The sequence below is a fragment of the Agarivorans sp. 2_MG-2023 genome, assembly GCF_030548085.1.
In the GTDB taxonomy this organism is placed as follows: domain Bacteria; phylum Pseudomonadota; class Gammaproteobacteria; order Enterobacterales; family Celerinatantimonadaceae; genus Agarivorans.
The window spans coordinates 115344-173014 of record NZ_JAUORQ010000011.1 but is presented as its reverse complement, the minus strand read 5'-3'; the positions used below and the strand labels follow the sequence as shown (position 1 = coordinate 173014).

Annotated in this window: 57 protein-coding genes (2 of these 57 cut by a window edge); 17 read left to right on the top strand and 40 right to left on the bottom strand. The window is 44.2% G+C overall.

Annotation, left to right across the window (positions count from 1 at the left end):
- The 5 genes from Q4549_RS16875 to tkt form a co-directional block, all read right to left on the bottom strand.
- Positions 1-857: part of a retention module-containing protein coding region (locus tag Q4549_RS16875; RefSeq protein ID WP_303553493.1), annotated on the bottom strand (this coding region is incomplete at its 3' end). The annotated region extends 1303 nt beyond the left edge of the window; the window shows 857 of its 2160 annotated nt.
- 435 nt (positions 858-1292) lie between these two features.
- Complete coding sequence (gene fbaA / locus Q4549_RS16870; RefSeq protein WP_303553492.1) at positions 1293-2369, bottom strand: class II fructose-bisphosphate aldolase; 1077 nt, start codon at positions 2367-2369, stop codon at positions 1293-1295.
- Positions 2370-2467: 98 nt separating this feature from the next.
- Positions 2468-3631 (bottom strand): phosphoglycerate kinase, encoded by a 1164-nt coding sequence (locus tag Q4549_RS16865; RefSeq protein WP_137675318.1) that lies wholly within the window; start codon positions 3629-3631, stop codon positions 2468-2470.
- A 57-nt stretch (positions 3632-3688) separates the two neighbouring features.
- Positions 3689-4714, bottom strand: coding sequence for an erythrose-4-phosphate dehydrogenase (epd, locus tag Q4549_RS16860; RefSeq protein ID WP_303553491.1), 1026 nt, complete (start codon positions 4712-4714; stop codon positions 3689-3691).
- A gap of 86 nt (positions 4715-4800) precedes the next feature.
- Positions 4801-6795, bottom strand: coding sequence for a transketolase (gene tkt / locus Q4549_RS16855; RefSeq protein WP_137675316.1), 1995 nt, complete (start codon positions 6793-6795; stop codon positions 4801-4803).
- 208 nt (positions 6796-7003) lie between these two features.
- On the opposite strand from tkt, the gene Q4549_RS16850 reads away from it, so the two are divergent.
- The 8 genes from Q4549_RS16850 (at position 7004) to ruvX (ending at position 14300) form a co-directional block, all read left to right on the top strand.
- Positions 7004-8275 (top strand): chloride channel protein, encoded by a 1272-nt coding sequence (locus Q4549_RS16850; protein WP_303553490.1) that lies wholly within the window; start codon positions 7004-7006, stop codon positions 8273-8275.
- A 409-nt stretch (positions 8276-8684) separates the two neighbouring features.
- Positions 8685-9230 carry a hypothetical protein gene (locus tag Q4549_RS16845; protein WP_303513742.1) on the top strand — a complete coding sequence of 182 codons (546 nt, stop codon included), beginning with the start codon at positions 8685-8687 and terminating at the stop codon, positions 9228-9230.
- A 407-nt stretch (positions 9231-9637) separates the two neighbouring features.
- Positions 9638-10789, top strand: coding sequence for a methionine adenosyltransferase (gene metK / locus Q4549_RS16840; RefSeq protein ID WP_137675313.1), 1152 nt, complete (start codon positions 9638-9640; stop codon positions 10787-10789).
- A 116-nt stretch (positions 10790-10905) separates the two neighbouring features.
- The gene (locus Q4549_RS16835) at positions 10906-11376 is read left to right on the top strand and encodes a SprT family zinc-dependent metalloprotease (protein WP_303553489.1); all 471 of its coding nucleotides are present in this window, start codon (positions 10906-10908) and stop codon (positions 11374-11376) included.
- 121 nt (positions 11377-11497) lie between these two features.
- A complete protein-coding gene (gene rsmE / locus Q4549_RS16830) occupies positions 11498-12229 on the top strand; it encodes a 16S rRNA (uracil(1498)-N(3))-methyltransferase (RefSeq protein WP_303553488.1) in 732 nt (243 codons plus the stop codon).
- Positions 12230-13186: a glutathione synthase gene (gshB, locus tag Q4549_RS16825; protein ID WP_137675310.1), complete on the top strand. Its 957-nt coding sequence runs from the start codon at positions 12230-12232 to the stop codon at positions 13184-13186. It begins immediately after the preceding gene.
- Between the two features lie 27 nt (positions 13187-13213).
- Complete coding sequence (locus Q4549_RS16820; protein ID WP_303513748.1) at positions 13214-13777, top strand: YqgE/AlgH family protein; 564 nt, start codon at positions 13214-13216, stop codon at positions 13775-13777.
- 94 nt (positions 13778-13871) lie between these two features.
- Entirely contained in the window at positions 13872-14300 is a 429-nt protein-coding gene (ruvX, locus tag Q4549_RS16815; protein WP_303513750.1) for a Holliday junction resolvase RuvX, read from the top strand.
- A gap of 56 nt (positions 14301-14356) precedes the next feature.
- On the opposite strand, the gene Q4549_RS16810 is transcribed toward ruvX, so the two are convergent.
- Positions 14357-15766 carry a sodium:alanine symporter family protein gene (locus Q4549_RS16810; protein ID WP_303513756.1) on the bottom strand — a complete coding sequence of 470 codons (1410 nt, stop codon included), beginning with the start codon at positions 15764-15766 and terminating at the stop codon, positions 14357-14359.
- A gap of 305 nt (positions 15767-16071) precedes the next feature.
- On the opposite strand from Q4549_RS16810, the gene Q4549_RS16805 reads away from it, so the two are divergent.
- Entirely contained in the window at positions 16072-16239 is a 168-nt protein-coding gene (locus Q4549_RS16805) for a DUF3545 family protein (protein ID WP_137673748.1), read from the top strand.
- A gap of 49 nt (positions 16240-16288) precedes the next feature.
- Here Q4549_RS16805 and Q4549_RS16800 read toward each other — a convergent pair whose 3' ends face one another.
- Entirely contained in the window at positions 16289-16840 is a 552-nt protein-coding gene (locus tag Q4549_RS16800; RefSeq protein WP_137673747.1) for a hemerythrin domain-containing protein, read from the bottom strand.
- Positions 16841-17269: 429 nt separating this feature from the next.
- On the opposite strand from Q4549_RS16800, the gene grcA reads away from it, so the two are divergent.
- A complete protein-coding gene (grcA, locus tag Q4549_RS16795; protein ID WP_303513762.1) occupies positions 17270-17650 on the top strand; it encodes an autonomous glycyl radical cofactor GrcA in 381 nt (126 codons plus the stop codon).
- Positions 17651-17721: 71 nt separating this feature from the next.
- On the opposite strand, the gene tesB is transcribed toward grcA, so the two are convergent.
- The 4 genes from tesB to thrA form a co-directional block, all read right to left on the bottom strand.
- A complete protein-coding gene (gene tesB, locus Q4549_RS16790; RefSeq protein WP_303553487.1) occupies positions 17722-18582 on the bottom strand; it encodes an acyl-CoA thioesterase II in 861 nt (286 codons plus the stop codon).
- 252 nt (positions 18583-18834) lie between these two features.
- Positions 18835-20112, bottom strand: a complete 1278-nt coding sequence (gene thrC, locus Q4549_RS16785) for a threonine synthase (protein WP_303553486.1) — start codon at positions 20110-20112, stop codon at positions 18835-18837.
- Positions 20109-21074: a homoserine kinase gene (gene thrB, locus Q4549_RS16780; RefSeq protein ID WP_303553485.1), complete on the bottom strand. Its 966-nt coding sequence runs from the start codon at positions 21072-21074 to the stop codon at positions 20109-20111. The genes thrC and thrB overlap by 4 nt, the downstream gene beginning before the upstream one ends.
- A 1-nt stretch (position 21075) precedes the next feature.
- Entirely contained in the window at positions 21076-23547 is a 2472-nt protein-coding gene (gene thrA / locus Q4549_RS16775; RefSeq protein WP_303553484.1) for a bifunctional aspartate kinase/homoserine dehydrogenase I, read from the bottom strand.
- A 567-nt stretch (positions 23548-24114) separates the two neighbouring features.
- Here thrA and aceK point away from each other — a divergent pair.
- Both aceK and Q4549_RS16765 read left to right on the top strand, forming a co-directional pair.
- Entirely contained in the window at positions 24115-25821 is a 1707-nt protein-coding gene (gene aceK / locus Q4549_RS16770; protein ID WP_303553483.1) for a bifunctional isocitrate dehydrogenase kinase/phosphatase, read from the top strand.
- A gap of 134 nt (positions 25822-25955) precedes the next feature.
- Positions 25956-26507 carry a hypothetical protein gene (locus Q4549_RS16765; RefSeq protein ID WP_303553482.1) on the top strand — a complete coding sequence of 184 codons (552 nt, stop codon included), beginning with the start codon at positions 25956-25958 and terminating at the stop codon, positions 26505-26507.
- Here the strand turns inward: Q4549_RS16765 and Q4549_RS16760 are convergent.
- Positions 26504-27001 carry a putative 4-hydroxy-4-methyl-2-oxoglutarate aldolase gene (locus tag Q4549_RS16760; RefSeq protein WP_303553481.1) on the bottom strand — a complete coding sequence of 166 codons (498 nt, stop codon included), beginning with the start codon at positions 26999-27001 and terminating at the stop codon, positions 26504-26506. The two genes, Q4549_RS16765 and Q4549_RS16760, sit on opposite strands and share 4 nt — an antisense overlap.
- A 750-nt stretch (positions 27002-27751) precedes the next feature.
- Between Q4549_RS16760 and arcA the strand changes: the two genes are divergently transcribed.
- Together arcA and pykF are read left to right on the top strand one after the other, a co-directional pair.
- Positions 27752-28462, top strand: coding sequence for a two-component system response regulator ArcA (gene arcA, locus Q4549_RS16755; protein ID WP_137673737.1), 711 nt, complete (start codon positions 27752-27754; stop codon positions 28460-28462).
- Positions 28463-28713: 251 nt separating this feature from the next.
- The gene (gene pykF, locus Q4549_RS16750) at positions 28714-30126 is read left to right on the top strand and encodes a pyruvate kinase PykF (RefSeq protein WP_137673736.1); all 1413 of its coding nucleotides are present in this window, start codon (positions 28714-28716) and stop codon (positions 30124-30126) included.
- A 57-nt stretch (positions 30127-30183) separates the two neighbouring features.
- On the opposite strand, the gene Q4549_RS16745 is transcribed toward pykF, so the two are convergent.
- On the bottom strand, positions 30184-30771 hold the full coding sequence (locus Q4549_RS16745) for a gamma-glutamylcyclotransferase family protein (RefSeq protein WP_303553480.1): 588 nt from the start codon (positions 30769-30771) through the stop codon (positions 30184-30186).
- A gap of 48 nt (positions 30772-30819) precedes the next feature.
- On the bottom strand, positions 30820-31389 hold the full coding sequence (locus tag Q4549_RS16740; RefSeq protein WP_303553479.1) for an SOS response-associated peptidase family protein: 570 nt from the start codon (positions 31387-31389) through the stop codon (positions 30820-30822).
- Between the two features lie 113 nt (positions 31390-31502).
- Between Q4549_RS16740 and Q4549_RS16735 the strand changes: the two genes are divergently transcribed.
- Complete coding sequence (locus tag Q4549_RS16735) at positions 31503-31958, top strand: methylglyoxal synthase (protein WP_303513786.1); 456 nt, start codon at positions 31503-31505, stop codon at positions 31956-31958.
- Between the two features lie 8 nt (positions 31959-31966).
- Here the strand turns inward: Q4549_RS16735 and Q4549_RS16730 are convergent, their stop codons facing one another.
- The 3 genes from Q4549_RS16730 to Q4549_RS16720 form a co-directional block, all read right to left on the bottom strand.
- Entirely contained in the window at positions 31967-32605 is a 639-nt protein-coding gene (locus Q4549_RS16730; RefSeq protein WP_303513789.1) for a super-infection exclusion protein B, read from the bottom strand.
- Positions 32606-32721: 116 nt separating this feature from the next.
- Positions 32722-33714: a tRNA dihydrouridine(20/20a) synthase DusA gene (gene dusA / locus Q4549_RS16725; protein WP_303553478.1), complete on the bottom strand. Its 993-nt coding sequence runs from the start codon at positions 33712-33714 to the stop codon at positions 32722-32724.
- 141 nt (positions 33715-33855) lie between these two features.
- On the bottom strand, positions 33856-34473 hold the full coding sequence (locus Q4549_RS16720; protein WP_303553477.1) for a hypothetical protein: 618 nt from the start codon (positions 34471-34473) through the stop codon (positions 33856-33858).
- Between the two features lie 359 nt (positions 34474-34832).
- Between Q4549_RS16720 and Q4549_RS16715 the strand changes: the two genes are divergently transcribed.
- Positions 34833-35300, top strand: a complete 468-nt coding sequence (locus Q4549_RS16715; RefSeq protein WP_137673729.1) for a chemotaxis protein CheX — start codon at positions 34833-34835, stop codon at positions 35298-35300.
- 66 nt (positions 35301-35366) lie between these two features.
- On the opposite strand, the gene Q4549_RS16710 is transcribed toward Q4549_RS16715, so the two are convergent.
- From Q4549_RS16710 to Q4549_RS16635, 16 genes are all read right to left on the bottom strand, one after another.
- Positions 35367-35972, bottom strand: a complete 606-nt coding sequence (locus tag Q4549_RS16710) for a peroxiredoxin C (RefSeq protein ID WP_137673728.1) — start codon at positions 35970-35972, stop codon at positions 35367-35369.
- Positions 35973-36139: 167 nt separating this feature from the next.
- Positions 36140-37219 carry an alanine racemase gene (gene alr / locus Q4549_RS16705; protein WP_303553476.1) on the bottom strand — a complete coding sequence of 360 codons (1080 nt, stop codon included), beginning with the start codon at positions 37217-37219 and terminating at the stop codon, positions 36140-36142.
- A 6-nt stretch (positions 37220-37225) separates the two neighbouring features.
- A complete protein-coding gene (gene dnaB, locus Q4549_RS16700; protein ID WP_137673756.1) occupies positions 37226-38644 on the bottom strand; it encodes a replicative DNA helicase in 1419 nt (472 codons plus the stop codon).
- Between the two features lie 130 nt (positions 38645-38774).
- Positions 38775-39068: a cytochrome c gene (locus tag Q4549_RS16695; RefSeq protein ID WP_137673726.1), complete on the bottom strand. Its 294-nt coding sequence runs from the start codon at positions 39066-39068 to the stop codon at positions 38775-38777.
- Positions 39069-39191: 123 nt separating this feature from the next.
- A complete protein-coding gene (locus Q4549_RS16690) occupies positions 39192-39824 on the bottom strand; it encodes an ATP-binding cassette domain-containing protein (protein WP_303553475.1) in 633 nt (210 codons plus the stop codon).
- On the bottom strand, positions 39824-41512 hold the full coding sequence (locus tag Q4549_RS16685) for an ABC transporter permease (RefSeq protein ID WP_303553474.1): 1689 nt from the start codon (positions 41510-41512) through the stop codon (positions 39824-39826). The genes Q4549_RS16690 and Q4549_RS16685 overlap by 1 nt, the downstream gene beginning before the upstream one ends.
- A complete protein-coding gene (locus tag Q4549_RS16680; RefSeq protein ID WP_303553473.1) occupies positions 41509-42693 on the bottom strand; it encodes an ABC transporter substrate-binding protein in 1185 nt (394 codons plus the stop codon). The genes Q4549_RS16685 and Q4549_RS16680 overlap by 4 nt, the downstream gene beginning before the upstream one ends.
- Before the next feature lie 157 nt (positions 42694-42850).
- Positions 42851-43303: a 50S ribosomal protein L9 gene (rplI, locus tag Q4549_RS16675; protein WP_137673722.1), complete on the bottom strand. Its 453-nt coding sequence runs from the start codon at positions 43301-43303 to the stop codon at positions 42851-42853.
- Positions 43304-43352: 49 nt separating this feature from the next.
- Positions 43353-43580, bottom strand: coding sequence for a 30S ribosomal protein S18 (rpsR, locus tag Q4549_RS16670; protein WP_137673721.1), 228 nt, complete (start codon positions 43578-43580; stop codon positions 43353-43355).
- A 4-nt stretch (positions 43581-43584) separates the two neighbouring features.
- A complete protein-coding gene (priB, locus tag Q4549_RS16665) occupies positions 43585-43899 on the bottom strand; it encodes a primosomal replication protein N (RefSeq protein WP_137673720.1) in 315 nt (104 codons plus the stop codon).
- 5 nt (positions 43900-43904) lie between these two features.
- Entirely contained in the window at positions 43905-44354 is a 450-nt protein-coding gene (rpsF, locus tag Q4549_RS16660; protein ID WP_303513809.1) for a 30S ribosomal protein S6, read from the bottom strand.
- A 197-nt stretch (positions 44355-44551) separates the two neighbouring features.
- Positions 44552-45286 (bottom strand): 23S rRNA (guanosine(2251)-2'-O)-methyltransferase RlmB, encoded by a 735-nt coding sequence (gene rlmB, locus Q4549_RS16655; RefSeq protein WP_137673718.1) that lies wholly within the window; start codon positions 45284-45286, stop codon positions 44552-44554.
- 2 nt (positions 45287-45288) lie between these two features.
- A complete protein-coding gene (rnr, locus tag Q4549_RS16650) occupies positions 45289-47817 on the bottom strand; it encodes a ribonuclease R (RefSeq protein WP_303553472.1) in 2529 nt (842 codons plus the stop codon).
- Between the two features lie 77 nt (positions 47818-47894).
- Positions 47895-48614, bottom strand: coding sequence for a tetratricopeptide repeat protein (locus Q4549_RS16645; protein ID WP_137673716.1), 720 nt, complete (start codon positions 48612-48614; stop codon positions 47895-47897).
- A gap of 117 nt (positions 48615-48731) precedes the next feature.
- A complete protein-coding gene (gene mdh / locus Q4549_RS16640; RefSeq protein ID WP_303513817.1) occupies positions 48732-49661 on the bottom strand; it encodes a malate dehydrogenase in 930 nt (309 codons plus the stop codon).
- Between the two features lie 180 nt (positions 49662-49841).
- Positions 49842-50549: a transporter substrate-binding domain-containing protein gene (locus Q4549_RS16635; protein ID WP_303553471.1), complete on the bottom strand. Its 708-nt coding sequence runs from the start codon at positions 50547-50549 to the stop codon at positions 49842-49844.
- A 189-nt stretch (positions 50550-50738) separates the two neighbouring features.
- Here Q4549_RS16635 and argR point away from each other — a divergent pair, with 189 nt between their 5' ends.
- Complete coding sequence (gene argR / locus Q4549_RS16630) at positions 50739-51206, top strand: transcriptional regulator ArgR (protein WP_137673713.1); 468 nt, start codon at positions 50739-50741, stop codon at positions 51204-51206.
- A gap of 24 nt (positions 51207-51230) precedes the next feature.
- Here the strand turns inward: argR and Q4549_RS16625 are convergent, their stop codons facing one another.
- The 7 genes from Q4549_RS16625 to Q4549_RS16595 form a co-directional block, all read right to left on the bottom strand.
- Positions 51231-52283, bottom strand: a complete 1053-nt coding sequence (locus Q4549_RS16625; RefSeq protein ID WP_303553470.1) for an ABC transporter ATP-binding protein — start codon at positions 52281-52283, stop codon at positions 51231-51233.
- 7 nt (positions 52284-52290) lie between these two features.
- The gene (locus Q4549_RS16620) at positions 52291-53976 is read right to left on the bottom strand and encodes an iron ABC transporter permease (protein WP_303553469.1); all 1686 of its coding nucleotides are present in this window, start codon (positions 53974-53976) and stop codon (positions 52291-52293) included.
- A gap of 102 nt (positions 53977-54078) precedes the next feature.
- Positions 54079-55113, bottom strand: a complete 1035-nt coding sequence (locus Q4549_RS16615) for an extracellular solute-binding protein (RefSeq protein ID WP_303553468.1) — start codon at positions 55111-55113, stop codon at positions 54079-54081.
- A gap of 133 nt (positions 55114-55246) precedes the next feature.
- Positions 55247-56518 carry an ammonium transporter gene (locus Q4549_RS16610; protein ID WP_137673709.1) on the bottom strand — a complete coding sequence of 424 codons (1272 nt, stop codon included), beginning with the start codon at positions 56516-56518 and terminating at the stop codon, positions 55247-55249.
- A gap of 45 nt (positions 56519-56563) precedes the next feature.
- A complete protein-coding gene (locus Q4549_RS16605; protein ID WP_016400812.1) occupies positions 56564-56902 on the bottom strand; it encodes a P-II family nitrogen regulator in 339 nt (112 codons plus the stop codon).
- Positions 56903-57251: 349 nt separating this feature from the next.
- Positions 57252-57599 carry a YacL family protein gene (locus tag Q4549_RS16600; protein ID WP_303553467.1) on the bottom strand — a complete coding sequence of 116 codons (348 nt, stop codon included), beginning with the start codon at positions 57597-57599 and terminating at the stop codon, positions 57252-57254.
- A gap of 10 nt (positions 57600-57609) precedes the next feature.
- Positions 57610-57671, bottom strand: partial view of a winged helix-turn-helix domain-containing protein gene (locus tag Q4549_RS16595; protein WP_303513841.1) — the 3' end only. It continues 757 nt past the right edge of the window; only the last 62 of its 819 coding nucleotides appear in the window; its start codon lies beyond the right edge, outside the window — the gene reads right to left on this strand; it ends in the stop codon at positions 57610-57612.

The following is a 57671-nucleotide window of genomic DNA, read 5'->3' as shown; positions in this document are numbered from 1 at the left end:
TCGTCTACTCTAACAATCTCGACGGAAGCGCTATCAGAAGCCGTTAGGCCATTAGCTTCAACTTGAATGGTTAAATTCAAAGTCGTTAAATTGAGTTGGTCATTGTTAACCGCGGCAATACCCGCATCACTCAACTTAATTTCGTTTCCATCAATAACAAAAAAACCGTCAGTATCATTTAGCAGGCTGTGATTTAAAACATCACCGTCGGCATCATTTGATGTAAAGCTAGCAATAACTGTGTCGGCATCCACTAAATCTTCAGTAATACTTCCAGCAGTAAGCGTAATCGTTGGTGCTTGATCGGGACTAGGTGCAGGGGGAGTGGGTTCAGGTTGAGAGTTATCGATTGCTGCTAGCGGTTCTGGAGCATTTGCATCAGAGTCAGTTTGGGCTACATTATTTGAAACTTGGGGAGCTTGGGTATCAAAACCAGTTTGAGCAATGGTTTCTCCACCAATTCGGTCGATCGTAATAAACCCACCGTTGCCAGCGGCTTCACCACCCGCAGCAGTAGGAGCGCCACCAGCCGCAGTCGCTTCAAACAACTCCGTTGGGTCAGCACCTTCTAAAATGGCTTGTTGCAAAGCGTCTACATCAAGATCGTTAGCCGCGCTTAAAGGGCCTTCTGCAATATCAACATTGGGAAGTTGAGTAGCACTATTGTCACCAAGCAGGTACTGGTCTTCACCATAATAAAAGCCAAGTTGCGCACCTTGGGAAGTAATAATCATTTCGCCAGGCACAACACTATCCCCTGGTTGCAGGGATCTAATATTGCCTTGGGCATCTACTGCAAACGCTTGTCCTTGTATTGATACAATCGTTGCATTTGATGTTGCAATGCTCTGTTCCATCTGATTATTCCTTTCAATCTTTATTTAACACGCCCGCTATCCGCAGCCAGCGACTCAGCCTATATCGAAGGGCTTAGAGTATAAATTTTAGTCAATAGACCTTAGTTTAACGAATGAATTTTTCTAATCTAAACCTAAGATCAAACATAAGAGCCTGAATAGCTTAGGAAAACACTTAATACTATAACTATAAATATAGAAAATTCATTGGCTTATAAAGCTAAAGTAAAACAATCATGAACTAAAAGCGAGAAAATTGAAGAGGTAGGATAAGTGAACAAATAGCTGGTGGAGCACCACTTTAAACGTAAATTAAAATGTACAATTCATCAATTATGGCTGAAATAAATCCATCTAATACCATTTACTTGTGATTTTAAAACGAATAAGGCTCGCCAAAGCGAGCCTTAAGTAATATAGCCTTAAATGACTAAATTACAGTACGTCTACTGCATTTAAGTCAGAGAACGCTTTTTCTAAACGAGCAACCATTGAAGATTGACCAGCACGTAACCATACGCGAGGATCGTAGAACTTCTTGTTAGGTTGATCAGCACCTTTAGGGTTACCGATTTGACCTTGTAAGAAGTCAAAGTTTTCAGCTGAGTAAGTACGGATACCATCCCAAGTTGCCCACTGAGTATCAGTATCGATGTTCATTTTGATAACACCGTAGCCGATAGACTCTTGGATTTCTGCTTCAGAAGAACCAGAACCACCGTGGAATACAAAGTTAAGTGCATTTGGTGCAATACCAAATTTCTCAGCACAGTAAGCTTGTGAATCACGAAGAATAGTAGGAGTAAGTACTACGTTACCCGCTTGGTAAACACCGTGTACGTTACCGAAAGAAGCAGCAATAGTGAAACGTGGGCTAACAGCCATTAGTTTCTCGTATGCGTATGCTACGTCTTCAGGAGAAGTGTAAAGCTCAGATGCGTCCATGTCAGAGTTATCTACGCCATCTTCTTCGCCACCAGTACAGCCAAGTTCGATTTCGATAGTCATGTTCATTTTAGCCATGCGCTCTAGGTACTTAGCACATGTATCAATGTTCTCTTCTAGAGACTCTTCACTTAGGTCAAGCATGTGAGAAGAGAAAAGAGGCTTACCAGTTTGAGCGAAGAACTCTTCACCAGCATCTAGAAGACCGTCGATCCAAGGAAGCAATTTCTTAGCCGCGTGGTCAGTGTGCAGGATAACTGGAACACCGTAGGTTTCAGCAACAGCGTGTACATATTTTGCACCGGCAACAGCACCAAGGATTTGAGCACCTTGACCTTCAAGTTTAACGCCTTTACCTGCGAAGAAACCTGCACCGCCGTTAGAGAACTGAACAACAACTGGAGACTTAACTTTAGCCGCAGCTTCTAGTACGCCGTTGATTGAGTCAGTGTTAACTACGTTTACAGCTGGTAGTGCGAATTTGTTTTCTTTAGCAATTTCGAAAACTTTCTGTACGTCATCACCAGAGATTACACCTGGTTTAACTGCGTCAAAGATCTTAGACATAGCAATGGTTCCATTTAGTCTTGTTGATTAAAAATTCTTGTTTCTGTAACAGAGTATTCTAATACAGAAAATCGGGAGCTGCGCTCCCGATTACGTTCTTAGCCTTTTGCACGCTCTTCAAGCATGGCTACAGCTGGTAATACTTTGCCTTCTACAAACTCTAGGAAAGCGCCGCCGCCCGTAGAGATGTAAGATACATCGGCTTTAATACCAAACTTGTCGATGGCCGCTAGTGTATCACCACCACCCGCTACAGAGAAGCCTGCAGACTCGGCGATTGCTTTAGAAATACCCGCGGTACCTGCTTCAAAATTCTTGAATTCAAATACGCCAACAGGGCCATTCCAAAGGATAGTTTTAGCATTACCAATGATTTCAGCAAGAGCTGCTGTAGAATCTGGGCCTAGGTCGAAGATCATGTCGTCATCTTGTACTTCAGAAACATTTTTGATTTCAGCTTCTGCATTTTCATCAAAGGCTTTAGCACAGGCAACATCAGTGGCTACAGGAATAGCACACTCTTTCATTAGTTTTTTAGCGGTATCTACTAGGTCAGCTTCGTATAAAGATTTACCTACATTGTGGCCATCTGCAGCGATGAAAGTATTAGCAATACCGCCACCCACTACAAGTTGGTCAGCAATTTTAGATAAAGACTCAAGCACTGTTAATTTAGTTGATACTTTAGAACCGCCAACAATAGCCACTAACGGACGAGCTGGGTTGTCCATTGCTTTACCAAGCGCTTCTAGTTCAGCAGCAAGTAAAGGACCAGCACACGCTACAGGCGCGTTAGTACCTACGCCGTGGGTAGATGCTTGGGCGCGGTGAGCTGTACCAAATGCGTCCATAACGAAGATGTCACACAATGCAGCATACTTCTTAGATAGCTCTTCTTCGTTTTTCTTCTCGCCTTTGTTGAAGCGAACGTTCTCAAGAACAACCAATTCACCCGAGTTTAGCTCTAGGCCGTTTAGGTAATCTTTAGCTAGTTTAACGTCACAATCTAGTGCGTCGTTTAAGTAGTTAACTACAGGAGCTAGAGAGAATTCTTCAGCGTATTCGCCTTCAGTTGGACGACCTAGGTGAGAAGTAACCATTACTTTAGCGCCAGCTTCTATGCAACGCTTAATAGTAGGAAGAGATGCTAGGATACGTGCATCAGAAGTTACTTTACCGTCTTTTACTGGAACGTTTAGATCAGCACGAATGAATACGCGTTTGCCTGCAAGATCTAAGTCGGTCATTTTGATAATTGACATTATCTGTCCTCTATAGTTTTAAAAATTAAACTTACAGTTTAGCCAGCATGGCTAAACCTACAATTCCGTGTTACTCATTAATTCAGCGGTATCTAACATGCGATTGGCGAAGCCCCATTCGTTGTCACACCAGGCCAACACTTTCACTAAATGTTCGCCGCTAACCCGTGTTTGAGAACCATCAATAATGCTTGAATGACTATCGTGATTAAAGTCGATAGACACCAAAGGTTCTTCGGTATAGCTCAATATGCCGCTTAATTTACCGCAAAGTGCTGCTTGTATGGCTTGATTTATATCAGAAACTGTAACTTTTTTACACAATGTTACACTCAAGTCCATCGCCGTAACGTTTTGCGTAGGCACCCTCACCGCAATGGCTTCAAACTTACCGGCGAATTTAGGCAAGATTCGCTCTACACCCTTAGCCAGCTTAGTATCAACAGGAATGATTGACTGCCCAGCCGCACGGGTTCTGCGTAAGTCAGTATGGTAGGCATCAATGACCTGTTGGTCGTTCATTGCTGAGTGAATTGTAGTAATAGTACCACATTCAACCCCAAAGGCTTCATCTAAGACCTGAATCACCGGTACGATACAATTGGTCGTACAAGAGCCATTTGAGACCACTTTGTCGCTAGCACTCAGCAAATCTTCATTTACACCATAGACTACCGTTTGATCTACGCAAGGATCGGCAGGGTGAGAAAACAAAACTTTCTTTGCCCCGGCGTCAATATGCATTTGCGCATCGGCCACCGAGCTAAAACGCCCAGTACATTCCATGACAATATCCACCGCTAAATCCTTCCACGGTAACTGATTAGGCTCGCGTTGATGCAGCAGTTGAATGGCTTGACCTTCTACCGTGAGCGTTTCGCCTTGCAGTAATACATCTTCAGCAAACGTGCCGTGGGTAGAATCGTATTTAAGCAGATGAGCCATTGCTTCTGGGCTGGCCAGCTCATTAATTGCAACGATTTTGATTTTGTGTTGACGGTGAGATTCAAATAAAGCGCGAAGCACGCTGCGACCAATTCGGCCGAAACCATTTATCGCTACTTTGATAGGCTGACGAGGCATAATAATCGCCTTTTTCTATAACGCTGAAACAAAGAACCCTCTTAGCAGAGGGTTCTATTTATTACTGAACGAGCACTTGCAAGTGCTTACAGAAGTTCGTTCGCCATGTTCACTAAGTTTTCTTTAGTGAAACCAAATAGCTTGAACAATTCACCGGCTGGCGCTGACTCACCGAAGGTAGTCATACCCAGTACTTTGCCATCAAAGCCAACGTACTTGTACCAGAAGTCTGCAATTCCCGCTTCAACAGCAATACGTTTGCGTACAGCAATAGGTAACACTGATTCACGGTATTCTGGCGATTGTGCATCAAACACATCAGTGGCTGGCATTGAGACTACGCGCACTGCTTTACCTGCAGCCGTTAGTTCATCTGCTGCAGCTACCGCTAGCTCAACTTCTGAACCTGTAGCAATCAAGATAAGCTCTGGCGTACCAGCGCAATCTTTCAGTACGTAACCACCACGCGCAACATCAGCAAGTTGCTGTGCATCACGCGGTTGCGGCGCTAAACCTTGACGAGAGAAGATAAGCGAAGTTGGGCTATCGGTACTTTCTACCGCATGACGCCAAGCAACCGCTGACTCTACTGAATCACATGGACGCCAGGTGCTCATGTTAGGTGTTAAACGTAAGCTAGCAGTTTGCTCTACCGCTTGGTGAGTTGGGCCATCTTCACCCAAACCAATTGAATCGTGGGTATAAACAAAAATTGCTGGTTGCTTCATCAAAGCAGCCATACGCAACGCGTTACGTGCATATTCCATAAACATTAGGAACGTAGCACCGTAAGGCTTTAAACCACCATGCAAAGTCATACCATTCATAATGGCCGACATACCAAACTCTCGCACACCGTAGTGCATGTAGTTGCCTGATGCGTCTTCAGCGGTTACCGCTTCAGAACCAGACCACATAGTAAGGTTAGATGGTGCTAAATCAGCACTACCACCTAGTAGCTCTGGCAATTTAGGGCCAAAGGCTTCTAAGGTTTTTTGTGAAGACTGACGAGTAGCAATTTTAGCTTGGCTTGCTTGAAGCTCGCTAATGTAGTTGTCGGCAAACTCTTTCCAATCACTTGGCATTTGGCCAGTCACACGACGCTTGAACTCAGCTGCTAATGCAGGGTGAGCCGCTTCATAGCCGGCAAACAATTGGTTCCACTCTGACTGTGATTTCTCACCCGCAGTTTTAGCGTCCCACGCTTGGTAAACATCTTGTGGGATTTCAAACGCAGCATGTGGCCAGTTTAAGAACTCACGAGCAGCCGCAATTTCTTCTGCACCTAGTGGAGCACCGTGACAATCATGGCTACCCGATTTGTTTGGCGAACCAAAACCAATCACTGTTTTACAACAAATCATGGTTGGGCGAGTCGTTTCAGCTTGAGCGGCTTTAATCGCTGCGCTAATGGCTTCACTATCGTGGCCATCTACGCCACCAATTACATGCCAGCCGTAAGATTCAAAACGCTTAACGGTATCGTCGGTAAACCAACCTTCAACGTCACCATCAATAGAGATGCCATTGTCATCCCAGAATGCAATCAGTTTACCTAGGCCTTGAGTACCCGCTAAAGAACAAGCTTCATGCGAGATACCTTCCATCAAACAGCCATCACCTAAGAAGGTGTAAGTGTAGTGATCAACAACCGGGAAACCATCTTGGTTAAATTGCGCCGCTAAGATTTTCTCAGCCAGTGCCATACCTACGGCATTAGTAATGCCTTGGCCTAGCGGGCCAGTAGTGGTTTCTACGCCAGGTGCGTAACCGTACTCTGGGTGACCAGGTGTTTTAGAATGAAGCTGACGGAAGTTTTTAAGCTCTTCAATCGGAAGTTGATACCCAGATAGGTGCAACAGAGAATACAGCAACATAGAACCATGGCCGTTAGATAAAACAAAGCGGTCACGGTCTGCCCAAGTTGGGTCAGTTGGATTGTGTTTCAAAAAGTCGCGCCATAGAACTTCAGCAATATCAGCCATTCCCATTGGAGCACCAGGGTGACCAGAGTTAGCTTGCTGAACTGCATCCATACTTAAAGCACGGATAGCGTTGGCGTATTGACGACGAGAAGACATGAATTTCTCCTGCAAATATTAGGGCTATAGGGTGTCGAGAGGCGCGTATTGTCACAAAGTCAACGGTGTTACTCAATAAATATCTAAAAAGAATAACCAGATTTATTAAAAAACTCTGCTAATTGCTTAAGCAAACTCATATTTACAGCTGACAAGGACGTGATAAAGTCTTGATATAAGAAATATTGAGGGACGGTAAACCAACTAGATGGCAAATAATTTTGCATTTCGCAGCCGCAGTTTTTTTGTTTACCTGTTCATTGGTTTGTTCTCTAGTGGTATTGCCTTGCTATTTAGCGACCTTGCCCACCTTAATCCTAATTTTTTGCTTAATCAGCCCCTTCCCCCATACACGCTTCCTTTACTCGCGGCCTTAAGCATCTTGTTGCTTGAACGGCTGTTTGCTAACTACAAACAAGTGGGTTTAATTTTTGTGGTTAAAGCCTACCATTTTGATGAAGGGCAACTTCATTGGGGCAATTTAGCTTATCAATTCGCTGTGGGACTAATACTTACTTGGGGCGGTTTCGCTGTTGGCGTAGTTGGGCCTGCTTGTTACCTTACCGCGGTAGTGGCCAGTAATCTCTCTCACGCAGCTCGCCTTACTCAAGGACAAATTCGCTTAAGTGTCGCTTGCGGCACGGCGGCCGCAGTAGCCGCCTTATTTAATGCTCCACTGGCAGGAACCGTTATCGCTTACGAGTTAGTGATGCGCCGCTTTAACTGGCGGTCAATTGCTACCATTGCAATATGCGCCTATACCGCTAGCGTTGTTTCCGACCTACATGGTGGTAGTATGTTAAGCATCGACCTCCCCGACCAATCTTTTACTTGGGCTGGGCTGCCTCAATTTGCGTTGCTTGGCATGTTGTGTGGTTTATTTGCCACTTTATTGGTGCGAGCGATTCGTTCTATTCCAACACTTAAGCGCAGTTATGCAGTGGCTATCGCTGCAGGTATCACTGCCTTAGCGGGAGTAATTAATCCACACTGGTTAGGTTTAGAGCCCATTACTCCAAATGGCTTATTGAGCTGGGAATTAGCCTTAACTGAACAACACCTGTGGCTGCTTGCCAGAATAGTACTCACCACCGTAGCCTTAGCCTTTGCTTTGCCAGGTGGGAGCTTAGGGCCCATGTTAGTAATTGGTGGCATTTTAGGTAGCATTATCGGTAATGTAATTCCCAATGCCCCCAACTCGATGCTTGTTATTGTTGGCATGGGCGCAATGTTTGGCGCTGTTTTTCGCACTCCTTGGGCCGCATTCTTACTCATTACCGAACAAACCCTACAAGTCGAGATTGTGCTGCCGGCGATTGTGGCCTGTTTGTGTGCCAGCGCTGTTGCCAAATATCTATTCCGTTCGCCTAGTTTGATCGAGCAACAATTACTTAATGCCCAGATCCGCTTAATCAATAGCCCTGTACTGGTAAAAGAAGAAAACAAAACCTTAAACAACGAACAAATACAACAACACTAAATTGAATTGACGACTGTTTTTGTGCCGATGCTTTCGTCAATATATCTTCATCTTAGCGGCCTACCCGCTAACTAAATCAAGCAACAAGAACTCAACCCGCAAATCTGCTTAACCAATAGATGCAGCGCTAAAACTAACCCTAGGCGGTTGAGTAGAGTTGTATTTAATACATGGACATGAAGAGAACTGTATAAACGGATAATCCCTTGTTAAGCAAGATAACGCTTTGCCTCTAAAGTATTGATTTAACCTATACAATCGTCTCAACCAGCAACTATTCACTTAAATATTTGGTTTATTTAAAAATGAGAGCGCTATCACAGTAAATTACTGTGGGCTTACGGCTTAGAGTGATCTACTATGCCAGAGATATTAATAGTGGCTTTGTATTTATAGAGGGAAATTTTTTATGCGCCGCCTAGTTGTACTGTTAATAATGGCTATGTTACCTAGCCAAGTTTTAGCTTCAGTCAATACCGAAACCACCACTTTCCGCCCTAATAGTCGGGTTATAGAAAGTTTCACCGATAAGTATGGTGTCAGCACTAAACAAATACCTAGCCTCAAAAAATTTGATGCTGGCCAATACTTCTACTCGCAACGTCTTGAGTACTATGAATTCATTTGGTCATGTAAAGAATACGGTGATAATGGCCAATGCCTAGATTTAGTGCGTAGCCCTCGCCCCCCCTTACGTTTAGTGTCTTTTGTGCATGACCGTAATGACGAAAGTAAGATCCAAGCTGATTTGGTGATGATTTATAACCAGCAGAACGAAAAGAAAATTGAGCTCATAAATCTCAGTAAGGACAAATCTGCGCGTAGCAAATATCAAGTTTCTACCTTACCAATATTATTAGTGGTACGTGGCGATAAAGAAATTGCGCGAAAAACCGGACTAGAAACTCGGCAAAACATGAGCAACTGGATTAAGCATGAACTCAGCAAGCCTTGATAAAGCCGCTTGATTCAAGCTGTAAACACTTAGCCGCATCTGAGGCGGCTAGGTTATCTTTATACACTAACGACAATCACCACTTGTTTAGTTTCTTACTAAGCCATAAAGAAGCACTGCAATTCCCCTTTCAGATATATCACCAGCCAGAATTGAACATATTTAAGCCCACCAGTTAACCCCCTTATTCTTAAGATAGAATAGTGGGTGAGCGTTGAATAAACGCCTGCCAGGCATCCAGTCAGCGCTATCCAGCACTAAGCAAAACAAACCAATACAACAAAACTAATCCACTAAGGTGAATTTTTTTCATTAATAAGCGCTAGCAAATCTGTAAACCCTCACTTAGAATAGACGTCCAGATGGTAAAACATCCATACGTATATAATCATTTACGAGATATAAACATGGCTACTCATTTATTTACTTCAGAATCAGTGTCTGAAGGGCATCCAGATAAAATTGCAGATCAAATCTCTGACGCAGTATTAGACGCAATCTTAGAGCAAGACCCTAAGGCACGTGTAGCCTGTGAAACTTACGTAAAAACCGGCATGGTAATGGTTGGCGGTGAAATTAACACCTCAGCTTGGGTTGATATTGAAGAGATTACTCGCTCAACCGTGCGCGACATTGGTTACACTCACTCAGACATGGGCTTTGATGCCGATTCTTGTGCTGTACTCAACGTTGTGGGCAAGCAAAGCCCAGACATTAACCAAGGTGTTGACCGCTCTCGCCCAGAAGAACAAGGCGCTGGCGACCAAGGTTTAATGTTTGGTTACGCCACCAACGAAACCGACGTATTAATGCCTGCTCCTATTACCTACTCGCATCTATTGGTTAAGCGCCAAGCTGAAGTACGTAAAAATGGCACCTTAGATTGGTTACGCCCAGATGCAAAATCGCAAGTCACCTTTGCTTACGAAAACGGCATCATCACTGGTGTTGACGCAGTCGTGTTATCTACTCAGCATTGTGACAGCATTTCTACTGCCGATTTGCGTGAAGCAGTAATGGAAGAAATCATTAAGCCAGTATTGCCAGCGCAATGGTTAAATGAAAATACCCAATACCATATAAACCCAACTGGTCGTTTTGTAATTGGTGGCCCAATGGGTGACTGTGGTTTAACCGGTCGTAAAATTATTGTGGATACCTACGGCGGCATGGCGCGTCATGGCGGCGGTGCATTCTCTGGTAAAGATCCTTCAAAAGTAGACCGTAGTGCAGCTTATGCTGGTCGTTACGTAGCTAAGAACATTGTGGCTGCAGGTTTAGCTGACCGCTGTGAAATTCAAGTGTCTTACGCCATTGGCGTTGCTGAGCCTACCTCAATTAGCATTGAAACCTTTGGTACAGGCAAAATTGCCGACGACAAATTGGTTGCATTAGTGCGCAAACACTTCGATCTACGCCCTTACGGTATTTTAAGCATGCTGGATTTAGAGCGTCCCATCTACAAAGCAACAGCGGCTTATGGCCACTTTGGTCGTGAAGAATTCCCTTGGGAAGCGACCGATAAAGCAGAGTTACTAAAGAGCGAAGCTGGCCTTTAAGCCAGAGGTAAACTCGCCAAGCTAAGCCGAAAGCGTATAATCCTTGATTATCCTTTCGGCTTTTTTGATCGTTAAACATTACTGACCATTTAACACTATGGAGAACTCAAGTTAGCGTGCAACGCCTAAACCAAACCGTAGAAGATTGCTTTATCCAAGCTGAGACTTTTTTTGAGCGAACATTTAACCGCCCAGAAATACTGTTATCGGCGCGTAATAGCAAAGTGGCAGGCAGTGCTAACTTAAGCCGCTGGCGCTTGCGCTTTAATGCACACTTTTATCGGCAACAACCTGAACACTTTCTAGCACAAACAGTTCCTCATGAAGTCGCTCATATCATCTGCCATGCGGTGTATGGAAGCGTAAAACCACACGGTAAAGAGTGGCAAGCCATTATGTTAAACGTATTTAACTGCCCGCCGCACACCACCCATAACTACTCGCTTGAAAGCATAAAAATCAACAGCATTGAATACCGCTGTGCGTGCCAAAGTCACCTGCTCAGCATCCGTCGCCACAACAAGGTACTCAAAGGCGCGAGCTATCAATGCCGCACCTGCAGACAGGTTCTTCAAATAAGTCAGTGAAGAGAGATACCTTATCCTTCCCAGATTCATAGAGTTGCTGGGAATAAACCAGCAATAGGTTTATTCTTTAGCAGTAAAACCAACCATTTTTCTTGCTAGATTACGGAGCCACCTTTTTACCATGCGCATTCCTCGTATTTATCAGTCTCAATCGCTCGCGCTACATCAACTCACAGAGCTAGATGAAGAAGCCGCTAATCATGTGGGCCGAGTATTAAGAATGGAAGCAGGTCAGCTACTCGAGCTATTTAATAGCGATGGCAACAACTACCCAGCCATCATTGAGAGCAGCAGTAAAAAGCATGTATCGGTAAAAATTACTGAAGTGCATGTCAATGATTCCGAATCACCGCTAGATATCCATCTAGGCCAAGTTATTTCTCGTGGTGACCGTATGGAATTCACCATTCAAAAATCTGTAGAGCTAGGCGTAAACAAAATTACCCCGCTCACCAGCGAGCGCTGTGGCGTAAAACTGAATCAAGAACGTTTCGAGAAAAAACGTCAGCAATGGCAAAAAATTGCAATCGCAGCCTGCGAGCAATCAGGCAGAAGCATCGTGCCTGAAGTAGCACCACTGCAAAGTTTAGAGCAATGGGCTAGCGAGACCTCATCAGCAATGAAGTTGAATTTGCATCCAAAGGCCCCATATAGCATTAAGACCCTGCCTACTCCTGAAAATGGAGTACGCTTACTAATTGGGCCAGAAGGCGGCTTAAGTACTCAAGAAATTGAAGTATGTAATCAATACCAATTTCAAGAGACCATTTTAGGCCCCCGTGTATTGCGCACAGAAACCGCCGCATTAACGGCAATCACCGCTTTGCAGTGTCAATTTGGAGACTTAGCATAAATGAGTATTAAACTCGGTATCGTGATGGACCCCATCGCCAACATTAACATTAAAAAAGACTCAAGCTTTGCCATGTTGATGGAAGCGCAAAAGCGCGGCTACGAAATTTACTACATGGAAATGCAAGATCTTTACTTAGATGGCGGCCGTGCGGCGGCCAATATGCGCCCACTTGCAGTACAAGAGAATCCTCAATCTTGGTACGAACTTGGCAGTCAAGTAGACCAGAGCCTCAGTGAGCTCGACGTGATACTGATGCGTAAAGATCCACCTTTTGATACTGAATTTATTTACGCCACCTACATACTAGAGCGCGCAGAAGCTGAAGGTAGTTTGATTATTAACAAGCCACAAAGCCTACGTGACGCCAACGAAAAGCTGTTTACTGCATGGTTCTCTGAATTTACGCCAACCACCTTAGTTAGTAGCGACATGCCGCGCCTTAAAGCGTTTCATCAACAACATAAAGACGTCATTATGAAGCCGCTAGACGGCATGGGTGGCGCGTCTATATTCCGCCTAAAAGATGGCGATCCTAATGTAGGCGTAATCTTAGAAACCCTCACCAATCACGGTCAAGAATATTGCATGGCGCAAAAGTTCATTCCCGAGATTGTGGATGGTGATAAGCGTATTTTGATTGTAGACGGCGAACCAATGCCTTATTGCTTAGCGCGCATTCCCTCTAAAGGAGAAACTCGCGGTAACTTAGCAGCAGGAGGCCGAGGTGTTGCACAACCGCTGTCTGAAAGCGATTGGAACATTGCCAACTCAATTGGCCCGTCTCTTAAAGAAAAGGGCTTAGTCTTTGTGGGCTTAGACGTGATTGGCGATAAAGTCACCGAAATTAACGTTACCAGCCCAACCTGTATTAAAGAGATTGAAGCCGCCTACGATATATCTATCACTGGCAAGTTAATGGATGCGATTGAAGCTAGACTTAAAGCATCGACCTAGACAGTAGTAAGGTTTAATTTGGAAGCAATGAATACCCTGCAAAATCAGTTTTTAATCGCCATGCCGAGCCTGAACGACCCGTTCTTTAAGCGCTCGGTAGTTTACCTCTGCGAGCACAACGATGAAGGCGCTATGGGCCTAGTCATCAATGTGCCTGTCGATTTATCGGTAGAGTCCTTGCTAGAGCAAATAGAATTGCAAGATCAGGTAGAGATGATCCGCCAAGATTTAGATAAACCGGTTTACCAAGGTGGACCAGTAGCTCAAGAACGCGGTTTTGTTTTGCACTCGCCAGTTAAAGGCTTTAGCAGTAGCTTAGAAATAAGCGATGAACTGATGGTGACCACATCAAAAGATGTGCTCGATACCTTAGGCACAGATTCTCAACCCAGTGAATACATTGTTACCTTAGGTTACGCCAGCTGGGAAGCGGGTCAGTTAGAGCAAGAGATCGCCGAAAACTCTTGGCTAACCCTGCCCGCCAGTACCGATATCATTTTTAAGACACCAAGCCATAAGCGCTGGGAAGCTGCGGCTAATCACTTAGGTATCGATATTTGGCAACTATCTAGCCAAGTGGGGCACGCGTAATGAATGCAAAACAGCAGTGTTCTTGCGACCTTCTCAGTACAGTTTGTCTAGATTCATGGCAGCCTTCTAACATTAAACCACTAGGTCGAAGATAATGGCGCGCGAAGGAGAACGTTCAGTACTGGCTTTTGATTTTGGAACCAAAAGCATTGGTGTAGCCATTGGCCAAGAGCTCACTGGCAGCGCTAAACCTTTAACCGCAATCAAAGCTCAAGATGGGATCCCTTCGTGGCCTCTATTAGAAAAGCTACTGGAACAATGGCAGCCCGATTTGTTAGTGATTGGTTTACCGCTGAATATGGACGGTACCGAGCAAGACATTACCAGCCGCGCTAAAAAATTCGCCAACCGCTTACACGGCCGTTTTGGCTATCAAATTGCGATGCAAGACGAGCGACTAACCACAGTAGATGCCAAAGAAAAGTTATTTGAATTAGGTGGCTATAAAGCCCTTGAAAAAGGCGCGGTAGACAGCCTAGCAGCCGCTCTTATCTTTGAAAGCTGGTGCGCTGAGCAATATTAAGCTTACAAACATAAAAAAAGCCTCGAGAGTATCGAGGCTTTTTTATGTTGCAGTAGCTACTTCTTAGAGCTCGACCAGATTTCTGGATCTATTTGCTGCTTCAGTTCTGGGTAATCATCGCTGTTAAAAGTAGGCACTTTGCCTGCATCTAATTGGCGGTTATAGTCCTTAGCCAGTTTAACTACTACGCCAGAGAGCATTAAAATAGCCACTAAGTTAACAATTGCCATAAAGCCCATCGATACATCTGCTAGATTCCAAATAATATCAATCTTCACTACCGCACCAAACATCACCATTGAGAGCACTAATAAGCGGAAAATCCATAAACCCGCTTTATGGTTATGCTCGAGGAAAATCAGGTTTGTTTCAGCGTAAGAATAATTACCCACAATAGAAGTGAAGGCAAAGAAGATAATTGCCACGCCAACAAAGTAACTTCCCCACTCACCCACTTGGCCACTAAGTGCTTGTTGGGTTAACGCGATACCATCACCCGTTAATTGCTCATTGTAGCTAAGCAAAATAATGGCCGCTGTCGCGGTACAAATCACTAGAGTATCGATAAACACACCCAACATTTGCACGTAACCTTGCGATGCAGGATGAGGCGGATAAGGCGTTGCCGTAGCCGCTGCATTTGGTGCACTACCCATACCTGCTTCGTTAGAAAACAAACCGCGCTTAATACCGTTCATCATGGCGGCGCCTAAGGCACCAGCACCAGCTTCTTGAAAGCCAAATGCCGAGCGGAAGATTAAACTAAACACCTCAGGCATTTGTTGAATATTCATCAGCACAACCACTAAGGCCACTAGCACGTACGCTAAGGCCATAATCGGTACCACTAACTCGGCAAAACGAGCAATACTGCGAATGCCACCAAAGATGATTAATGCAGCCGCAGCCACTAAGATGCCGCCAACCACATATTTTTCAAAGCCAAACGCTTCATGTAAGGCTGAAGCAATGGAGTTAGCTTGTACCGCGTTAAAGACTAAACCAAACGCTACAATCAAGCAGATAGCGAAGATCACGCCCATCCAACGTTTACCCAGGCCCTGCTCCATGTAATAAGAAGGCCCACCCCGGAAGTTACCGTCGCTGTCTTTGATTTTGTAGAGCTGGGCCAAGCTGCTTTCTGCAAAGCTGGTAGCCATGCCTAACAATGCCACTACCCACATCCAGAACACCGCTCCAGGACCGCCAAGACTTATGGCTAAGGCAACGCCTGCTAAATTGCCGGTACCGACACGAGCCGCCAGGCTGGTACACAAGGCTTGGAAAGAAGAAATACCGCTAGCATCGCCTTTACGACTCGATTTCATTACTGAAAACATGTGTCCAAAATGACGAAACTGAATAAATTTAGTTCGCACGGTGAATAGAACACCGGTACCCAGCAGCAAATAGATGAGCAAATTGCCCCAAAGTACGTCGTTTAACCAGTTCACAATCTCATTCATGGTTTACATTCACCTTACTTTTGTTGTTCGTTTAAAACCTAGCTTAGGTTTAAATGAGCGCGGAGTTTAGGCGTGAGCAACTAACCATGCTTTGATATATAACAAAAACAAGATAAAAACACGGCCGTATATAAATAAAAGTTATTTATGCTAGTAACTAAGTTACAGACTACTTATAAAGCATAGGAAGTTTCACAAAATTTGATGAAAAAAATTGGCCGCGGTAACTTTTTTGCAACATTAGTATTTTACTTTTTGTGCACGTGTGGTACTTATTAATTGCAACAACATACAAGGAGATAACCATGGATAGGCTAGACTTGGATACTGTTGAAACAAGTAAATCTTCTCGCAGTTCAAATAAGAAGCGTAAATGGCGTGAAATAGAAGCCATTAAAGATAAGATTCGTTTACAAAAGGAACTACAGTCAATCGACAATAGTTTTGACCTTCAAACTGAATACGAATACTAAATAAAAAAACCCGGCTAAGCCGGGTTTTTTGTTACTGGGTATTTGCTCACTATTCTTGTGGCTCAGATAGCTTAATGCGTTCTGATAGGGCTTTGTATTGCTCTTGCACACGATGACCAAACAATGGGTCTTCATAATTGCCGTGCTGCCAACTTTGCTCTATCGCACGCCAATCGTCAGCGGTTAGATGGCGTTTTAATGCAGGGAAAATCACCTCTTCTTCATAGTTAAGATGTTCCCACTGCGCCTTAATAAAGGCTTCTAACTTGTCACTGAACTGGTCAAGCGGAACCACTGCATCCAGTAAAATAATGTCAAGAATATCACTCAACTCATCAGTCATTTCCAACAGCTGTTGGTGTTGCTTTTTCAGTTGGTCGGAAAGGTCATCCTCTACAACACGATACTTAACGTAGTATTCGTAGATTAAATCTTCTTTAGGATGGTGGTAACGATCTGCGTATTCTTGCATGTAGCTAATGATATGAGCGATCAACTTGTACTTAACCGCTTTTTCATTGCGAATGTGAGCCAACTTCTGCTCTAACACCTTCAGCAACTTAGCGATATTTTGATGATCTTGATGAAGACTTTGTAACATTGCTTCTCCTTGGCTAACCAGCACTCTTTAAATCAGTATAAAGGACTCACCGTTGTACTTTAATTGCGCTAGATCGTTTATTAGACAGATTTGCTTTTCGCTCAGTTCACACTTTTTAAGATAAACACCCCAAAATGGGATCACACACAGTTATGTAACCACTAAACCATAAAAAACAAATGCTTGAATAACAAATCGACCACTACTGCTTAGATATTATTCAAACACAGCTCCACCTCCTAGCACAAGCCAATAAGCTTACCCTTAACCCTCATCAATAAAATTAATAATAAAATTCAAAAAAAACCCTTTTTTGATTAAGGTCAATTGTAGTATAGTTACAGCAAGTGGCGATAATGATTCGATAAGTGGCTCAAGGATCGCTATATTATGTAATAAAATTACAATTTTTAGCTAATGAGGTATGTTATGACCACAGGTATTCAAATTACTAAAGCAGACAACGACGCACTATTGGGTTCTTTCTGGCTATTAGATAACGAGCAAAGCCAAGCTCGTTGCCTATGTGTAAAAGATGAGCTGTACGCTGAAGATGAAGTGGTAGCTATCGATGCATTGGGTCAAATCGAGTATCGTGAAGTGCCAATGAAAGCACAACCTATTGAAGAAGGTGGCCAACACCTAAACGTGAACGTACTACGTCGCGAAACCTTAGAAGATGCAGTTAAGCACCCAGAAAAGTACCCACAACTAACCATTCGTGTTTCAGGTTATGCGGTACGTTTTAACTCGCTAACGACTGAGCAACAACAGGACGTAATTACACGTACCTTTACTGAATCTTTATAAGCTTCAGTTTCGCTCAATAAAAAAAGCATGCCTAGGCATGCTTTTTTAGTTTTAGTACAGGCTAAATAAGCTTAATCACGCTCTCTAATCAACCCTTCTTGAATGGTTGATGCCACCAGCTTACCTTGACGCGTAAAGAACTGCCCTCTCACTAGGCCGCGCCCTTGAGAAGCCGCTGGGCTGTCGACAACATACAATAACCACTCGTCTAAGCGAAAATCTTGGTGATACCACATGCTGTGGTCAATAGTGGCAGTTTGTATAGAGGGCTCAATAAACGAGCGACCATGTGGCTGCAAAGCTGTAGGCAGAAAGTTAAAGTCTGAGGCGTAAGCCAGCAAATAACGGTGAATACGGCCATCGTCTGGCATTTGTCCATTTGCTTTAAACCATACGCAACGTTTAGCTTCTAGCTTTTCTGGCTGCAAAGGGTTAACAAAGCTTACCGGTCGCATTTCTAATGGCTTGTCGCAAATAAACTTATCTCGCACTGCATCAGGCAGTTGATCGCGCAATTGAAAAGCATACTCTTGTTCTGACTGCAGCTCTTCCGGTGCGGGCACTTGCGGCATTTCATCTTGGTGCTCAAAGCCAATGGTAGGCTCTTGAAACGAAGCCGTCATATAAAAGATAGGCTTACCAAACTGAATAGCTTTCACCCGGCGAGTAGACATGCTTCGCCCGTCGCGGATACTTTCAATGTCATAAACGATTCGATGGTTGGGATCGCCGGGGCGTAAAAAGTAAGAGTGAAAAGAATGAACTTGGCGCTTCTCATCTACCGTTTCTTTAGCAGCCGATAAGGCCTGCCCCATTACTTGGCCGCCAAACACAGCACCAAAACCTAAATCTTGGCTACAGCCACGAAACAGCCCTTCTTCAATACGCTCTAGGGTAAGCAGCTCAAGTAGATCTTTTAACACTTTACTCATAGTTATTTTGATTTTGTCCTAGCAATCCCTGCAATATGCGCGAGAACGAAACAAAGATCAACTCGGGGTCAAATTAGGCTGTCACTAAAGACCAAATTGATTAACTTTAATTGACTTGATACTCGCCTCAGCCAACCGCTTGCCATAATAGTTTAGCCGCTTAATCCCCTCGACTTTTCTTACTATCAGATCAAATAAAAACAGCGCCAAATAAGGCGCTGTTTAGTGCTTCCTGCTTAGCTTAGGCTAAACTTAAATGCTCATAAGCAGTTCACGTAGTTGAGCAAAATCGGCAGGCATTTCTTTAGATAACAGCGCTAAATCTGCTCGGTCTGCTAACGGCTTAGGTAAACCGATTTCGCGACCCAATATCTCTTCAACGCTTTCTTTAAACTTAGCGGGATGCGCAGTACATAGGAACAAACCTTGCTCGCCCTCGGCCAATTGCTCGGTAAGCTGTTGGTAAGCAATTGCGCCATGCGGCTCACATACATAGCCTGCGTCATCTAAAGCTTTAACTGCTTCAGCAGTTTGAGCATCGCTCATTACGCCTTTGCCTAGGTCACTAAGTGGCCAACCTTTGGTTTTAAACAGCTCTTCTACACGTGGCCAGTTGTTTGGCTGGCTTACGTCCATTGCATTAGACAGCGTAGCTTGAGTAGGCTTTGGCTCCCAATTACCTGAGGCCAAATAGCGCGGTACCGTGTCGTTTGCGTTAGTTGCGGCAATAAAGCGTTTAATTGGCAAACCCATCGCTTTTGCAATCAGGCCAGCTGTTAGGTTACCAAAGTTACCTGACGGCACAGAAACCACTAATTGCTCACGCTGTGCTTTTGACAACTGAGCAGCCGCTTCGAAGTAGTAACATACCTGCGCAACTAAACGGCTAATATTGATTGAGTTCGCAGAGTTAAGGCCAATGGCTTGTTTAAGCGCTTCATCGTCAAAAGACTGCTTCACCATGGCTTGGCAAGCATCAAAGTCAGCTTCAACTGCAACAGTGGTAATGTTACCGCCTAAGGTACAGAACAGCTTTTCTTGTAGCGGACTAATTTTACCTTTTGGATAAAGCACCACAACATTGATGTTTTCCATGCCATAAAATGCGTGTGCCACCGCAGCGCCAGTATCGCCAGAAGTTGCGGTTAAAATAGTGGTTTTATTGCCATTAGAAAATTTAGCTAAACACTGCGCCATAAAACGGCCACCAAAGTCTTTAAACGCTAAAGTTGGGCCGTGGAATAATTCTAGAGCACTAATTTTATCACTTACCTTGGCCAAGGGCGCAGGGAAGATAAAAGCCTTAGTGACCATTTCTAGCAATTCTTGCTCAGTCAACTCGTTATCTAGCAATGCCGCTAACAACTTTGCACAGCGCGGATGAAAATCCAGATCAAGCAACGCGTCAATATCATCAAAGGCTGGAATATTATCAGGGAAAAACAAACCTTGCTGTTTGCCTAAACCTTGTTTAACCGCTTGAGTAAAGCTAACTTGTTCTTCGTTGTGTTTTAGATTGTATAAGTTCATAGCGACGTTCCTGTTACTCGTGTGCCCTGTTCATCGATTTTACAAACATGGCAAAATCCATCTTCGTTTTGAATAAAGTGTTGTTCTAACCAGCTTTTGGTGCGTTGTGCTTGCTCAAGCACTGGCGTAACAATAAATATTGTTGGTCCAGAGCCAGAAATGCCGCTAGCTAAAGCGCCGCTTTGAGCGGCAAAACTGCGTACTTCATCAAAGCCCGGAATAAGTGCCGCGCGATAAGGTTCGGCGATAATATTGTCTTTTAGCAACGTCGCCGCTAGCTCAGGTTGTTTGCTGTAACTAGCATGTACAAATCCGGCTAAATTACGGCCAAACTCTAGGGTATCTTGGCGACGGTATTGCGCAGGTAAAATTGAACGAGCCTGCGCGGTAGAGATATTAATGCCTGGGTAGGCAACAATCCAATACCAATCTTCAAAATGGGGAATCGCTTGGCTAGTGGCGCCTTCTTGCTGCAACATCAGTTGCATGCCGCCCAAGTAACAAGGGGCTACGTTGTCGTAATGCACACTGCCGCTAATCTGCCCTTCTAGCTCGCCCATCATAATAAGCATTTGCTCTTTATCAAAGGGCGTATCAACAAAAGCATTTAAGCTTTCTAAAGCGGCTACCACCGAACAAGCACTAGAGCCTAAACCACTGCCTATTGGCAAGTTTTTCTCTAGGGTCATTTTTACACACGCTAAGGGCTTGCCAACCTGCTCGGCATACTGCTTAGCAAAATAGTGGTAGCAATCGTAAAGAATGTTTTGTTTAGGGTCGGCCGGTAGCTTGTGGGCAAAATCACCCACGTTCTCAATGACGACATCATCACCTTCAGCGGCTTCCACCATTACTCTATCACCCAACAAACGGCCGTCGATTGGAGATAAGGCAGCGCCTAGGGAATCAAAGCCAACACTGACATTGGCCGTTGAGGCTGGAGCATAAACAACAACACTCATATTATACCTCTTGGTTCCAGTTTAAGGTTCTTAGTACGTCTGCAAATACACCCGCAGCGGTTACCGCAGTACCAGCACCGTAGCCACGCAATACTAATGGAATCGGTTGGTAGTAGCGGCTGTAAAAGGCTAAGGCATTTTCGCCGTCTTTAACACGGTTTAATGGGTCGTCTGCTGCTACCGCACTTAACGATACTTTGCATACACCTTTATCAATACTGCCTAGGTAACGTAATACCTTACCTTCGGCTGCGGCATCTTCCATCAACTTAGCAAAATAAGCATCGGCTTCTGGCAGGCGCGCCATAAAGGCTTCAGTATCGCCACTTGAATCAAAGTTTGGCGGTAAGGCTTTATCTATTTGAATGTCTTCAATGCTTAAAGGCATGCCCGCTTCACGAGCTAGAATTAGCAATTTACGCGCAACGTCCATACCCGATAAATCATCACGCGGATCAGGCTCGGTAAAGCCGTTTTCACGAGCAATAGTTGTGGCCTCGGAGAAGCTCATGCCTTCATCTAATTTACCAAAGATGAAAGATAACGAGCCAGAAAGGATCCCGTTAAAGCGTTCCAGCTTATCGCCAGCTTTAAGCAAGTTTTGTAGGTTTTCAATTACTGGTAAACCAGCACCTACGTTAGTGTCGTATAAAAACTTACGGCGCATTGCCAAGGCAGTTTTACGTAGTTGTTGGTAATACTCCATGCTTGAAGTATTGGCCTTTTTATTGGCTGTAACCACGTGGAAGCCGTTAGCTAAAAACTCGGCGTATTTACCGGCAATATCATCGTTGCTAGTACAGTCTACAATCACCGGGTTAATAAGGTGGCTTTGGCCAACTAAGTCAGTAACGTTGGCTAAACTGAAACCACCATTCTCTTCAGTAGCCGCTAACTGCTGTTGCCAGTTATCTAAATCTAAGCCCTTAGAATCCAACAGTAGCTTACGACTGTTCGCCACACCACATACCCGAATACCAATTTGCTGCTCTTTTAAATGGCCTTGTTGAGCATGAATTTGTTCAACTAAAGCACCGCCAACACCGCCCACACCAATCAGGAATAAATCAATGTAATGCATGCTGTTAAAGAAGTTTTGGTGACAAGCGCGAATCGCCTCGGCGGCTTTCTCTTGAGATACCACTGCCGAAATAGAACGCTCTGAAGAGCCTTGCGCAATCGCGACAATGTTAATTGCCACTTCCGCAAGAGAAGTAAAGAAGCGTGCAGCAACACCCTTGCTACGGCGCATGCTATCGCCCACCAGCGAGATAATCGCCAGCTTGTCGATAGTTTCAATCGGCTCTAATAGTTGATTCGCTAGCTCTAACTCAAACTCTTCGTTTAAGGCCTCAAGCGCGCGAGTGGCATCAATACTATGAATACAAAAGCTAACGCTGTACTCGCAGCTAGACTGGGTAATTAGCGCCACTGACACTTTACTACGCGAAATGCTTTCAAAAATGCGTCCAGCCATGCCAACCATGCCTTTCATGCCTGGGCCTGAAACAGTAAGCATTGTGAGCTCTGACAAGCTTGATAGCGCTTTAACCGGTAGGTCATCTTGAGCAGGGCTTTGTGCACCAATCAAGGTACCTTCACCCTGCGGGTTAAAAGTGTTCTTGATGAGGCAAGGGATATGGTACTGAGCGATAGGCGCAATGGTTTTAGGGTGTAAAACTTTCGCACCAAAGTAGCTAAGCTCCATCGCTTCTGGATAGCTTAAGCTACGCAATAAACGCGCGTCTTCAACAATTCGTGGGTCGCAGTTATATACGCCGTCTACGTCGGTCCAAATTTCGCAACATTCAGCATCTAAACAAGCTGCTAATACTGCCGCACTGTAATCTGAACCATTGCGGCCAAGTACCACGGTTTCGCCTTGATCATTACCAGCAGTGAAGCCAGGCATTAAGTAAATAATACCTTCTTGAATCATTGCACGATTTAAACGCTGTTTAGACGCTTGAATATCAACAACCGCTTCTAGGTAGCCGCCTGAATTGGCAACCAATTTTTGTTGAGGAATAATAATTTCAGCGCTGTGGCCACGAACCGACAATAAATGGTTCATGGTATGAATACTTAGTTTCTCACCCGTAGAGAGTACTTTAGCGCGAATGTTGTCTGGGCATTGCTGTAACAAGGCAACACCTTTAAGTAGTTGGCGGAGTTCGCCCAACTCTTGATGCACCATTAACTGCATTTGCTCAATCGCAAAACCAGCGTACTTAGCCTTTAACTGGGTAAGCAAAGCTTGGAAGGTTTCTTCAATACGGTTTAAATAGCTTTCGCCATCATTACCGTGACTCACTTTGTCGACGACAGCGACTAAGTCATTAGTCACACCAGCAGGAGCCGACAGTACCACAGCCATTTGAGATTGATGCTGATTGCTTAACACAATATCGGCAGCGCGATTAAAGCGCTCAGCGTCAGCTAAAGATGATCCACCAAATTTTAAAACTCGCATTGTTCCTCCCAAAAAAAAACCCGCATCGTGAGTGATACGGGCTTTCTTCGATGTAGTTATTTGCTACAACCAGCCCGACCCGCATGTAGTAATGCGGGTAATCGTTCCGGTGGTTGTGTAAACAAAATGTACTGACATCTGAATAAAAAATCTAAATCCAATTTATGTTCATACCATAACCAGCTGGGCGCTATAGTCAAGTTTTATTTGTTTAGCATAATGGGGAAAACAAGCCTTTAAAGGCCAAGAACAGCCTTAAGCCCTGATTTTTACTAATAATCTCAGCGGTCGCTAGCTGCAGCTTTATCTCCTCAAAGATAACTTGTAGTGAATGCTTCATAAGTTTTATACGAATAATTAAGCATTTATAATCTAATCTTTCGCTCAACTCCCACCTTTGATTGTCCTTCATTCAACATAAGTAACCCCTAGAGTCGAAAACAAACTAAACGCCTTCGCCCGCTATCTGGCTAGCTAATTTAGGTAACCAAAGCCCAGCAATAAAAATTTGAACAGGTGTTTAAATCCTGCCATAGTGGATAAAAAAACAACAATAAGAAAATACCTATGAATGAATTGATGGAACACCAAGCTGCCCACGCCATGCTGCAGCGCTTCAATAGCTTCTACCAATGCTTTTTAGAAGTGACCCGTGGCGCTAAACAACGCTTTGAAAATGCCGATTGGATGTCGGTACAACTCGCTTCTCGTGAGCGTATTCGGCTTTATGACCACCACGTAACCGAAGCCCGAGAAGCTATTAAACAGCTCACCGGCCATTTACAGCGCAGCAACGAGTTTTGCGCAGCGGTTAAATCTCACTATTCAGACTTGCTTAAGCAGCATGATAACTTTGAAGTTGCTGAATCTTTCTTTAATTCGGTTTACCAACGTTTGTTCCATCATCGCTATATAGAAGAAAGCCAACTCTTTATAAGACCGAGTCGCTGCAGTAAGTTATTTGACTATCAGTTACTCACAAAGCGGTATCAAGATACTCAACTAGAACGCTTACTGCATAGCTTGTTTGAAGATTATAGCTTTAGTATCGATTATGAAGACTTAACTCGCGATATCTCTTTTATCACTGAGCGACTTAATCAAGTACCTCAGCTTGCGGGTCAACAATTACACAAAATCACCATGCTGCAGCCAGTGTTTTACCGTAACAAAGCCGCCTATTTAATCGGCCACTATAAAAGTGAAGGATTAAGTTTCCCAATGGTGTTTCCACTGCTTAATCAACATGGCAAAGTGAGTGTTGATACGGTGCTTATCGATAGTGACGAAGTGAGTATTATCTTTGGCTTTGCCCGCTCCTACTTTATGGTGGATGCACCCGCACCAAGACGCATTGTGAATTTTCTAAAGCAATTACTCCCTAATAAAACAGATTACGAGTTGTTTACCGCCATTGGTTGTCAAAAACACGGTAAAACCGAGTTGTACCGTCACTACCTCAACCACTTACATAACTCGAGCGATCAATTCGAACTTGCGCCTGGCATTAAAGGTATGGTGATGAGCGTATTCACCCTGCCTTCTTACGATGTCGTCTTCAAAATCATTAAGGATGAATTTACTCCGCCCAAAGATGTTAGCCATGCCATCGTTAAAGAGAAGTACCGTTTAGTAAAACAACATGATCGGGTCGGCAGAATGGCCGACACTCAGGAATTTTCCAATGTAGAGTTTCCGCTAGCACGTTTTAGCCAAACCTTGTTAGATGAGTTGCACGCGGTAGCGCCATCAATGTTACATATAGAAGGCGAGTCCATCACCATTAAGCACCTTTATACCGAACGCAAAATGATCCCTCTGAATATGTATTTGGATAAAGCTGATGAACAACAAACACGACAAGTTATTGATGAGTACGGCAACGCCATTAAACAACTCGCTGCCGCCAATATTTTCCCCGGCGATATGTTATTTAAGAATTTTGGAGTGACCCGTCATGGTCGTGTAGTATTTTACGATTATGATGAAATTTCTTACATGACCGAGTGTAACTTTAGAGAGTTTCCAAAATCTCAATATCCCGAAGATCAATGGGGTGCCCATCCAAGCTATTCGGTTGGGCCCAATGACATTTTCCCTGAAGAGTTTGCCACCTTTCTGTTAGGTAAACCCGTTGTTAAACAGGTCTTTAGAGAGTTACACGCTGAGCTGTTTCAAGCCAAGTATTGGCAGCAACTACAGCAGAACATTAAAAATGGTCTGTTTGAAGACGTTTATCCTTATCGAAGACGTCGCCGATTTGTAAACAGGTAGAGGATCCTGCTACAAAATTATGGGAAATGATCATTTAATCGGTTTTGTTTAATTTTTTGAGGATCTGCGGTGATCTTAAGCAAAGGATCAACCATACTACTTTTTAGAAACAAAAATAATAATAAGGAGCAGCGGTGGCTAAGTTACTATTTCAGCATTCACTTGTTGTTGCTCTTTTTGTCGTTTCTGGCGCGGTGTTTGCCGCAGATGTTGAAAGTGAAATGAGCCTAAGTTACGGCGATGGCGAACATATACAGCTGTCTTCCCGTAGCCAAGTAAAAAATTGGTACGTCACGGGTTACAACAATAGCCAGTTTGTAGCCACTGGTGACGATAACGACGCTCAATCTTGGTTCTTTAACGGCGGCTATCAGCACAAACTGCGCAGCGAATTGTCTTTGTTTGTTGAAGCAGGGGTAAATAACCAATACGACGATATTGCCACCCGCAAAGGTTTCAACCTTTCCACTGGGGTAAATTATCAACCCCTAAAAAGCCTCTCAATTCAAAGTAAGCTGGTGCAGGTTCACCAACCTAAATACGACAATACCGAGCATAGTCTAGAGCTGTCGAGTACTTACCACTTACTTAAAAATATTGATGTTAAAGCCGTTTATCAAGTGGAAGCACAGCAAGATAAACAAACTCAGCAACAGGTACAATTTGGTTTAGGCTACCGCTTCTAAGCAAAACCTTCAGGTAGCTCTAAGGCCTGTTCACTCACTAGCACACCATTCTCATCAGCATAAATGAACATACCGGGCTTTATCTCTTGGCCAGCAAACTCAATACTACAGTCAAGCTCACCTAAGCCTTTACGGTCGGTCCTCATTGGGCATGCTGCTAAAGCTCTAACCCCCAAGTCCATGGTATTAATGGCGCTTACATCACGGATAGCTCCATTGATTACCACACCAGCCCAACCTTGCACATAAGCTGAGTCAGCAATTAAATCGCCCATTAAAGCACGCTCTACACTTCCACCTCCGTCCACCACCAGCACCTTACCCTCGCCCGGAGTGGCTAATAACTCTTTAACTCGGCTATTATCTTGCCAACATTTTACAGTGACCACTTGCCCCCAAAATAACGGCTTAGCGCCATAGAGAGTAAATATCGGATCTAATAGTTTTACCTGCTCAGGGTAAAGATCACAAAGCTCGGGAAGAAGGTCTTGCATGGCGGTCATCCTTTATCATCAAGTTATACAATATACCAATGGTCGGCTTAGGCCTAAGTTGAAATAGCTTGCTTAATACACAGCCATTCGCGCAGATAACAGTGGTCGTTTATCCATCTAAAAATCTTTTGCCTGAAAAGCTTTGCAATATGTTGCACATCAATTAACGAGCGATCAACAACTGCACTAAAATCGTAATGATTTAGATCACGCTAGCCTGCCGTAAGCCAGCAGTGAGTAAACTGAAGCAACTGTAAACATGAAACTAAATAACAGTCTTACTTTCGACTGAATAATCGGATTCTCGTAACACTAAAAGGATTACTCACGGTAATTATCGCAAGCCATTGATATTTAAAGTTAGCAATGCCCCAAAAGATAGTGTTTTCATATAAAGTAAACATGTAGTTTATTTTCAGTATTGTCTTTTAAAAATCGTTAAAATGGTCAATTCCGATTGATTTGAATCAAAAGCACAGCAGAAAACGTAAGCTTTTTTCAGTCTCAAGTTGTTATATCACTGTTAAGCCCATAGAATATGTATATTGCTTGTAACGAACAATGCATATAGAAGGTCTCATACGCCGATTTAACACGCGTTTCAGGCAAACTATTTGTCTATTTTTTTGCCATTCAACGAGTTTTAACACAAACTCAACATGGATTGAATTAAGTAGCGATTGCTTTGCACCTTTTATTTGAGCTACTTGTTCGCAAGCCCACTTATTCTAAACAGCATTGGGGAAGACCATGACACCGAATATTTTAATCGTCGAGGACGAATTGGTCACTCGTAACACGCTAAAAAGCACTTTTGAAGCCGAAGGCTACAACGTGTTTGAAGCTATCGACGGCAATGAAATGAATAGCGTGCTTGAAGCGCACTCTGTTCACTTAATTATCATGGATATTAACCTTCCTGGTAAAAACGGCTTGTTATTAGCACGCGAATTACGTGATCGTGAACAAATTGCCTTGATGTTCTTAACAGGCAGAGACAACGAAGTAGACAAGATTTTAGGCTTAGAAATTGGTGCAGATGACTACATTACTAAACCATTCAATCCTCGCGAGCTAACTATTCGAGCTCGCAACTTGTTAAACCGCACTGTAAATGGTCAAGCAGCCAATGAAGATAAAGGCTCTGTTGAAGAATATCGCTTCAACGGCTGGACCTTAGATATTAACAGTCGCTCTTTAGTAAGTCCTCATCAAGAAACCTACAAACTACCACGGAGCGAGTTTCGCGCAATGTTGCACTTTGTAGAAAACCCTGGGCAGATTCAAACCCGAGCTGACTTGCTTAAGAAGATGACCGGCCGTGAGCTTAAGCCACATGACCGTACTGTAGACGTTACCATTCGTCGCATTAGAAAACACTTCGAATCAATCCCTGAAACGCCAGAGATCATCGCGACTATTCACGGCGAAGGTTATCGTTTTTGTGGTGAAATTGAGTAAGCAATAAATGCTCAACAAAACCTCGCAGTTTCGCGAGGTTTTTTTATACTTGCTAGATGCTCAATAAATGAGCAGGCTGGCAAGGTTTTACAAAATTGAACAAATTACCAGCCACATTTACAGCCAATAAATCGACAATATTTTGATCGACATTCTGATTTGTAGTTATTTTTCTACATATCCTTTTGTGATCAATCTTGTATAATGTGCGCAGATTTTTTTACTAGCATCCTTAACGGAGAGTCACTTCAATGAAGAAAACCAAAATAGTTTGTACCATTGGTCCAAAAACTGAATCGGTAGAAATGCTAACTAAGTTAGTTGAATCAGGCATGAACGTAATGCGTCTTAACTTCTCTCACGGGGACTTTGCAGAGCACGGCACTCGCATCAACAACCTACGTGAAGTTATTAAGAACACGGGCAAATCTGCTGCTGTTTTATTGGATACTAAAGGTCCAGAAATCCGCACGATTAAACTAGCTGGCGGCGATGACGTAAGCTTAGTTGCAGGTCAAGAATTCACATTCACTACTGACCAAACAATTATCGGCGACTCAACTCGCGTAGCGGTAACTTACCCTGGTTTAGCGGCTGACTTGAAAGTAGGCAACATCATCCTAGTAGATGACGGCCTAATCGAAATGGAAGTTATTGCTGTTTCTGACGACGAAGTTAAGTGTACTGTTCTTAACAACGGTGACCTAGGCGAAAACAAAGGTGTTAACCTTCCTGGCGTAATCGTTCAACTACCTGCACTTTCAGCTAAAGATAAAGGCGACTTAATCTTTGGTTGTGAGCAAGGCGTAGATTTCATCGCTGCATCTTTCATTCGTAAGAAAGAAGACGTACTAGAAATTCGTCAACTTCTTAAAGAGAATGGTGGCGACGCTATCCAAATCATCTCTAAAATCGAAAACCAAGAAGGCGTAGATAACTTCGACGAAATTCTAGAAGTATCTGACGGCATCATGGTTGCTCGTGGTGACTTAGGTGTTGAAATCCCAGTTGAAGAAGTAATCTTCGCTCAGAAAATGATGATTGAGAAATGTAACCGCGCTCGTAAGCTGGTTATCACTGCAACACAAATGCTTGACTCAATGATCAAAAACCCACGTCCAACTCGCGCTGAAGCGGGTGACGTTGCTAACGCAATCTTAGACGGTACTGATGCAGTAATGCTTTCTGGTGAGTCTGCTAAAGGTAAATACCCTGTAGAAGCGGTATCTATCATGGCAACTATTTGTGAGCGTACTGACGCAGTAATGCCTTCTAACCTAGATCCAGCACGTGATAGCGGTAAACTACGCATCACTGAAGCGGTATGTAAAGGTGCTGTTGAAGCGTCTGAGAAGCTAAGTGCTCCTCTTATCGTTGTGGCTACTGAAGGCGGTAAATCAGCTAAGTCTGTTCGTAAGTACTTCCCTAAAGCGAACATTTTAGCGATTACTACTAACACTAAAACATCTGCTCAACTTTGTTTGACTAAAGGTGTTTACCCACATGTTGTTGATAGCATTGAAAGCACTGACGCATTCTACGCTCTAGGTAAAGACCTAGCGATGGAATCTGGTCTTGCTAACAAAGGCGACATCATTGTGATGGTATCTGGTGCCTTAGTACCTTCTGGTACAACTAACACTTCTTCTGTACACGTACTGTAATTTTACGTTTACTGAATTGAAGTAAAAAAGGCGCCTTAGGCGCCTTTTTTATGGCTGCTATTTACTCGGTTTTAGCTCAGCTAAATGAGCCATATCATTCAAGATTGAATCAATTTGCTCCAAGGCTAAAGCACTCATGTTAATCGCCCGTGGATAAAGGGGTTGATGGCGATCATCCTGCCAATGATTTACCCAATAATTAGTCGACAGCAAAAACTCTCGTGCATATTCTTCATTTACCGCTAAACACCCACGTAAACATACATCTAAGTAGGTTTGTAAAATGGGGCTATTCGCTTGTGGGTGCCAATACTCCTTTGCCACATAGGTATAAATCTTAACAACTTCACCAGGCAAATCGTCGAGCAAATCAAGTTGTTGAATATCAAGCAGTACACGGTCGTAGTCTTGTTCTCGCTTATCTAATTCTGGCAAGAATGTCTCGTCAAACGGAATCAGTACCCCGTTTACGCTAGCATTACTATCTGGAGTAATAACTACGGCAGAACGGTCTTCGGCACTCTTTAAACCGCTCCAATAACGCTGATATCCGTGTAAGCGCGCCGCATAGGCATGTTCTCCGGGAAAGGTGCACTGGCGGCAATCAGTATCAATTAAACTGCCATAACCAAAAATGTAAATCATCGCTCACTCCGAGTAAAAAATAGTATCGCTGACTTTATCGCGAACAAACTAAAACAAACCTAGCTGCGGGCTATTGCTAGAGACATGATAATGAAACTGTTGAGGCTTAGATTGAGATGCTTGACCAGCAAGCCAAGCTAATCCGCTTTCTAACTCGAACAATAAAGGCATACGGTGATGATATTGCGTTAATTGACTGCTCGCATTTTGAGTTAGCACTACCAGCCGAGCTTGCTCATGTTGGTGTTGGCGAATATATAAAGCGCCTAATAGCAGCAAGTGGCTATGATCTAGACGAAATTCGAAACGTTCGTGATTGCGCCATTCATGCCAGGCTTTAACGGGAAGTAAACAACGCTGACTTAACCAAGCTTGGCTAAACATAGCTTTATCTGCAGCGGTTTCTGCCCGAGCGTTAATGATTAACTGACTCGTCTGAGGATGCTGAATTCCCCAGAGATAGTGCTCACAAGTTAGTTTTCCTTGCGTAAAAGTTATCGCAGGCAAAGACTCGCTGGGTCGATATTGCTTAGTTTCACCAAAATCTAAAAATAACGAATCTACGCCAATTACTTGTCGTATTTCGTATTCGCCACCAATCATCACACTGCCGCACACGTTTTGCGATCCCTACCCTTATGTTCTGTCTGCTATCGCTAGCTAATAGTAAATACAAACAGTAACATAATCTGCAGTAAAGGCTTTCAATCTAAGAGTATTTAAGAGGTAGCATGGATACAACAACTCGCAAAATGCACGAGCGAAAACGCATTGCCTTAGTGGCTCATGATCATAAAAAGAGCGCGCTAATAAAATGGGCTAAGATCCACCAAGAAGCATTAGTACAACATCAGTTATTTGGCACTGGCACTACCGGCACCTTATTATCACAACAGGGCTTTGAGGTAGAAGCACTATTAAGTGGACCGATGGGCGGTGACCAACAACTGGGAGCGATGATCGCAGAAGGGAAAATAGATTTAATGATCTTTTTCTGGGATCCATTAGATGCGGTGCCTCACGACCCAGATGTAAAAGCCTTGCTACGCTTGGCTGCGGTATGGAACATTCCTATGGCAACAAACCAAGCAACGGCTGACTTTATCTTAGCCAGCCGTCATTTCAATCAGGAGTTTTCGGTAGATGTTCCTGACTATGCAGGTTACCTGAAACAACGCACAAAATAAGCAGCACGTTATGCGGCTGTTTGGCTCTCTGCTTCACCCGCTCGGATCCTAAATAACTTCCCCGAGTGAGTACGGTTAGCTTTGTAGTCAGGCTGTAAAAAGCGAGGGCGAATTGATTTTAAATGCTCAATCTGTTCCTCGTTCAATTTACCCACTGGCAAGCCCAGGGCTTTGTAACTTAATAATGGTCTTGCTGCCAAGTTAATCATCATGTCAACGTTACTACGCTGTTCTTGCACATGCTGCTGATTAATCGGTTTAAGTACCCCGTTCTCCAACAAGTTAACCACTGCCGGTTCGTTGAGAGGCAAACTTAAAACACTGCGTCGAGCAATAATAAACTCACGTAGGATCGCTCGTTCAGAATGATCTAAACACGCAACCATTGACGACAAACGCTGTAGCTCTTTGCGATGTTGAACTGCCCCACTTAAGCTAGTCACTAACAACAGCAAGCCACGGCTAATAAAATAGGCTAAACCCACTACGCAACTAAAGGTAAGCACTAAGCTCAGTTGGCTATTTATGCTGGCTTCGGGTAGCCATTGGTTTGGTATCATTAACAGCAAACCACTAGCGATTAGTAGCCACGCCATTAAAATGTCTAATACCCCCCAACGGGCAATTAAACGACTTAAAAATTCCATTGTTTCACTCTCCTGACAAAAAGCTGACTCTTCGCAGGTAGTGAAAGCAAGGGCTATGCCAGATAACAAACTGGCCGCATTAAGCGGCCAGTTTTTAACAATAAAGCAGGTTGTATTTACGCTTCTTGATGCTCGGGAACCAATGCCAGCGCGGCTTGCATTACCTCTATGCCCGCGCCAGATTTATGCGCATTCTCACTAAGGTGACGACGCCAAGCTCTTGCACCTACGCAACCTTGAAACAAGCCCAGTATATGACGGCTAATGTGCTGCAAACGCCCACCCTGAGCTAGATGCTGCTCAATATAAGGAAACATTAACTCAGCGACCTGATGTCGACTTAATTGTGGAGAGTGATCGTCAAAGATCCTTTGATCCACCTCAGCTAACAAATAAGGATTTTGGTAAACCTCACGCCCTAACATTACCCCGTCAAGGTGGCCTAAGTGTTGTTCAGCTTGCTCTAAGCTATTGATACCGCCATTTACACTAATGGTGAGTTGAGGATAATCTTTTTTCACTTGATAAGCGCGAGAGTAATCAAGCGGCGGAATGTCACGATTCTGTTTAGGGCTTAAGCCAGATAACCACGCTTTACGTGCATGAATAATAAAGGTTTCGCATCCCGCTTGAGCAACCGGTTCAATAAAGTCTTTTAGAAACTGATAGCTATCTTGCTCATCAATCCCAATACGAGTTTTCACCGTTACTGGTATTTTTACCTGGTGTTGCATTTCGCTGACACACTCGGCCACCAAATTTGGCTCAGCCATTAAACAAGCGCCAAAACGGCCGTTTTGAACACGGTCTGAAGGGCAACCAACATTAATGTTTACCTCGTCATAACCTAAGTCTTCAGCACGTTTAGCGCACTCGGTAAGCTCTGTGGGATTGGAACCACCAAGTTGTAAGGCTATTGGGTGTTCTGGCTCCGAAAACCCTAAGTAATCGCCCTTTCCATGCAAAATGGCACCGGTTGTCACCATTTCGGTATACAGCAAGGTATTCTTCGTCATTAATCGATGGAAGTAACGGCAGTGGCGGTCGGTCCAATCGAGCATTGGAGCGACAGAAAAGCGATGTGCTTGGTAAGGTAAATCTTTAGTCATGAGCTCAACATCTAAACAAAGGTAAAATAATCAACGAACTACAGCAGCTAAAGCGCACATTTTACGAATGCCGCTCAAAACAGCCAGTGATTATACTATGAGTTGAGGAGCATTAACTAATTAACCTCTGAGCTTTGACGGTTATTTAACGGAGCTAGAATCCTTATTCGTAAATTGAAAGCGATCAGCAAACACCCAGTTTGATAACCAACGATGTTTACCACTCACTTCGCCTTCAAAGGCTGTTACGCCATTAATCGTGTATATCCCTTGTTTAGGCTGTATCCGATAGGCTATTTGCCATAACGGGTCACTATAAGCCTCATCTCCTTTAGCCACTAGCCCTTCTACTTCGCTAAAAGAACCTACAAACTCATGTACATTACTGCCTTTTTGATCAATAAATGAGCCCGTTAGATCCTCATTAACAATCAGTGAAACGGTCCAATTATTTGCCTGGTAGTCGCTGGCATTTTGATAAACAAAAACGCGGCCATCACTTTGTTTACCTAACTTCAATTCACCATTAAATATAGTCACCAAGCCTTGTTCAGTCACTGTTTTATCATAAACAAATGACCCCATCTCCCAGCGGTCGCCGTCACGGTAAGGTTTGGTATAACGAATGGTTCGCACGTAGTCTGGTCCTTCAAAGTTAAGCACAAACATTTCACTATTTTGCTCGACTTCAGCGACGGCAAATGGCGTTAACAGCATAGCTAAGCAAGCTTGGCTAATCACCGTGACACACTTTTTCATTTCACATCCTTGCGATTAAGATTATTAAGAGTGGACCCAACAACTCACTTTAATATATATCGGTGAGATAACTACCATATGAATTACGGCGACTACAGTCTCCTATTTTAAATGGCCTTGTTGTATTCAAAATTATTCCTAGCTATCAATAAAGAAGCGCCTTGCTTACTAATAGCAAGTCTGTCGCATTGATTCAGTGAAACACATCTTAAAAATATTACTTATAGTTGCAGCTCATCGGATCTCGTGCGATTCTTAAGTAATTCTCAATTATTTTTGTGCTTTTAGTCAAATAGCCCTCTCTTTGGTTCTATTATTGGCTTTGACCATATTCACTCAGCAGGAAGTAATCTGTCACTATGGACGTTAATTTTGTAAACCCATTTCTTAAGTCTCTGTTAAATGTGCTAGAAACAATGGCTCAAATGGAGTTAAAACCGGGCAAGCCTGGAGTAAAGAAAGACGAGATCGCGCGTGGCGATGTATCAGGTTTAATTGGTATGGTTGGCCCACAAACCAAAGGCTCTTTATCCATCAGTTTTGATAAAGGATTGGCCATCGAGATTATGCGACGCATGTTAGGCGAAGCCCCTGATTCGATTAATGAAGAAGTCACCGATATGGTGGGTGAGATTACCAATATGGTAACCGGTGGAGCGAAACGTTTGTTAGCCGAAAGCGGCTATGATTTCGATATGGCTACGCCTGTGGTGGTATCTGGCCCTTCGCATACTATTACTCATAAAACTGAAGGCCCTAAGGTATTGATTCCTTTCTCTTCAATTCATGGTAATGCCACTATCGAGATTTGTTTCGAAAACGTGTAGTCACAAATATTAGATACAAAAAAGCCCGCGTTAGCGGGCTTTTTAATGTCTGGGCTAGCGAAAGTCTTATAGGCCTTCAGCGTTAGCAGACAAGTACTTAGCAACACCTTCTGGGCTTGCGTCCATACCTTCTTTACCTTCTTCCCATTGAGCAGGACAAACTTCACCGTGCTTTTCGTGGAAATTTAATGCGTCAACCATACGTAGCATTTCGTCAATGTTACGGCCTAGTGGAAGGTCGTTCACTACTTGGTGACGAACAACACCAGCAGTGTCGATTAGGAAAGAACCACGGAACGCTACGCCAGCTTCTGGATGCTCTACATCGTAAGCTTGGCAGATTTCGTGTTTAACGTCGGCAATTAGAGGGTATTGAACTTGGCCGATACCACCATCTTCAATAGCAGTGTTACGCCATGCGTTGTGTGAGAATTGTGAATCGATAGAAACACCGATTACTTCAACACCTTTAGCTTGGAAATCTTTAAAGCGGTGATCAAAAGCAATCAATTCTGAAGGACAAACAAAAGTAAAATCTAGCGGGTAAAAGAACACTACCGCAGCTTTACCTTTGATGTGCTCACTTAAAGTGAAGCTATCAACAATTTCACCGTTACCTAATACAGCAGCGGCAGTAAAGTCTGGAGCAGGACGACCAACTAATACACTCATTTCGAATTCCTTGTTAAATAGGTTATCAATATCGCTACGAATAATGCGCTAAATTTGTCGAATAGACGAATTGATCTAATCAATTAATTTGATAGGTAAAAGCTATCAAATTAACGATTAATAATTCAGCATCCAATTAATAGCCTAAATAATGGCACTTGTAAATACTACTGAGTGTAACTGAGGCGAACTCTAGAGGTTAATTTTGTGACAAGCTCGTAAGCAATGGTGTCCACCGCTTCAGCAATTCGTTCTGCGGGTAGCTCAGGGCCCCACAACACAACCCGGTCACCCACTTGGTCTTGGCTATCAATTCCCAAATCTACACACAACATGTCCATTGATACGCGACCCACGATGGGTACTATTCGGCCATTTAACCAAACAGGTGTACCGTTTGGCGCACTGCGCGGATAACCGTCACCGTAACCCATTGCTACCACGCCCAACTTGGTGTTTTGCTCGGCATGCCAAGTAGCACCGTAACCAACGCTCTCACCCTGCGGGTGCTCGCGTACCGCGATAAGATTTGATTGCAGGGTCATGGCTGGTATTAATCCAAAATCAGCACCACTGTTGTGATTTTGAGGAGAAATGCCGTACAAAGAAATTCCCGGACGATTCCAATCTGAATGCGCTTGTGGCCACAATAAAACGCCGGCTGAATTAGCCAGAGAACACTCAGCATTAAGCTCCGCTTTTAGCGTTTCAAAACACTTTATTTGCTGGGGGGTTAGCGGGTGCTCAACGTCATCAGCACAGGCAAAGTGGCTGATAAGCTTAAGATTAGCTTGAATATTGGTACAGCTTTTCAAGCGTGGCAATAAGGCTTTAAACTGCTCTGGTAATAAACCTAAGCGATGCATACCAGTATCAAGCTTTACCCATGTATCAAGTGGTTTAGCAAGCTTAAGCGGCTCAATCAGTGCCAGCTGTTGCTCACTGTGAATCACTGTAGCAATATTGTGTTCAGCCAAGGATTGGGCTTCTTGGCTATCAAAAAAGCCCTCTAAAGCGAGGATAGGCGCCACTATTCCTGCTTGGCGCAGAGCAAGTGCTTCTTTGGTTCTTGCTACTGCAAAGCCATCGGCTATATCGGCCAAGCCTTGTGCTACTTCCAGCATGCCATGCCCATAGGCATTGGCTTTTATCACCACCAAAATTTTACTGTTCGGTGCGCGTTGTTTTAATACTGAGAAGTTATGCCTTAAGGCTGACAATGACACCAAGGCATTTGCAATATTCATTGGTAATTATTCGTCATCGTAAAATTCACCAGCCCAGTTATCAAAGCGCGAAAACTGGCCTTGGAAGGTAAGTGGTACTCGGCCAATAGGGCCGTTACGTTGTTTACCAATAATGATTTCAGCTAAACCTTTATTTTCGGTGCCTTCGTTATAAACCTCATCGCGGTAAATAAACATAATCAAATCGGCATCCTGCTCAATAGAGCCCGATTCACGCAAATCCGAGTTCACCGGACGTTTATCAGCACGCTGCTCCAAACTACGGTTAAGCTGTGATAGCGCCACTACCGGTACATTTAGTTCTTTTGCTAAGGATTTAAGTGAGCGAGAAATTTCAGCAATTTCTAAGGTACGGTTTTCGCTTAAGCCCGGCACCTGCATCAACTGCAGGTAATCGATCATAATCATACTCAAGCCACCTTCTTCACGGGCGACACGGCGAGCACGAGAGCGAACTTCAGTAGGTGTTAGACCAGAAGAATCATCCACATACATTTTTGATTTTTCGGCCATTAAGCCCATGGTCGATGACAAACGCGCCCAATCATCATCGTCTAGGGCACCGGTTCTGATTTTAGTTTGATCAATGCGGCCCAGTGAGGCCAGCATACGCATCATAATTTGCTCTGCCGGCATCTCTAAACTAAAGATAAGCACCGGTTTATCGCGAGTCATTGCGGCGTATTCACACAAGTTCATCGCAAAGGTGGTTTTCCCCATAGAAGGACGCGCCGCCACAATGATCAAATCAGAGCCCTGCAAACCGGCGGTTTTCTTATCTAAGTCAGCAAAGCCTGTAGAAACACCGGTTACACCATCGTTTGGTGATTTGTACAGCTCTTCAATTTTATCAATGGTTTGTGCCAGCAAGCCTTTAACTTCTTTAGGGCCTTCATTAGCATTAGCGCGTGACTCGGCAATTTTAAATACTTTGCTCTCTGCAAAGTCGAGCAAGTCACTACTTTTACGTCCAGCCGGCTCGTAGCAGCTATCGGCAATTTCATTGGCTACCGAAATCAATTCACGCGTCACCGCTCGCTCTCGAACAATTTCTGCGTAGGCGCGAATGTTCGCTGCACTCGGCGTGTTTTTAGCAATTTCGCCTAGATAAGCAAAACCGCCTATATCATCAAGTTGCTCTTGTCGCTCCAACTCCTCAGACACCGTCACCAAATCAATGGGTTGGCCACCTTCGGCCAAACGGTGCATCGCAGAAAAAGTATATTGGTGGGCGCGCTGATAAAAATCTTGTTCTACAACTAGCTCAGACACGTTATCCCAAGCATTGTTATCTAACATTAAGCCGCCCAACACGGCTTGCTCAGCTTCTAAGGAATGCGGTGGCACCTTTAACTGATCAATCTGAGAATCTCTGGGCTTTTTGTCTTTATCTTTAAATTTACGAGAGGGCGCGCTGGCTGCCATAATCTTCATTGCGGTTGTTTTTTCTGGCCACTATTATGCGGGAAGATTGAAGTGACACCAAGTAACATTTCCTGAATGGCAGAAACTAAAAAGCCAGCCCTAGGCTGGCTTAGTGCTAACGCTCACTTAACTACATTTTTGCGAAGTAAGCAGCTAGTTCAGCAATTTCAGCGTCGCTTAAATTCATTGCCTGCCCTTGCATTACAGCAGCTTGGCCACCATTACGCTGTTTATCACGATAAGCTTTTAATGAAGAAACCAAGTACTGTTCGTTTTGGCCCGCAAGATTGGGGTAACCAGGAATAGCTGCTACTCCGTTAGCACCATGACAAGCCGCACATAAAGGTGCCTTGGCTGGGGCTGCATTCGCTGTTGATGCGACAAATGGAAGTGACAATGCTAGTGCAAAAATCAATTTGTTCATCTTCATCCTCTTTATTGTTATTGGGGATCTCAATCATTGAGTCCTGACGCTCTCGCTCCACACAATAAAGCCTCAGGAAAAACCAGCTTATCAAATAAAACTCAACAGCAACAGTTTATTACCCTAGCTGTTATTGTCAGAAAATAACGAGATTGGCGGTGCTTGTAAGCTATCTTCTTGGTCATGAGTGACTAGAATTGCAGGAATATTCAGTGCTTCAATTTTATCGCGAACAAACTCCCGAAACTGTTTGCGTAAGGGTTTATCCAACTTACTGAAGGGTTCGTCTAATAGCAGAACTTTGGGCTCAGCCAGTAGGCTTCGCAATACACTAACCCTCGCCCGCTGCCCTCCAGACAAGCTGGCAATATCGCGCTGCTGAAAGCCAGACATGCCAGCATCACTTAAAGCCTGCTCGATAATAGAGTTTGCATTGCTTTGCTTATCACTTGCTAATGCGTATTGCAGATTTTGCCCCACCGTAAAGTGTGGGAACAATAAATCATCTTGAAACAATATCCCAACTCGCCGCTTCGCTTGCTCAAGCTCGAGAATGTCTTTTCCTGCTAGCTTAATGCTACCACTGCAAGACAAAGAGGGATCTAAGGTGCCGGCTATTGCAGCCAATAAGCTAGATTTGCCACACCCACTAGGGCCCATGATAGTCACTATTTCACCTTTAGCGACTGACAAATTGAGCTCACTGATTAAGTAATTACCAGATAAACTCAAACTAAAATGACTAATATCTAACACTAGGTTTGCATTCCTCGGTGATGGCGGTAACGCCATTTAGGCCAAATAATAACCATGCTGTATACCAGTAAAGGTAACAAGGTTTGCCATATAACCATAACCGCCGTGACTCTGCGATCACCACCTGAGGCTAACGCTACCGCCTCAGTGGTTAACGTGGTGACTCGGCCACCACCCACAAACAAAGTAGGCAGGTACTGAGCAATGCTTACCGCAAAACCAATGGCAAATGCTAAACCCAGCGGCCGAGTGAGCATGGGTAATTTGATTCTCAGAAAGCTACGCCAGTAGGAGTGCGATAAACTAATTGCAGCTTGCATATAACGATTGTCGAAGCTTCGATAGTTATCCACTAACGCCAGGTATACATAAGGTAAAACAAAAATCAGATGTGCCCACACCACAGTCAACAAACTGCCGTCTAAACGGTATTTAAATAACTGAACTTGTACACCAAACAAAAATACCACCTGCGGCAACAGCAAAGGCAGGTACATCACTAACGACCACCAGCGTGAGGGCTGTGCCTGCTTTAGTTGGTACTCTAAACAGCCAACCACCAATACCAAGCTGCTTGCCGATGATAACAAAGCAATACTCAAACTGTTTAGCAGCGGCGTATACAAATAACTGCCTGCTTGTTGCCAATAATGCCAACCCCACTGTGCGGGCAAAGCATCGGGAAAGCGCCAGCGCCAAGTAAGAGACCAAATGACAATAATCAGCAAACTTAATACTAACAACAGCACCGTACCCACTAACAAAATACGCGCGGGTTTCGCACTAGAGGAAGCTTTTCTTAAGCCCTTCAATGCGCTTTGTAAGTTGTGCTTTAAATAAAGCTTCTCTAGCAGCACTGCCACGAACAAGCTCAGAATAACTGCAGCCAACAACAATAAAGAGCCTGCTGCGCCCAACAAGCGCATTTCGATATTGCTATCGCTAAACCATTGCCAAACGAGTAATGCAAAGGTCACTGGCTTTGTGGGGCCAATAATTTGAGCAACATCCACTACCGTTAACGAAAACGCAAGAACCGTAAAAAATGGCAAGCGAATACGCTTAATTAGCTGGGGGAATAAAACTTGCCGCCAGATTTGCTGGCTGGAATACGCAAAGCTTTGGCCTATCGCCAAGCTGCGTTGTACCGGTAGTTGAGAGCACGCAGCCATTAATACCAGTAACATAAATGGCAATTCTTTAATCCATAGAGTAACAATTAAGCTCAAACCCCACGCATCTTGCGTGCTTTGCCACATAGGCGGGTAATCGAAACCAGTTAGCCAAGGTGAAACCAAGCGAACTAACCAGCCACTGGGTGCAAGTAGGAACAATAGCGCAATCGCCATGGCCGCATGAGGAATAGCGAGAAACGGGGCTAGGCTTTTTTCTAGGAATCGCCACCAAGCGCTTTGGTAGCAGTGCATAATTAGCCACAAAGCGCTAACTAGAGAAAGGATAGCGGCGACCCAGCCAGTAAAAATACTTAGCGCCAGCGAATGCCATAAAGAGGAGTAACTAAACAGTTCACGCCAAACCGATAAATTCAATTCGGTTTTAGAAGCGATAGGCAAATAGCCAAAAGCTGGTAACAGAGTATCAACAAATCCAAACAACAAAGGCAGTAACAACAACACACTAGTAGCTAGCGGAAACAGTATTACTGCCTTTTTAGATATGCCCTTCATCGACTATAACGACGCAACCACTCTGCTTCTAGCAAAGCTACCCAAGTGGCGTGAGGTTCGCCCCTAACATTGGCGCGGTCTGCAGCACTTAAACTCGCACTATTACCCTGTTGCTTAGCAAACAACTGTTGTTGCTCATTACTGAGTTTATCTAAGGCTAATACTGTTGGATCGCCCCAATAGGCTAAATCCGCTTTGCGGGCTTGGGCCTCTGGTGACAACATAAAGTTGGCCACTACCATGGCTGCGGCGCTAGAGTCACTATTAAACGGAATTGCTAAAAAGTGAGTATTACCCACGGTCCCACTTTGGTGAACGTAACTACGCACCGAATCTGGCAGTAAGCCTTGCTCAATAGCGGCCGCAGGATCGTTGGGGTTAAAGCTAAAAGCAATACTTAACTCACCGTCGTTAAGCAACTGTTGCATTTGGCCACTGCCACTAGGAAAGCTCTGGCCACGACGCCACATTAATGGATGTAACTTGTCTAAATAAGCCCACAAGCCTGCAGTCACTTTATCAAAAGTTTGCTTGTTTACAGGTTGATACAGCTGTTCGCTATCGGTAATCGTTTCTAATAAGGCCTGCTTAATGAAAGTGGCCCCGTAAAAGCTTGGCGGTGCTGGATAAGTAAATAGCCCCGGTTGTTTTTCCAAGTAAGATAATAGCTTGGCCATTGATCTAGGTGCTTGCGGCAACCGTTTGCTGTCGTGATAGAAGGTGAGCTGCGCCCCACCCCAAGGTGATTCATAACCTTCAACAGGCAAGGTGAAGTCATACAGTAAAGCAGGGTTATTCTCTTCGGTTAAGGCCATATTGGGTAAGTGCTGACTATATGGACCATATAGCAACTTAGCTTCTTTTAACGCGCGGAAGTTCTCTCCGTTTACCCACATTAGGTCCACGCTGCCACCGTTAGTGCGGCCACTCACCTTCTCCGCCAAAATACGACTCACTACATTAGCAGTGTCGTTAATTTTTACGTGTTCTAACTTTACACCGTAACGCTGCTCCACTTGTTCGCCAGCCCAGCGAATATAAGCGTTGATATTATCAGCCCCCGCCCAAGCGTTAAAATAAACAGTTTGTCCCTTAGCTTGCTGTTCCACTTCAGACCAAGTGGATGCCGCGTGGGAAACCATACTCAGCAAAGCCGTTACCAACACTATTATTAAACGCACACTAACTCTCCTTGTTCAGTCGCTAAAACAGAACACTACATTGTTGCTATAGTGAAACCGGATTAGTCTAAATAATCTTTCAAAATCCTTTAAAATCATAGCCTAAAAACAAAAAAACCGCGCCTAGGCGCGGTTTTTTCAAGCTATATAACTGAAATTATTCAGCAGCAACAACTTGTAGAGTAACAGTAGCATTAACGTCTGTGTGAACTTGAATAACAACTTCAATTTCACCAGTGTTACGTAATACACCGTTTGGTAGGCGAACTTCAGATTTAACTACTTCAACACCAGCAGCAGTTACAACATCAGCGATGTCGCGAGTACCGATAGAACCGAATAGTTTACCTTCTTCACCAGCTTTAGCTTCGATAACAATCGCTTCAAGAGCGTTTAGTTTCTCAGCGCGAGCTTCAGATACTTTCAAAGTTTCTGCTAGTTTAGCTTCTAATTCAGAACGACGAGCTTCAAAAACTTCAACGTTGCCTTTAGTAGCTGGTACAGCTTTACCTTGTGGGATCAAGAAGTTACGTGCGTAACCTGCTTTAACATTAACTTGATCACCCAAACCACCTAAGTTAGCGATTTTGTCTAATAGAATAATTTCCATTACCTTTCCTCGATTAATTCGATTGAGTTAGGCTAATTGCAACAAGGATTTACTTATGTAAATCAGTGTATGGCAATAGAGCCAGGTAACGAGCACGTTTAATAGCGCGTGCAAGTTGACGTTGGTATTTAGCGCTTGTACCAGTAATACGACTAGGTACAATTTTACCACTTTCAGTGATGTAGTTTTTCAGAGTTGTTGTATCTTTATAATCGATCTCAACAACGCCTTCCGCTGAAAAGCGGCAGAATTTACGACGACGGAAAAAACGTGCCATAACATTATCCTCGTGATAACAAATCAATTTCAGAAGCATGAAGTACCAATCGGTATGTACCGTTGGCCGCTTTGTGGCTATTTATAAAACCACTTACTTTTACTTCACACCCCATACTTATATGCGATGAATCTTGCTTCAAAATATCGCCACTTGCGACTACTGCCATCTGGCAATAGGCTTGGCGCGAAAATCCAGCTTCTTGTTGCTGCGAACGATGCTCTAGCCAAAACTGACAATGTGCAACACCGGCCGGACTAGTAGAGCGTTTTGGTGCGCGTAATACCCGCCCCTGCAGTACTAATCTATTCTCAGACATACGTCTTATTCTTCGCTAGCTGACTCTTCTTTAGCTGACTCTACGTTAGCTTCTACTGCTGGTGCTTCTTCAGTTGCTGGTGCAGCTTCTTCACGACGAGCTGGACGCTCATCATCGCGGCGAGCTGGACGCTCATCACGAGCTTTAGCAATTGGAGACATCTCTGTAGCAGCAGACTTAGTGCGCATGATCATGTTACGGATAACAGCATCGTTGAAACGGAAAGCAGTTTCCAATTCATCAACAACTTCTGCGCTAGCTTCAATGTTCAAAAGAACATAGTGGGCTTTGTGCAATTTTTCGATTGGGTAAGCCAATTGACGGCGGCCCCAGTCTTCCAAACGATGAATGCTACCGCCGTTATCAGTGATAACTGCTGAGTAACGCTCGATCATGCCTGGAACTTGTTCGCTCTGGTCTGGGTGGACCATGAATACGATTTCGTAATGACGCATTATTGCTCCCTACGGGTTATAGCCTCGTTCATGGTACAGCCGGACCGAAGAGGCAAGGAACTAAAAGTAAAATGACTGTTTTAGGGGCGCTGATTCTATGCGAAGGCGAGAATTTAATCAAGTTAAATTAAAGCCGCTGTTAGATTATCTAAACAGCGGCTTTTCTGTTGATGCTTATACGGCGCTAAGGCCAGTGTTTAACGGCGCTGGCGCACTGCTTCAAATAAACAAATACCAGCAGCAACTGACACGTTTAAACTAGAGACGGTACCCGCCATTGGAAGCTTAACCAGCTCATCACAAGTTTCGCGCGTTAAGCGGCGCATGCCTGTACCCTCGGCACCCATCACTAATGCCATTGGCCCTTGTAACTTGGTGTCGTAAATAAACTGCTCCGCCTCGCCTGCTGTGCCTACCACCCATACACCTAATTGCTGTAACTCACGTAAGGTTCTGGCTAGGTTAGTCACCACCACTAGCGGTACAGTTTCTGCCGCGCCACTAGCCACTTTACGTACCGTAGCATTTAGCTGAGCAGAGTTATCTTTAGGCACAATTACGCCAACTACGCCTGCTGCATCGGCATTACGTAAACAAGCGCCTAGATTATGTGGATCCGTTACGCCATCCAATATTAAGAATAGCGGCGCTGTCGTTGATTCAACTAATTGCTTTAAATCATGCTCGTTATAGCCGCGCCCTGCTTTTACTCGTGCCACAATACCTTGGTGCTGAGTACTCTCTGCTTTGTCATCTAAAGCTTTACGAGGCATAAACTGTACAGATGCCCCTAAGCGACGCATTTCATTCAGTAGCGGTAATAAGCGGTCATCTTGACGACCTTTAAGCGCGAATACTTCAATAATACGCTCTGGGCTGCGCTCTAATAATGCTTGCACTGCGTGCAGGCCATAAATTACTTGTTGGCTCATGATTAGTTCTTCTGTTGTTTAGCGGCTGTGCGCTCTTGTTTTCCAGGGCGTTGCTTGCGTTTTTTCTTGGGCTTCTTACGCGGTTTGGCCTTGGCGTCATTATTCGGTTTTGCTTTCTTTGCATCAGGGTCACGCTGCTGCCATGGGCTAAAGCCACCTTTGTTCTCAGAACTGGGGTCTTTATTACTGTCACTAGCAGTACTTGGCTTGCGTCGTTTGCCTTTATTTTTTGTATCACGATGGCGTGGTTTCTTTTTACCGCCATTGCGCCCAGTGGTTTCACGCTCTTCACCAGGTTTTGTAAAACGCTTGCCGCGGCCACCATCTTTACCACTGCGCTGTGGGCGGTCAAACTCATCGGCTTGGCCATCTTTGTTAACGATGACAAATTCCATTTTACGATCAGCCATATTTACCGACGCGACTTTTACCGTTACCGCATCACCAATGCGGAAACGTTTGCCGGTTTTCTCACCCACCAGTATCTGACGAGCTGCATCATAATGATAATAATCGCCACGTAAAGAATTGATGTGCACTAGGCCATCAATATGGAACTCTTCTAAACGGGCAAAAAAGCCAAATCCGGTGACTGCTGCAATGGTAGCCGGTAATACCGTACCCACATGATCTTGCATGTATTCGCACTTAAGGCTGTCTGACACTTCACGTGTTGCATCGTCGGCGCGGCGCTCGGTCATTGAACAAGCTTCACCAAACTTATCCATTTCGTCATCTTGATATGAATAGCCGCCTGTCACTGTCCACTTATTTTTAACGATTTTACCTGCCGCTTCCGCCTCAAGCTTGTTGACTAAAAATTTAATCACCCGGTGCAATAACAAATCTGGGTAGCGGCGGATCGGCGACGTAAAGTGCGCATAAGACTTAAGGGCTAAACCAAAGTGTCCTAAATTGTCTGGCTGATAAACCGCCTGCATCATTGAACGCAGCAACATGGTTTGAATTAGTTCTAAATCTGGGCGCTCTTGAATTGATGCCACCAAAGTAAAGTAGTCACTCGGCTGAGGCTCATCACCACCACCCAGCGGCAAGCCTAGCTCATTCAAAAAGCCTCTAAAGTTAGTGAGGCGTTCTTTACCCGGTCGGTCGTGTACCCGATACAAAATAGCTTGCTGATGTTTTTCTACAAATTTTGCAGCCGCTACGTTTGCTTGGATCATGCATTCTTCAATCATCTTGTGCGCGTCGTTACGGGTTAGCGGCACAATTTGCTCGATTTTGCGTTGAGCATTAAAAATAAAGCGGGTTTCTTGGGTTTCGAGCTCAATACCACCACGCTGTGCGCGGCTAACTTTTAGCGCACTATAAAGACGATGTAACTCTTGCAGATGCGGAACTTGATCGGCATAACGTTGCGCTAGCGCTTCATCACCATCGAGAATTGCCGCCACTTTGTTATAAGTAAATCGCGCATGTGAATGCATCACCGCTTCGTAAAACTTATAGCCCGACAAACGCCCCGCTGCCGAGATGGTCATTTCAGCCACCATACACAGGCGATCGACTTGCGGGTTCAGTGAACACAAACCATTAGATAACTGCTCTGGCAGCATAGGGATCACTTGGTCTGGGAAATAGACTGAATTACCGCGATTAAGCGCTTCTCTATCTAATGCTGCGTCTGGGCGCACATAATAAGACACATCAGCAATGGCGACCCACAAACGCCAGCCACCTGATTTTTTCGCCTCACAGAACACGGCGTCATCAAAGTCGCGGGCATCTTCACCATCAATAGTGACTAATGGTAAGTCTCGCAAATCGACTCGATTTTGCTTAGAAGCCTCATCCACTTCTTCTTCAAGCTTGCTCACCGCTTTAGTGACCGCATTTGGCCAATCATGCGGAATATCATGGTTGCGTAAAGCCACTTGCACTTCCATGCCTGGCGCCATTTTCTCACCAAGAATGTCGGTTACTTTACCCACCGCCAGTTTTGGCGCGGCAGGGCGACTAAGCACTTCAATCACCACCACTTGGCCTTGGCGAGCCCCGGCGGTATCATTTTTACCAATCAAGATGTCTTGGTTAATCCGCGAATCATCTGGCACCACGTAACGGTGATTGCCTTCAACAAAGTAACGGCCAACTAATTCGACCTTACCCGCTTTAAGCACTTTTATGATTTGGCCTTCACGGCGGCCTTTTTTATCCATACTCGACGGCGCAGCCAGAACAAAGTCGTTATGAAACACTTTGCGCATTTCTTTAGCCGGAAGGAATAAGTCGGTGCCTTCTTGAGTGGTTTTCAAAAAACCAAAACCATCGCGATGACCAATAATGGTGCCGGTAACCAAACCCAAACGTTCTGGCAAGGTATAGGCGCCAATACGTGTGGTGACTAACAAGCCTTCTTCTAACATATGCGTTAAGGTTGCCGAAAAATGGGTTTGCTGTTCTTCAGAACATAACGCATGCAGCCAGTCTTTAGAGACAGGTGCCATTTCTTCGGTTAAGGCATTGAGTATGGTCGATGTAAGAGTGGCCGACGCAGCCTGATTTTGCATTAACTAACCTACCAAGTTGAGCAATTGAGGGGATTACCCTTCAAGAATAGCTCTATGTTAATGCTTTGCGCGTGGCTTTAGTAGGGTTGGTTACTGGCTTTAGCTTTGGCTACCACGTAATCAGGCATCTTAGACGCTAATGAAGCAAGCAATTGGCTGGCTTCTCGGTGCGTTTTTTTATCGGCAATAATAGAGTGATGTAACCAGCGGTAAGCATCTTCGTAATCGTAAGGGCTGCCCTTACCTTCAACATACAGTGAGACCAAACGTAATTGAGCCGGAACAAAACCTTGACCAGCTGATTCTCTCAGCAAAGGAATCGCTTTAGCATAATCTTGCTGTACCAAAGTGCCTGTAGCGTAGTAGCGCCCTAGTTGTTCCATGGCAGCGGCTAAACCTTGATTTGCGGCGCGCCACATGTACATCACACCTAATTCTGGATTGGGCTCTACACACACCCCCCAAGCCAGCATGTCGCCCCACAAAAACTGATAAGCGGGAATGGCTACTTTCTCTGCGCGCGCTTCAATGTCTTCCACCAATTGACAGTCATCGGCTTTAACACGCGTTAGGTGCTGATTATTGTTAATCCAAGTAATTAATTCATCTTGCCTATACAGCTGAACCGCTTCTATATCTGATGGGCTAGTATACTCAGTGGGATCAATAGTTACCGGCTCTGCTTGCTGCTGAGGAGCATCAAGTTCGTCTTCTACCGACAAAGCGTCAATAGACTCAGCAAACGCCGAGGTGCTTAAGCCTGCTGCTAGAAGTAATGAAATGAGTTGCTTATTCATAGCCGTTCCTATCGTCTTAACAATTATGCTATCGGCAAGGCTGGCAAAAACTAAAGTGACTTTTTAGCCACAAAAAAAGGAGTGCAAGCACTCCTTAGTATCGGCTAGTGGAAGAGCTTAAACAAACTCAACACCTTTATCGATATCGCCGTGTAAGGTATCTAACATTCCTTCAACTGCGGCTTTTTCAAAGGCGCTAATCTCACCATAAGGTAAGATTTCAGCAACACCTTGAGGGCCCAAACGGATAGGTTGAGCAAAGAACTTAGCATGCTCGCTGCCACCGTCTACGTAAGCACACTCAATCACGTCTTCGCCTTGCGCTGCTTTAACTAAAGACAAACAGAAACGTGCTGCTGCTTGACCCATAGAAAGTGTCGCGCTACCGCCACCAGCTTTAGCTTCAACAACTTCTGTACCGGCATTTTGGATGCGTGTAGTCATTGTTGCAATTTCTTCATCAGTAAACGAAATACCGTCTAACTGAGAAAGCAATGGCAAAATAGTTACGCCGCTGTGGCCACCAATAACGTTAAGTTTAATGTCTGCTGGGTTTAGGCCTTTCGCTTCAGCGATAAAGGTTTCTGAGCGAATCACGTCTAGTGTGGTTACACCAAACAATTTAGCAGGATCATATACGCCAGCATTTTTTAATACTTCGGCCGCGATTGGAACCGTGGTATTTACTGGGTTAGTGATAATACCAATACATGCCTTTGGACAAGTAACGGCAACTTTCTCGATAAGGTTTTTAACGATGCCCGCGTTGATATTAAATAGATCTGAGCGATCCATACCAGGTTTACGCGCTACACCGGCAGAAATTAGAACAATATCGGCACCTTCTAGGGCCGGGCTAGGGTCTTCGCCTGCGAATCCTTTAATGGCCACTTGTGTAGGGATGTGGCTCAAATCTACAGCAACACCAGGTGTTACTGGGGCGATGTCATAAAGCGAAAGTTCAGAACCAGCGGGTAACTGGGTTTTTAATAGTAATGAAAGGGCTTGGCCAATTCCGCCTGCAGCACCTAATACGGCAACTTTCATCCAACTTCTCCATGCTTTTTTGTAATTGTAGAGGGGATGTCTATAAAGACAGAAACAAGATAACGGAATCCGCTCTAAAATACAATTTAGCAACATTTTTAAAGCAACTTTAAAACAGTAAAAAGCTGCCTTAATCACACTTTAACTATAGGGTTTAAGACCTTGGTCTAACAGTGTTTGTTAGTTAAAGAAGGACTGGTATATTGTTCGGTAACTGCCGTTATTTTTTAACACATTAAGCGCATGGTTGATTTGATTCAGCAGGTCTTCGTTTTGCTTTGAAACCGCCATACCTAATCCGCTCGCCGGATAGTTTTCATCCACTTGAGTCACAAACTCCGGATGGCTTGCCAACCAATAGTGAGCCGCTGCCGAATCTAAAAATACCGCATCAATTTTAGCTTGATTCAAATCTGCTAAGGCGAGTTGATAACTGGGGTAAGCAATCGATAGAATATTAGGCCGTTGTTCACGTAAGAAGCGCATAAAGCTCGAGCCACTTTGTACCGCAACCACTGAATTGCTTGCGACTTCTAACTCAGGCTTCGTGAGATAAACCGCCATATTATCGAAATAAGCATCACTAAAGCTTACTAAGGTTTTACGTTGATCGGTAATATCTAAGGCTGATATCGCCACATCATAATGGTCGGCAGCAACGCTAGACAACAAACTATCAAAGGGCTGATGGTAAAACTCACACTCTCGATTTATTTGTTCACAAATGGCCTTAGCCAACTCAATATCGAAGCCCACCAGCTGCTTGTGCTCATCAAATGATTCAAAGGGCGGATAAGATGCTTCGGTAACCACTCGCAGAGGTTTATCGTCAGCAAGTACTGATTGAAGTACGAGCAAAGGAAGAAAGAACAGAGATTTTAGCCACATAGTTAACTACACACCAAGTTTGATGTTGCTATCATAATTCAGCTTAGCAAAGCCTCACAAGAAAATGTTGGCTAATTGAACAACAATTATGTGTTTCACTATGCATTTATATGCATAAAACTAGAATAAAGTTGATATACATATAAAAGTTGGCGACAATAACCGCGGATTTACAAGCTCGGATCACCGATGAAATATAGCGATAAACAAGAACAGTTAATTAAAGCATTTAAATCACTGTTAAAAGAAGAACGTTTTGGCTCTCAAGCTGAAATAGTGACCGCCCTACAAGATCAGGGTTTCGAAAATATCAACCAATCGAAAGTGTCACGCATGCTAAGCAAGTTTGGCGCAGTGCGTACTCGCAACGCAAAAATGGAAATGGTTTACTGCCTACCTGCAGAGTTAGGTGTTCCTACTGTTTCTAGTCAATTAAAAATCTTAGTACTAGAAATGGATTTCAACGATGCCTTAATCGTTATTCATACGAGCCCTGGTGCGGCGCAGTTAATTGCCCGTTTGCTAGATTCGTTAGGTAAAGCTGAAGGTATTCTTGGCACCATCGCTGGTGATGATACTATTTTTATTACCCCTACCCGCCAAGTTGCGATTGCCGATGTATTTCAATCGGTTAAAGAACTGTTTGAAGTCGCCTAAGGCTTCAAATAACACTTCCCCAAACTACACTTTGGGGAAGACAAATGCCGCATCACCATTAACCGATAACCATACCTTAGTGCCCGGGCTTGCTTGCCAATGGTCACGCATTCGCGCATGAATCACCTGCTCAGGTAATTCAGCAAGCTGCAACCTAAAGTGCGTTTCATTACCCATTGAATGCACCGAGATAATACTCGCTTCTATTTGTTGGCTGTTTTCAAGCTGATGCACCACCACATCTTTAGCGCGAACAATCACCTCTGCCAGTTCGCCATCGTTAATTTGATTGGCCGAAAACGCCCCTAAGGCGGTACTAACGACACCCTGCTCTACCGGTATAACAAAGCGATTACTTGGGCCAAACAACGCTGCCACAAAGGCATTTTCTGGTTGATTGTAGATTTCTTGAGGGCTAGCATTTTGAACGATTTCGCCCTGCTCCATCACAACAATCCGATCCGCGATAAACATCGCCTCTAGCGGGTCGTGAGTCACCATCACTGCGGGGGTTTTGGTTTTCTTCAATACGTCGAGGGTTTCTTCCCGTACTTGTTGGCGTAAATGCTCATCGAGTGCAGAGAACGGTTCGTCCAACAACATGGTGTTAGGCTCTGGAGCTAAAGCGCGTAATAGGGCGACACGCTGCTGCTGGCCACCCGACAAGGTATGCGGAAAGCGATCTAGCAGACCTTGCATGCCCATGTTGTTTAAGCTTTCTTCAATCCACTGGCGACGCTTTGGTAAATCTTGTTGCTTGCGTAGTCCGTACTCTATATTGGTTTTAACACTCATATGCGGAAACAAGGCATAGTCTTGAAACATCATACCTATGGCGCGTTGCTCAGGTGCTAAGTGTATAGCTTGCGCAGGGGCTGCTACTAACTTGTCTTGCAAGTACAGCTCACCACTTTGCAACCGCTCTAAACCAGCGATTAAACGCAATAAAGTAGTTTTTCCGCAGCCTGATGGGCCCAGCAGCGCTACAATTTGGTTTTCTTCAACCTCGATACTGACATCTTTAAGCGCCTGCTGTTCACCGTAGAAATGATTAACTTTACGTAAAACAATACTCATTGCGGGTTTAGTGTCCTTGTGGGCGCTGTTCTGAAGAGCCAATATTTCGACTCATTATGATAACCGGAAGAATACCTGCCAATAATATGGTTAAGGCTGCTAAAGCACTTTGCTCTAGTTGCTCCAAAGAGGCTAAATCCCATACTTGAGTAGACAAGGTATTAAAATTGAACGGCCTTAAAATTAAGGTAATTGGCAGCTCTTTCATGGTGTCGACAAATACTAACAACATAGCAGTAAGTAAGCTTGGTCTGATCAGCGGTAAATGGATCCGCCACAGCGTTTTACCAGAGCGGCTGCCTAATACTCGAGAAGCGTCGTCCATTTCTGGCGTAATTTTAGTTAGGCTAGCATCTAGGGTACGGTAACTTAAGGCAATAAAACGTAAAGAGTAAGCCAACACTAAAGCCCCCCCAGTGCCGGTAAGCAGTAAACCTGTAGGGTAGTTAAACCAAGCTTTCATTAAGCTATCGACCGCATTATCAAACAAGCCAAGCGGATACAAAATACCTACCGCCAATACCGCACCAGGAATCGCATAACCCAGCGTTGCTGCCTCGGCGATACTACGCATCTTATTACTTTTAGATAAACGTACTCCATAGGCTAGTAATAAACCCAAGGCTGTAGTGAGTAACGCCGCCATTGCAGCTAACGAAAAGCTGTTCCACGCATTAGTTAAATACTGTTCAAAGCCAGAATCTAAGTTACGTAAAGCATAATTACTTAACACCGTGACCGGCAGGATGAAGCCCAAACTAATCGGCAACAAACACAGTAGTGTGGCCGTCCAAGCTTTAGCGCCTTTAAGAGGCTCGGCAAACATTGCTGGAGATTGCCCAGTCAACTTGTAAAACTTACCTGCGTTGCGGCTGTAACGCTCTAGCCCCAACAGTAAAATGGAGAAGCTCACCAACATTAAGGCAATTTGTGCAGCGGCCGACAAACTACTCATGTTCAGCCATACATCAAAAATACCCGCGGTAAGCGTGGGCACCGCAAAAAACTCTACCGTGCCATATTCATTAATGGTTTCCATTAAGGCTAAAGTCACCCCCACTACTATGGCTGGCCTGGCCAACGGAAGCGCTACTTTAAAAAAGCTTTGAGTTTGGCTTTTCCCTAAACAGCGACTCATTTCAAATAGCTGAGCGGCTTGCTCGACAAATGCAGCACGAGCCAACAAATACACATAAGGGTAAAGCACTAAACTTAGTACAGCGATAGCACCTTGAATCGAGCGGATCTCAGGAAACCAATAATCGCGAGCGGTTTGCCAGCCAAAAATTGCACGCAAGCTTTTTTGCACAAAACCGGCGTATTCCAATTGATCGGTTATCACAAAGGCCAATATGTAACTCGGCACAGCTAAAGGCAGCAAAAGTGCCCATACAAAAACAGATTTTAAAGGGAAGTTAAATCGAGTAACCAGCCACGCCGCCCCTGTACCAATAAAAGCGGTAAACAGGGCAACTCCCATACATAACAGGAGGGTGTTTTTAACATATATCCAAAACACCGTATCGAGCAGATGCTGCCAAATTTCTTGGTTATTCGCCCAAGATAACTTAAATAAGGTGATGACCGGAATAAACGCCAGAATGGCAATCGCAAGCGCTATCCATACCCATAGATCGAAGCGAGATTTAGACAACAATAATCGAACCGAAGTAGACGTAGCGGTAGTGCTCATAGCTTCCAAACAAAAAACGGCGCTGCGCCGTATACACAAAAAAAGCTGACCTCAGGCCAGCTTTATCTAAGCTTGCAGATAGAACTGCAAGTTTAGCAACCTTTACATATCAAAGCCAACGCGGTCAACCAAGCGAGCTGCTGCTGCGCGCTGATCTGCTACGTCTTGTAACGAAATGCGGTCAGATTTGAAATCGCCTAAGCTTTCAATGAACTCGTCGGTTTTAATGCCAGCGCGTACAGGTTCTTCAAAGTTAGCGGTAGCGTACAAGCCTTGAGCCGTTTCACCCACTAAGAACTCTAGCAACTTAATCGCATTACCTTTGTTTTTAGCTGTATTCAGCAAACCGGCGCCCGAAATGTTAATGTGCTGACCGCGGCCACCCACTTGTTGGTCTAAGTATTCAACACGGATTTGCTCGGCCCACTGCTGTTGCTCAGGGCTTTTAGTGTTGTAAAACATTTTACCCATGTAGTAGCGGTTGGCGATAGCAAGGTCACATTGACCTTCGAAAATAGCCTTAGCTTGAGCTCGGTCATTACCTTGAGGTTTGCGAGCTAAGTTGTCTTTAACGCCGCGTAACCATGTTTCAGCAGCTTCTTCGCCATCTTCGGCAATCACAGAAGCAATTAAACCAATGTTATATACATGTTTGCCTGAGCGCGTACAAATGCGACCCTTCCACTTTGGATCAGCTAAATCATTGAGAGACGCTAACTCACCCTCTTTCACACGATCTTTATGTGCGTAAACAACACGAGCACGTGTGGTTAAGGCAAACCAAAGGTTCTCTGGGTGGCGCAAATGCGCGGGTACAACGTCGTTTAATACTGGTGAATCTACCGCTTCAAACAAACCAGCAGCACGTACTTCTTCCAAGCGACCAATATCAACGGTAAGCACTAAATCAGCAGGGTTATTCGCACCAGCAGCCTTAATCTTTTCGGCTAAGCCTTTTTCTGCGTGAACAACATTTACCTTAATGCCAGTTTCAGCGGTAAATGCATCGGTAAGTGGTTGTAGTAGGCTTTGTTGGCGGTATGAGTACAAGTTAACTTCTTCTGCAGCAATGGCTGGCGTAGCAACAACCAATGAAGCCAATACGGCTACCAACGAAGAGAATACAGATTTGTTCACAAGCGAATCCTTCAAATAGTTAAACGCAAATCGTTATCATTTGACTTAAGATTAACATGCGTTAACTAAATTGCCTATGTTTTAAAACAAAAAAAGGCCTGCAAAAGCAGGCCTTTTTGATAACAAGTTATTCTTAGTTAGAAGATTTAACTGTTACGAACTCTGGGTATGCGTCGATACCACAATCAGACAGGTCCATACCGTTCATTTCTTCTTCTTCTGTTACTCGAATACCCATTACGGCTTTCAAGATACTCCAAACAATGAAGCTTGAAACGAATACCCAACCAAAGATAGTTAAGGCACCAATGATTTGACCAGAGAAGCTAGAACCATCGTTAGTTAGTGGAACAAGTAGTAGACCGAACAAACCAACTACACCGTGAACTGAGATAGCACCTACTGGATCATCAATCTTAATCTTGTCGAAGAATACGATTGAAGCAACTACCAATACGCCCGCTACAGCACCAAACATTGTGGCTTGAAGCGCAGTAGGAGTAGAAGGTTCAGCAGTAATTGCTACTAGGCCAGCTAACGCGCCGTTTAGTAACATTGTTAGGTCAGCTTTGCCCCAAGTTAACTTACACACAAGTAGAGCAGAAACAGCACCGGCTGCCGCAGCTGCGTTAGTGTTTAGGAATACCATAGCAACAGAGTGAGCGCTTGAGGCATCAGCGAGTTTCAATACAGAACCGCCATTGAAGCCGAACCACCCCATCCATAAGATGAAAGTACCTACCGTAGCAAGTGGCATGTTTGAACCCGGGATTGGGTTAACAGAACCATTTTTGCTGTATTTACCTTTACGGGCGCCGAGTAGCAATACACCAGACAATGCTGCAGCAGCACCTGCTAAGTGAACGATACCTGAACCAGCGAAGTCAGAGAAACCAAGGTCGCCTAAGTTGTAAAGACCAAATACGTCTGCACCGCCCCATGTCCAGCTACCTTCTAGAGGGTAGATGAAACCAGTTAGCACTACAGCAAAGATTAAGAATGCCCAAAGCTTCATACGCTCAGCAACCGCACCAGATACGATAGACATTGCTGTAGCTACAAATACTACTTGGAAGAAGAAGTCAGAAGCACCTGAGTATACGCTGCCGCCTTCAAAGCCTTCTTCAGCTTTAGAAGCCAGTACGCCACCTAGGTCAAACGCTTCGATGCCTGATAAGAAGATGCCGCCGTCGTACATGATTGAGTAACCACATACCAAGTACATGATACAAGCGATAGAATAAAGTGCGATGTTCTTAGTAAGAATCTCTGTGGTGTTTTTAGCGCGAACTAAACCTGCTTCCAACATTGAAAAGCCAGCAGCCATCCACATAACTAATGCGCCACACACCAAAAAGTAGAAGGTGTCCATGGCATATTGCAGTTGATAAATTTCGTTTTCCATAATTACTTCCCCGTAATCCCTGTTATAAGCTTGCTAAGGTTTCCCTTAGATAGCCTCTGCATCCATTTCGCCAGTACGAATACGTACTACGTTGCTTAAGTCGTATACAAAAATCTTACCGTCACCAATTTTACCGGTGTAAGCTGCACTAGAAATAGCTTCGATAATGCGATCTACATTTTCTGAGCTAGTAGCGATTTCCAATTTTACTTTAGGTAGAAAATCAACTTGGTATTCAGCTCCACGGTAAAGTTCAGTGTGACCTTTCTGACGACCAAAGCCTTTAACTTCAGATACGGTTAAACCATCTACGCCTACTTCGGCGATGGCTTCACGCACGTCATCCAATTTGAATGGCTTGATTATCGCGCTAATTAGTTTCATTTGAGCTCCTCCAAAGAGTCATCGATTAACTTTTCTCGAATAACAACTTACAAGCGGTGTGCCAAAAGCGCATAAACCATAAAAAACAAAGAGTTAAAAACAAAAACCTAATTGACAAAAAAATCACACGCACCAACTTGGTGCCAATATTTTTAACATTGTTCTATTTTGGCTCACAAAATTTCACAACAAAATCCAGCAGCACTAATTAAGTGCAAACACTATTAAGGACAAATAAACAGGGAAAAGAAAACTAACAGGTAAGTAGCTAAGCTAATGAGCAATAAGGATTAATGATTCAAACAAGTAATGCGGAAAAGGATGCTAGGTGGAAAGTTGTTGCACCAATTTAATATTTAATAATGGATTTTAACAGTTCGATGAAATCGTCATAACCGCACGCACTGTGGGCGGCGTCTAAACTCAAGGCTTCTTCTAGTAAACCCGGATGTTCACTTGATTCGTCTGTAGAGACTTCAATGGTTACTTCGTCGCAACTTGCCACGAAACGAAACTCGGCGCTATCCAAGCAAAGCTCATCTAAACCACTAAGCTGTTCGAGTTGCGCTAACAAGCGCAGAACAAACTGACGATCTTTATTTAATTCACGCTCAAGCCACATCGAAAAACACCGATGCTCGTCTCCGCAATCAATAATAAATTCGCCGTCCAAAGAACGGCGTATCGTCAGTTCCATACTTATTAGTCTAGTTGCTCATGCAAGTTGACTGCAAGTTTACGTTAACCGAGGTGTTTAGCATAGTAGGTA

Coding starts and splice junctions, on each gene's coding strand:
- grcA (WP_303513762.1), top strand. CDS start 17,270: ATGACCACAGGTATTCAAATTACTAAAGCAGACAACGACGCACTATTG.
- Q4549_RS16865 (WP_137675318.1), bottom strand. CDS start 3,631: ATGTCAATTATCAAAATGACCGACTTAGATCTTGCAGGCAAACGCGTA.
- metK (WP_137675313.1), top strand. CDS start 9,638: ATGGCTACTCATTTATTTACTTCAGAATCAGTGTCTGAAGGGCATCCA.
- Q4549_RS16620 (WP_303553469.1), bottom strand. CDS start 53,976: ATGAGCACTACCGCTACGTCTACTTCGGTTCGATTATTGTTGTCTAAA.
- argR (WP_137673713.1), top strand. CDS start 50,739: ATGAAATATAGCGATAAACAAGAACAGTTAATTAAAGCATTTAAATCA.
- epd (WP_303553491.1), bottom strand. CDS start 4,714: ATGCCTCGTCAGCCTATCAAAGTAGCGATAAATGGTTTCGGCCGAATT.
- Q4549_RS16805 (WP_137673748.1), top strand. CDS start 16,072: ATGGATAGGCTAGACTTGGATACTGTTGAAACAAGTAAATCTTCTCGC.
- ruvX (WP_303513750.1), top strand. CDS start 13,872: ATGGCGCGCGAAGGAGAACGTTCAGTACTGGCTTTTGATTTTGGAACC.
- rpsF (WP_303513809.1), bottom strand. CDS start 44,354: ATGCGTCATTACGAAATCGTATTCATGGTCCACCCAGACCAGAGCGAA.
- Q4549_RS16800 (WP_137673747.1), bottom strand. CDS start 16,840: ATGTTACAAAGTCTTCATCAAGATCATCAAAATATCGCTAAGTTGCTG.
- Q4549_RS16845 (WP_303513742.1), top strand. CDS start 8,685: ATGCGCCGCCTAGTTGTACTGTTAATAATGGCTATGTTACCTAGCCAA.
- tkt (WP_137675316.1), bottom strand. CDS start 6,795: ATGTCTTCTCGTCGTCAATACGCCAACGCTATCCGTGCTTTAAGTATG.
- rplI (WP_137673722.1), bottom strand. CDS start 43,303: ATGGAAATTATTCTATTAGACAAAATCGCTAACTTAGGTGGTTTGGGT.
- arcA (WP_137673737.1), top strand. CDS start 27,752: ATGACACCGAATATTTTAATCGTCGAGGACGAATTGGTCACTCGTAAC.
- thrA (WP_303553484.1), bottom strand. CDS start 23,547: ATGCGAGTTTTAAAATTTGGTGGATCATCTTTAGCTGACGCTGAGCGC.
- Q4549_RS16635 (WP_303553471.1), bottom strand. CDS start 50,549: ATGTGGCTAAAATCTCTGTTCTTTCTTCCTTTGCTCGTACTTCAATCA.
- Q4549_RS16715 (WP_137673729.1), top strand. CDS start 34,833: ATGGACGTTAATTTTGTAAACCCATTTCTTAAGTCTCTGTTAAATGTG.
- thrB (WP_303553485.1), bottom strand. CDS start 21,074: ATGAGTGTTGTTGTTTATGCTCCAGCCTCAACGGCCAATGTCAGTGTT.
- rpsR (WP_137673721.1), bottom strand. CDS start 43,580: ATGGCACGTTTTTTCCGTCGTCGTAAATTCTGCCGCTTTTCAGCGGAA.
- aceK (WP_303553483.1), top strand. CDS start 24,115: ATGAATGAATTGATGGAACACCAAGCTGCCCACGCCATGCTGCAGCGC.
- Q4549_RS16645 (WP_137673716.1), bottom strand. CDS start 48,614: ATGAATAAGCAACTCATTTCATTACTTCTAGCAGCAGGCTTAAGCACC.
- Q4549_RS16760 (WP_303553481.1), bottom strand. CDS start 27,001: ATGCAAGACCTTCTTCCCGAGCTTTGTGATCTTTACCCTGAGCAGGTA.
- gshB (WP_137675310.1), top strand. CDS start 12,230: ATGAGTATTAAACTCGGTATCGTGATGGACCCCATCGCCAACATTAAC.
- alr (WP_303553476.1), bottom strand. CDS start 37,219: ATGAATATTGCAAATGCCTTGGTGTCATTGTCAGCCTTAAGGCATAAC.
- dusA (WP_303553478.1), bottom strand. CDS start 33,714: ATGACTAAAGATTTACCTTACCAAGCACATCGCTTTTCTGTCGCTCCA.
- Q4549_RS16730 (WP_303513789.1), bottom strand. CDS start 32,605: ATGGAATTTTTAAGTCGTTTAATTGCCCGTTGGGGGGTATTAGACATT.
- rlmB (WP_137673718.1), bottom strand. CDS start 45,286: ATGAGCCAACAAGTAATTTATGGCCTGCACGCAGTGCAAGCATTATTA.
- priB (WP_137673720.1), bottom strand. CDS start 43,899: ATGTCTGAGAATAGATTAGTACTGCAGGGGCGGGTATTACGCGCACCA.
- Q4549_RS16735 (WP_303513786.1), top strand. CDS start 31,503: ATGGATACAACAACTCGCAAAATGCACGAGCGAAAACGCATTGCCTTA.
- Q4549_RS16685 (WP_303553474.1), bottom strand. CDS start 41,512: ATGAAGGGCATATCTAAAAAGGCAGTAATACTGTTTCCGCTAGCTACT.
- Q4549_RS16820 (WP_303513748.1), top strand. CDS start 13,214: ATGAATACCCTGCAAAATCAGTTTTTAATCGCCATGCCGAGCCTGAAC.
- Q4549_RS16605 (WP_016400812.1), bottom strand. CDS start 56,902: ATGAAACTAATTAGCGCGATAATCAAGCCATTCAAATTGGATGACGTG.
- fbaA (WP_303553492.1), bottom strand. CDS start 2,369: ATGTCTAAGATCTTTGACGCAGTTAAACCAGGTGTAATCTCTGGTGAT.
- Q4549_RS16720 (WP_303553477.1), bottom strand. CDS start 34,473: ATGAAAAAGTGTGTCACGGTGATTAGCCAAGCTTGCTTAGCTATGCTG.
- Q4549_RS16745 (WP_303553480.1), bottom strand. CDS start 30,771: ATGATTTACATTTTTGGTTATGGCAGTTTAATTGATACTGATTGCCGC.
- Q4549_RS16600 (WP_303553467.1), bottom strand. CDS start 57,599: ATGGAACTGACGATACGCCGTTCTTTGGACGGCGAATTTATTATTGAT.
- rnr (WP_303553472.1), bottom strand. CDS start 47,817: ATGCAAAATCAGGCTGCGTCGGCCACTCTTACATCGACCATACTCAAT.
- thrC (WP_303553486.1), bottom strand. CDS start 20,112: ATGAACTTATACAATCTAAAACACAACGAAGAACAAGTTAGCTTTACT.
- Q4549_RS16610 (WP_137673709.1), bottom strand. CDS start 56,518: ATGGAAAACGAAATTTATCAACTGCAATATGCCATGGACACCTTCTAC.
- Q4549_RS16810 (WP_303513756.1), bottom strand. CDS start 15,766: ATGAATGAGATTGTGAACTGGTTAAACGACGTACTTTGGGGCAATTTG.
- Q4549_RS16710 (WP_137673728.1), bottom strand. CDS start 35,972: ATGAGTGTATTAGTTGGTCGTCCTGCTCCAGACTTTACTGCCGCTGCT.
- Q4549_RS16850 (WP_303553490.1), top strand. CDS start 7,004: ATGGCAAATAATTTTGCATTTCGCAGCCGCAGTTTTTTTGTTTACCTG.
- rsmE (WP_303553488.1), top strand. CDS start 11,498: ATGCGCATTCCTCGTATTTATCAGTCTCAATCGCTCGCGCTACATCAA.
- Q4549_RS16695 (WP_137673726.1), bottom strand. CDS start 39,068: ATGAACAAATTGATTTTTGCACTAGCATTGTCACTTCCATTTGTCGCA.
- dnaB (WP_137673756.1), bottom strand. CDS start 38,644: ATGGCAGCCAGCGCGCCCTCTCGTAAATTTAAAGATAAAGACAAAAAG.
- mdh (WP_303513817.1), bottom strand. CDS start 49,661: ATGAAAGTTGCCGTATTAGGTGCTGCAGGCGGAATTGGCCAAGCCCTT.
- tesB (WP_303553487.1), bottom strand. CDS start 18,582: ATGAGTAAAGTGTTAAAAGATCTACTTGAGCTGCTTACCCTAGAGCGT.
- Q4549_RS16625 (WP_303553470.1), bottom strand. CDS start 52,283: ATGAGTATTGTTTTACGTAAAGTTAATCATTTCTACGGTGAACAGCAG.
- pykF (WP_137673736.1), top strand. CDS start 28,714: ATGAAGAAAACCAAAATAGTTTGTACCATTGGTCCAAAAACTGAATCG.